This is a genomic window from Vibrio sp. NH-UV-68 (assembly GCF_042940635.1).
GTDB classification, from domain to species: domain Bacteria; phylum Pseudomonadota; class Gammaproteobacteria; order Enterobacterales; family Vibrionaceae; genus Vibrio; species Vibrio pacinii.
This window is the reverse complement of record NZ_CP134975.1, coordinates 2,768,233-2,825,903: the sequence shown is the minus strand read 5'-3', so window position 1 is coordinate 2,825,903 and position 57,671 is coordinate 2,768,233. Positions and strand designations below refer to the sequence as shown.

The 57,671-nt window shown below is 47.1% G+C and carries 52 protein-coding genes and 2 riboswitches (1 of these 54 running past the window's edge); of the genes, 35 read left to right on the top strand and 17 right to left on the bottom strand.

From position 1 onward, the window contains the following. The first annotated feature begins 83 nt into the window (after positions 1–83). The 9 genes from rpsG (at position 84) to rplI (ending at position 6,820) form a co-directional block, all read left to right on the top strand. Entirely contained in the window at positions 84–554 is a 471-nt protein-coding gene (gene rpsG, locus ViNHUV68_RS12880; protein WP_004415829.1) for a 30S ribosomal protein S7, read from the top strand. A gap of 140 nt (positions 555–694) precedes the next feature. Next, positions 695–2,797 (top strand): elongation factor G, encoded by a 2,103-nt coding sequence (fusA, locus tag ViNHUV68_RS12875; protein WP_038176096.1) that lies wholly within the window; start codon positions 695–697, stop codon positions 2,795–2,797. A 150-nt stretch (positions 2,798–2,947) separates the two neighbouring features. After that, positions 2,948–4,132 carry an elongation factor Tu gene (tuf, locus tag ViNHUV68_RS12870; RefSeq protein ID WP_391088452.1) on the top strand — a complete coding sequence of 395 codons (1,185 nt, stop codon included), beginning with the start codon at positions 2,948–2,950 and terminating at the stop codon, positions 4,130–4,132. 298 nt (positions 4,133–4,430) lie between these two features. After that, positions 4,431–4,619 carry a (2Fe-2S)-binding protein gene (locus ViNHUV68_RS12865; RefSeq protein ID WP_391088450.1) on the top strand — a complete coding sequence of 63 codons (189 nt, stop codon included), beginning with the start codon at positions 4,431–4,433 and terminating at the stop codon, positions 4,617–4,619. 74 nt (positions 4,620–4,693) lie between these two features. Next, positions 4,694–5,176, top strand: a complete 483-nt coding sequence (bfr, locus tag ViNHUV68_RS12860; RefSeq protein ID WP_038175242.1) for a bacterioferritin — start codon at positions 4,694–4,696, stop codon at positions 5,174–5,176. 225 nt (positions 5,177–5,401) lie between these two features. Then, a complete protein-coding gene (rpsF, locus tag ViNHUV68_RS12855) occupies positions 5,402–5,782 on the top strand; it encodes a 30S ribosomal protein S6 (protein WP_038175243.1) in 381 nt (126 codons plus the stop codon). Positions 5,783–5,790: 8 nt separating this feature from the next. Continuing rightward, positions 5,791–6,093, top strand: a complete 303-nt coding sequence (priB, locus tag ViNHUV68_RS12850) for a primosomal replication protein N (RefSeq protein WP_038175244.1) — start codon at positions 5,791–5,793, stop codon at positions 6,091–6,093. Between the two features lie 16 nt (positions 6,094–6,109). Further along, positions 6,110–6,337, top strand: a complete 228-nt coding sequence (gene rpsR, locus ViNHUV68_RS12845) for a 30S ribosomal protein S18 (RefSeq protein WP_000090472.1) — start codon at positions 6,110–6,112, stop codon at positions 6,335–6,337. Positions 6,338–6,367: 30 nt separating this feature from the next. Next, on the top strand, positions 6,368–6,820 hold the full coding sequence (gene rplI, locus ViNHUV68_RS12840) for a 50S ribosomal protein L9 (RefSeq protein WP_038175245.1): 453 nt from the start codon (positions 6,368–6,370) through the stop codon (positions 6,818–6,820). Positions 6,821–6,907: 87 nt separating this feature from the next. Here rplI and ViNHUV68_RS12835 read toward each other — a convergent pair whose 3' ends face one another. Then, positions 6,908–7,672: a DUF481 domain-containing protein gene (locus tag ViNHUV68_RS12835; protein WP_211252999.1), complete on the bottom strand. Its 765-nt coding sequence runs from the start codon at positions 7,670–7,672 to the stop codon at positions 6,908–6,910. Positions 7,673–7,844: 172 nt separating this feature from the next. Here ViNHUV68_RS12835 and ViNHUV68_RS12830 point away from each other — a divergent pair, with 172 nt between their 5' ends. Genes ViNHUV68_RS12830 through ViNHUV68_RS12820 form a run of 3 tightly spaced genes read left to right on the top strand, consistent with a single transcriptional unit; the run spans position 7,845 to position 11,544 of the window. Next, the gene (locus ViNHUV68_RS12830; protein ID WP_038175247.1) at positions 7,845–9,257 is read left to right on the top strand and encodes a replicative DNA helicase; all 1,413 of its coding nucleotides are present in this window, start codon (positions 7,845–7,847) and stop codon (positions 9,255–9,257) included. A 12-nt stretch (positions 9,258–9,269) separates the two neighbouring features. Beyond that, positions 9,270–10,346 carry an alanine racemase gene (gene alr / locus ViNHUV68_RS12825; RefSeq protein WP_391090325.1) on the top strand — a complete coding sequence of 359 codons (1,077 nt, stop codon included), beginning with the start codon at positions 9,270–9,272 and terminating at the stop codon, positions 10,344–10,346. A gap of 25 nt (positions 10,347–10,371) precedes the next feature. Next, positions 10,372–11,544 carry a BamA/TamA family outer membrane protein gene (locus tag ViNHUV68_RS12820; RefSeq protein ID WP_391090323.1) on the top strand — a complete coding sequence of 391 codons (1,173 nt, stop codon included), beginning with the start codon at positions 10,372–10,374 and terminating at the stop codon, positions 11,542–11,544. Positions 11,545–11,578: 34 nt separating this feature from the next. Here the strand turns inward: ViNHUV68_RS12820 and ViNHUV68_RS12815 are convergent, their stop codons facing one another. Next, positions 11,579–11,998, bottom strand: coding sequence for a secondary thiamine-phosphate synthase enzyme YjbQ (locus tag ViNHUV68_RS12815; RefSeq protein ID WP_391088446.1), 420 nt, complete (start codon positions 11,996–11,998; stop codon positions 11,579–11,581). Positions 11,999–12,456: 458 nt separating this feature from the next. On the opposite strand from ViNHUV68_RS12815, the gene pgi reads away from it, so the two are divergent. Further along, a complete protein-coding gene (gene pgi / locus ViNHUV68_RS12810; RefSeq protein ID WP_391088444.1) occupies positions 12,457–14,112 on the top strand; it encodes a glucose-6-phosphate isomerase in 1,656 nt (551 codons plus the stop codon). A 112-nt stretch (positions 14,113–14,224) separates the two neighbouring features. On the opposite strand, the gene ViNHUV68_RS12805 is transcribed toward pgi, so the two are convergent. From ViNHUV68_RS12805 to ViNHUV68_RS12775, 7 genes are all read right to left on the bottom strand, one after another. After that, positions 14,225–15,121, bottom strand: coding sequence for a TIGR03899 family protein (locus ViNHUV68_RS12805; protein ID WP_038175251.1), 897 nt, complete (start codon positions 15,119–15,121; stop codon positions 14,225–14,227). A 298-nt stretch (positions 15,122–15,419) separates the two neighbouring features. Then, positions 15,420–15,884, bottom strand: coding sequence for a DUF3299 domain-containing protein (locus tag ViNHUV68_RS12800; RefSeq protein ID WP_391090322.1), 465 nt, complete (start codon positions 15,882–15,884; stop codon positions 15,420–15,422). Between the two features lie 36 nt (positions 15,885–15,920). After that, positions 15,921–17,180, bottom strand: coding sequence for an FtsX-like permease family protein (locus tag ViNHUV68_RS12795; protein ID WP_391088442.1), 1,260 nt, complete (start codon positions 17,178–17,180; stop codon positions 15,921–15,923). Then, a complete protein-coding gene (locus tag ViNHUV68_RS12790) occupies positions 17,177–17,884 on the bottom strand; it encodes an ABC transporter ATP-binding protein (RefSeq protein WP_038175256.1) in 708 nt (235 codons plus the stop codon). Before ViNHUV68_RS12790 ends, ViNHUV68_RS12795 begins: the two co-directional genes overlap by 4 nt. A 53-nt stretch (positions 17,885–17,937) precedes the next feature. After that, positions 17,938–18,678: a DUF2796 domain-containing protein gene (locus ViNHUV68_RS12785; protein WP_391088440.1), complete on the bottom strand. Its 741-nt coding sequence runs from the start codon at positions 18,676–18,678 to the stop codon at positions 17,938–17,940. A 65-nt stretch (positions 18,679–18,743) separates the two neighbouring features. Continuing rightward, complete coding sequence (locus tag ViNHUV68_RS12780; RefSeq protein WP_245609276.1) at positions 18,744–19,043, bottom strand: DUF2607 family protein; 300 nt, start codon at positions 19,041–19,043, stop codon at positions 18,744–18,746. A gap of 76 nt (positions 19,044–19,119) precedes the next feature. Then, positions 19,120–19,671, bottom strand: a complete 552-nt coding sequence (locus tag ViNHUV68_RS12775; RefSeq protein ID WP_038175259.1) for a YtfJ family protein — start codon at positions 19,669–19,671, stop codon at positions 19,120–19,122. 205 nt (positions 19,672–19,876) lie between these two features. Between ViNHUV68_RS12775 and ViNHUV68_RS12770 the strand changes: the two genes are divergently transcribed. Continuing rightward, on the top strand, positions 19,877–20,077 hold the full coding sequence (locus ViNHUV68_RS12770) for a DUF1107 domain-containing protein (protein WP_038175261.1): 201 nt from the start codon (positions 19,877–19,879) through the stop codon (positions 20,075–20,077). Between the two features lie 46 nt (positions 20,078–20,123). Here the strand turns inward: ViNHUV68_RS12770 and msrA are convergent, their stop codons facing one another. Further along, a complete protein-coding gene (msrA, locus tag ViNHUV68_RS12765) occupies positions 20,124–20,747 on the bottom strand; it encodes a peptide-methionine (S)-S-oxide reductase MsrA (RefSeq protein WP_038175262.1) in 624 nt (207 codons plus the stop codon). Between the two features lie 116 nt (positions 20,748–20,863). On the opposite strand from msrA, the gene ViNHUV68_RS12760 reads away from it, so the two are divergent. Genes ViNHUV68_RS12760 through ViNHUV68_RS12745 form a run of 4 tightly spaced genes read left to right on the top strand, consistent with a single transcriptional unit; the run spans position 20,864 to position 27,133 of the window. After that, positions 20,864–22,579, top strand: coding sequence for a BamA/TamA family outer membrane protein (locus ViNHUV68_RS12760; RefSeq protein WP_391088436.1), 1,716 nt, complete (start codon positions 20,864–20,866; stop codon positions 22,577–22,579). Beyond that, on the top strand, positions 22,576–26,346 hold the full coding sequence (locus tag ViNHUV68_RS12755) for a translocation/assembly module TamB domain-containing protein (protein WP_391088434.1): 3,771 nt from the start codon (positions 22,576–22,578) through the stop codon (positions 26,344–26,346). Before ViNHUV68_RS12760 ends, ViNHUV68_RS12755 begins: the two co-directional genes overlap by 4 nt. 22 nt (positions 26,347–26,368) lie before the next feature. Beyond that, positions 26,369–26,716: a gamma-glutamylcyclotransferase gene (locus ViNHUV68_RS12750; RefSeq protein WP_391088432.1), complete on the top strand. Its 348-nt coding sequence runs from the start codon at positions 26,369–26,371 to the stop codon at positions 26,714–26,716. Positions 26,717–26,773: 57 nt separating this feature from the next. Further along, positions 26,774–27,133, top strand: a complete 360-nt coding sequence (locus ViNHUV68_RS12745; RefSeq protein ID WP_038175266.1) for a DUF2799 domain-containing protein — start codon at positions 26,774–26,776, stop codon at positions 27,131–27,133. Positions 27,134–27,262: 129 nt separating this feature from the next. On the opposite strand, the gene fbp is transcribed toward ViNHUV68_RS12745, so the two are convergent. Next, entirely contained in the window at positions 27,263–28,279 is a 1,017-nt protein-coding gene (fbp, locus tag ViNHUV68_RS12740) for a class 1 fructose-bisphosphatase (protein WP_038175267.1), read from the bottom strand. A gap of 312 nt (positions 28,280–28,591) precedes the next feature. On the opposite strand from fbp, the gene mpl reads away from it, so the two are divergent. The 5 genes from mpl (at position 28,592) to thiQ (ending at position 34,124) form a co-directional block, all read left to right on the top strand. Next, positions 28,592–29,944 carry a UDP-N-acetylmuramate:L-alanyl-gamma-D-glutamyl-meso-diaminopimelate ligase gene (mpl, locus tag ViNHUV68_RS12735; protein WP_391088430.1) on the top strand — a complete coding sequence of 451 codons (1,353 nt, stop codon included), beginning with the start codon at positions 28,592–28,594 and terminating at the stop codon, positions 29,942–29,944. Between the two features lie 11 nt (positions 29,945–29,955). After that, positions 29,956–30,585: a flavin prenyltransferase UbiX gene (locus tag ViNHUV68_RS12730; RefSeq protein ID WP_038175269.1), complete on the top strand. Its 630-nt coding sequence runs from the start codon at positions 29,956–29,958 to the stop codon at positions 30,583–30,585. A 59-nt stretch (positions 30,586–30,644) separates the two neighbouring features. Next, positions 30,645–30,766, top strand: a riboswitch (TPP riboswitch). 48 nt (positions 30,767–30,814) lie between these two features. After that, positions 30,815–31,822 (top strand): thiamine ABC transporter substrate binding subunit, encoded by a 1,008-nt coding sequence (gene thiB / locus ViNHUV68_RS12725; protein ID WP_391088428.1) that lies wholly within the window; start codon positions 30,815–30,817, stop codon positions 31,820–31,822. A 9-nt stretch (positions 31,823–31,831) separates the two neighbouring features. After that, positions 31,832–33,436 carry a thiamine/thiamine pyrophosphate ABC transporter permease ThiP gene (gene thiP, locus ViNHUV68_RS12720; RefSeq protein WP_391088427.1) on the top strand — a complete coding sequence of 535 codons (1,605 nt, stop codon included), beginning with the start codon at positions 31,832–31,834 and terminating at the stop codon, positions 33,434–33,436. Next, entirely contained in the window at positions 33,420–34,124 is a 705-nt protein-coding gene (gene thiQ / locus ViNHUV68_RS12715) for a thiamine ABC transporter ATP-binding protein (RefSeq protein ID WP_038175273.1), read from the top strand. The genes thiP and thiQ overlap by 17 nt, the downstream gene beginning before the upstream one ends. Positions 34,125–34,271: 147 nt before the next feature. Here thiQ and yjgA read toward each other — a convergent pair whose 3' ends face one another. Next, positions 34,272–34,799, bottom strand: coding sequence for a ribosome biogenesis factor YjgA (gene yjgA, locus ViNHUV68_RS12710; protein ID WP_038175274.1), 528 nt, complete (start codon positions 34,797–34,799; stop codon positions 34,272–34,274). Between the two features lie 109 nt (positions 34,800–34,908). Between yjgA and pmbA the strand changes: the two genes are divergently transcribed. Beyond that, on the top strand, positions 34,909–36,252 hold the full coding sequence (gene pmbA, locus ViNHUV68_RS12705; RefSeq protein WP_391088424.1) for a metalloprotease PmbA: 1,344 nt from the start codon (positions 34,909–34,911) through the stop codon (positions 36,250–36,252). A gap of 72 nt (positions 36,253–36,324) precedes the next feature. Here pmbA and lysC read toward each other — a convergent pair whose 3' ends face one another. Next, positions 36,325–37,680, bottom strand: a complete 1,356-nt coding sequence (gene lysC, locus ViNHUV68_RS12700) for a lysine-sensitive aspartokinase 3 (protein ID WP_391088422.1) — start codon at positions 37,678–37,680, stop codon at positions 36,325–36,327. A gap of 113 nt (positions 37,681–37,793) precedes the next feature. Beyond that, positions 37,794–37,971, bottom strand: a riboswitch (Lysine riboswitch). A 221-nt stretch (positions 37,972–38,192) separates the two neighbouring features. Between lysC and ViNHUV68_RS12695 the strand changes: the two genes are divergently transcribed. Beyond that, on the top strand, positions 38,193–39,314 hold the full coding sequence (locus ViNHUV68_RS12695) for an aminotransferase class V-fold PLP-dependent enzyme (protein WP_391088421.1): 1,122 nt from the start codon (positions 38,193–38,195) through the stop codon (positions 39,312–39,314). A gap of 39 nt (positions 39,315–39,353) precedes the next feature. On the opposite strand, the gene ViNHUV68_RS12690 is transcribed toward ViNHUV68_RS12695, so the two are convergent. The 4 genes from ViNHUV68_RS12690 to ViNHUV68_RS12675 all read right to left on the bottom strand — a co-directional run bounded on the left by ViNHUV68_RS12690 (position 39,354) and on the right by ViNHUV68_RS12675 (position 45,786). Beyond that, complete coding sequence (locus ViNHUV68_RS12690) at positions 39,354–41,129, bottom strand: PglL family O-oligosaccharyltransferase (protein ID WP_038175278.1); 1,776 nt, start codon at positions 41,127–41,129, stop codon at positions 39,354–39,356. Positions 41,130–41,197: 68 nt separating this feature from the next. Further along, positions 41,198–44,020: an excinuclease ABC subunit UvrA gene (gene uvrA / locus ViNHUV68_RS12685; RefSeq protein WP_391088418.1), complete on the bottom strand. Its 2,823-nt coding sequence runs from the start codon at positions 44,018–44,020 to the stop codon at positions 41,198–41,200. 131 nt (positions 44,021–44,151) lie between these two features. Continuing rightward, positions 44,152–45,027 carry a UTP--glucose-1-phosphate uridylyltransferase GalU gene (gene galU, locus ViNHUV68_RS12680; RefSeq protein ID WP_391088417.1) on the bottom strand — a complete coding sequence of 292 codons (876 nt, stop codon included), beginning with the start codon at positions 45,025–45,027 and terminating at the stop codon, positions 44,152–44,154. A gap of 111 nt (positions 45,028–45,138) precedes the next feature. Beyond that, the gene (locus tag ViNHUV68_RS12675) at positions 45,139–45,786 is read right to left on the bottom strand and encodes a response regulator transcription factor (protein WP_038175284.1); all 648 of its coding nucleotides are present in this window, start codon (positions 45,784–45,786) and stop codon (positions 45,139–45,141) included. A 282-nt stretch (positions 45,787–46,068) separates the two neighbouring features. Here ViNHUV68_RS12675 and ViNHUV68_RS12670 point away from each other — a divergent pair, with 282 nt between their 5' ends. The 10 genes from ViNHUV68_RS12670 to ViNHUV68_RS12625 all read left to right on the top strand — a co-directional run. Next, a complete protein-coding gene (locus ViNHUV68_RS12670) occupies positions 46,069–46,614 on the top strand; it encodes a single-stranded DNA-binding protein (protein WP_038175286.1) in 546 nt (181 codons plus the stop codon). 162 nt (positions 46,615–46,776) lie between these two features. Beyond that, complete coding sequence (gene csrD / locus ViNHUV68_RS12665) at positions 46,777–48,789, top strand: RNase E specificity factor CsrD (RefSeq protein WP_038175287.1); 2,013 nt, start codon at positions 46,777–46,779, stop codon at positions 48,787–48,789. Positions 48,790–48,794: 5 nt separating this feature from the next. After that, positions 48,795–50,234 carry an MSHA biogenesis protein MshI gene (locus tag ViNHUV68_RS12660; RefSeq protein ID WP_391088414.1) on the top strand — a complete coding sequence of 480 codons (1,440 nt, stop codon included), beginning with the start codon at positions 48,795–48,797 and terminating at the stop codon, positions 50,232–50,234. Continuing rightward, positions 50,234–50,884 (top strand): type 4a pilus biogenesis protein PilO, encoded by a 651-nt coding sequence (gene pilO, locus ViNHUV68_RS12655; protein ID WP_391088412.1) that lies wholly within the window; start codon positions 50,234–50,236, stop codon positions 50,882–50,884. The genes ViNHUV68_RS12660 and pilO overlap by 1 nt, the downstream gene beginning before the upstream one ends. Continuing rightward, on the top strand, positions 50,877–51,203 hold the full coding sequence (locus ViNHUV68_RS12650; RefSeq protein WP_391088410.1) for an MSHA biogenesis protein MshK: 327 nt from the start codon (positions 50,877–50,879) through the stop codon (positions 51,201–51,203). The genes pilO and ViNHUV68_RS12650 overlap by 8 nt, the downstream gene beginning before the upstream one ends. Before the next feature lie 15 nt (positions 51,204–51,218). Then, positions 51,219–52,886 carry a pilus (MSHA type) biogenesis protein MshL gene (mshL, locus tag ViNHUV68_RS12645; protein ID WP_038175292.1) on the top strand — a complete coding sequence of 556 codons (1,668 nt, stop codon included), beginning with the start codon at positions 51,219–51,221 and terminating at the stop codon, positions 52,884–52,886. Positions 52,887–52,890: 4 nt separating this feature from the next. After that, complete coding sequence (locus ViNHUV68_RS12640) at positions 52,891–53,730, top strand: AAA family ATPase (protein WP_391088408.1); 840 nt, start codon at positions 52,891–52,893, stop codon at positions 53,728–53,730. A 3-nt stretch (positions 53,731–53,733) separates the two neighbouring features. After that, positions 53,734–54,813, top strand: coding sequence for a tetratricopeptide repeat protein (locus ViNHUV68_RS12635; RefSeq protein WP_391088406.1), 1,080 nt, complete (start codon positions 53,734–53,736; stop codon positions 54,811–54,813). Continuing rightward, positions 54,810–56,534, top strand: coding sequence for a GspE/PulE family protein (locus tag ViNHUV68_RS12630; protein WP_038175296.1), 1,725 nt, complete (start codon positions 54,810–54,812; stop codon positions 56,532–56,534). Before ViNHUV68_RS12635 ends, ViNHUV68_RS12630 begins: the two co-directional genes overlap by 4 nt. Before the next feature lie 8 nt (positions 56,535–56,542). Continuing rightward, positions 56,543–57,671: the 5' portion of a type II secretion system F family protein gene (locus ViNHUV68_RS12625; protein WP_038175297.1), read on the top strand. Its footprint extends 92 nt past the window's final position; only the first 1,129 of its 1,221 coding nucleotides appear in the window; it begins with the start codon at positions 56,543–56,545; its stop codon lies beyond the right edge, outside the window.

Sequence of the window (57,671 nt, the reverse complement as noted above, 5' to 3'; positions counted from 1 at the left end):
CCAAACACTAAAATTAAATTTTAATTTTTGAAGAAACTGAAAAGTTTTGGATAACCTGAAGAATAAGACAACGGAGAATATCCATGCCACGTCGTCGCGTAATTGGTCAGCGTAAGATCCTTCCAGATCCTAAATTCAAATCAGAATTGCTGGCAAAGTTCGTTAACATCCTTATGGTTGACGGAAAAAAATCTACTGCAGAGAAAATTGTTTACACTGCACTAGATGCTATGGCTGAGAAATCTGGTAAAGATCACTTAGCTGTATTTGAAGAAGCTCTTGAAAATGTTCGCCCTGCGGTAGAGGTTAAATCTCGCCGTGTTGGTGGTTCAACTTACCAAGTTCCTGTAGAAGTACGTCCGGTTCGCCGTAACGCACTTGCTATGCGTTGGTTGGTTGAAGCTGCGCGCAAGCGTGGTGAAAAATCTATGGCTCAACGCCTAGCTGCTGAAATGCTAGACGCGTCTGAGAACAAAGGTACTGCGGTTAAGAAACGTGAAGACGTTCACCGCATGGCTGATGCTAACAAAGCATTCGCTCATTACCGCTGGTAATACCTTTCAGTGCCACAAGGTTCCTTGTGGCACTTCTTTAGTTCCTTCGCGTAAGCCTAGGAACTATTGCTATTTTTAGGACATGAGTTTTTTCATGCTGCTCGACATAGCAATAGTCCCTAATTCAAGAGGATTCAATCGTGGCTCGTAAAACACCTATTGAGCGTTACCGCAATATCGGTATCGTTGCTCACGTCGACGCAGGTAAGACAACCACAAGCGAACGTATTTTGTTCTACACTGGTCTTTCTCATAAAATCGGTGAAGTTCACGATGGCGCTGCTACCATGGACTGGATGGAGCAGGAGCAAGAACGTGGTATTACTATCACGTCTGCTGCGACTACAACTTTCTGGCGTGGTATGGAAGCGCAATTTCCCGATCACCGCATCAACATCATTGATACTCCAGGACACGTAGACTTTACTATCGAAGTAGAGCGCTCATTGCGCGTACTTGATGGTGCGGTAGTGGTTTTCTGTGGTTCGTCTGGTGTTGAACCTCAATCTGAAACAGTATGGCGTCAAGCTGATAAGTACCATGTTCCTCGTATGGTGTTTGTTAACAAAATGGACCGTGCTGGAGCTGACTTCCTGCGTGTTGTTGATCAAATTAAAAATCGTCTTGGCGCAAATCCGGTACCAATTCAACTCAACATTGGCGCGGAAGAAGAGTTTAAAGGTGTGATTGACCTGATCAAGATGAAGGCGATCAACTGGAACGATGCTGACCAAGGAACTACATTCACTTATGAAGATATTCCGGCTGACATGGTTGAAATGGCACAAGAGTACCGCCTAAACCTAGTTGAAGAAGCCGCGGAAGCGTCTGAAGAGTTGATGGAAAAGTACCTTGAAGAAGGTGACTTGACTGAAGAAGAGATCAAACAAGCGCTACGTACACGCACACTAAATAACGAAATCGTATTGGCTACTTGTGGCAGTGCGTTCAAAAACAAAGGTGTTCAAGCGGTACTAGATGCAGTTGTTGAGTATCTACCTTCACCCATTGACGTTCCTGCCATTAAGGGCGTGGATGAAAACGAAAATGAAGTAGAGCGTCATGCTGACGATAAAGAACCGTTCGCTGCATTGGCGTTTAAAATTGCAACTGACCCATTCGTTGGTACGTTGACCTTTATGCGTGTCTACTCTGGTGTTGTAAACTCGGGTGATGCAGTTTACAACTCTGTGAAGCAGAAGAAAGAGCGTTTCGGTCGTATCGTACAGATGCACTCTAACAAGCGTGAAGAGATTAAATCCGTTTGTGCTGGTGATATTGCAGCGGCTATCGGCTTAAAAGACGTGACCACTGGCGACACTCTTTGTGACCAGAATCATAAAGTGATTCTAGAGCGTATGGAGTTCCCTGAACCGGTAATTCAGATCGCCGTAGAGCCTCGCTCAAAAGCGGACCAAGAGAAGATGGGTGTCGCGCTAGGTAAACTGGCGGCAGAGGATCCATCGTTCCGCGTCGAAACTGACGATGAAACGGGTCAGACACTGATCTCTGGTATGGGTGAGCTTCACCTAGACATTATCGTTGATCGCATGAAACGTGAATTTAGCGTTGACTGTAACGTCGGTAAACCTCAGGTTGCCTACCGTGAAACGATTCGCGGCACCGCGGAAGTGGAAGGTAAATTTATCCGTCAATCTGGTGGTCGTGGTCAGTACGGTCATGTTTGGATTAAACTTGAGCCGGCAGAGCTCGGTGAAGGCTTTGTCTTCGTCGACGCAATCGTAGGTGGTGCGGTTCCTAAGGAATACATCAGCTCAGTTGCGAAGGGTATCGAAGAACAGATGAACAGTGGTGTTTTAGCTGGCTATCCAACGCTTGATGTTAAAGCAACACTGTTTGATGGTTCTTACCATGATGTTGACTCTAACGAAATGGCGTTTAAAATCGCCGGTTCGATGGCATTCAAGAAGGGTGCACTAGAAGCGCAACCTGTTATTCTTGAACCAATGATGAACGTTGAAGTAACCACTCCAGAAGATTGGATGGGTGATGTTGTTGGTGACCTAAACCGTCGTCGCGGTATCATTGAAGGTATGGACGAAGGTGTGGTTGGTCTGAAGATCATCCGTGCTCAAGTTCCACTGTCGGAAATGTTTGGTTACGCAACCGATCTTCGTTCTGCGACTCAAGGCCGTGCGTCTTACTCTATGGAGTTTCATGAGTACGCTGAAGTACCGAAAAACTTCGCAGATAAAATCATCGCGGAGCGTGGCTACTTGTAAAATGCTTTGATCGAAAAAAAGTCTAGCTTTTTTTAAAGATCAATGCGTCCAAATATTGCGCTGACTGACGTTGGCGCATAAAATAGCAATTTCTGGCGCGTCTCGATCAATAAGGATCGCGGCGAATCATAACTAGGAAGGAACACGATCGTGTCTAAAGAAAAATTTGAACGTACGAAACCGCACGTTAACGTTGGTACAATTGGCCACGTTGACCACGGTAAAACAACTCTAACTGCTGCTATCTGTACTACACTTGCAAAAGTGTACGGTGGTGTTGCGAAAGACTTCGCATCAATCGATAACGCTCCAGAAGAGCGTGAGCGCGGTATCACAATCGCTACTTCTCACGTAGAGTACGACACTCCAGCACGTCACTACGCACACGTAGACTGTCCAGGACACGCGGATTATGTTAAAAACATGATCACAGGTGCTGCACAGATGGACGGTGGTATCCTAGTTGTTGCTGCAACAGATGGTCCAATGCCACAAACACGTGAGCACATCCTACTAGGCCGTCAGGTTGGTATTCCTTACATCATCGTATTCATGAACAAATGTGACATGGTTGACGATGAAGAGCTACTAGAACTAGTAGAAATGGAAGTTCGCGAACTTCTTTCTGAGTACGACTTCCCAGGTGATGACCTTCCAGTAATCCAAGGTTCTGCACTAGGCGCCCTAAACGGCGAAGAGCAGTGGGAAGCGAAGATTGTAGAACTAGCAGAAGCGCTAGATTCATACATCCCAGAGCCAGAGCGCGCAGTAGACATGCCGTTCCTAATGCCAATCGAAGACGTATTCTCAATCCAAGGTCGTGGTACAGTAGTAACTGGCCGTATCGAGCGCGGTATCCTACGTGTAGGTGACGAAGTAGAAATCGTTGGTATCAAAGAGACAACAGTAACGACTTGTACTGGTGTTGAAATGTTCCGTAAGCTTCTAGACGAAGGTCGTGCAGGTGAGAACGTAGGTGCCCTTCTACGTGGTACTAAGCGTGATGACGTAGAACGTGGTCAAGTACTAGCAGCGAAAGCTTCTATCAACCCACACACTAAGTTTGAGTCAGAAGTCTACGTACTTTCTAAAGACGAAGGCGGCCGTCATACTCCGTTCTTCAAAGGCTACCGTCCACAGTTCTACTTCCGTACAACTGACGTAACTGGTGATATCTCACTACCAGAAGGCGTAGAAATGGTAATGCCAGGCGATAACATCAAGATGACTGTAGAGCTAATCGCACCAATCGCGATGGACGAAGGTCTACGTTTCGCAATCCGCGAAGGTGGCCGTACAGTTGGTGCTGGTGTTGTTGCTAAGATCTTCGCTTAATTGTTGAAGACTTGCACGCTTCTTCATTTTTGAAGAACACGCATCTGAAAAAGGGAAGCTTCGGCTTCCCTTTTTTTGTTTTAGTTATAAGTAAAATATTTAATGTTGTATTGTAACTCATTGAAGTTCATCGACTAATCAAGCATCTCAGTATAGTAAAGTTTTAAATAGTTGAATGTCAGTGGTTATAGACAAATAGATATAACGAAATATTCTTAACTCTCATAAATTACAATTGGTAATGATAACTATTGTCGTTTATATTATTGATTGTTAGGTGGAACGGAGCGAGTTAGCTATGTATGTCTGTCTTTGTCATGGTATTTCAGACAAGAAAATTAAGAAGTTAGCGATTGATGAGGGCATTACTGATATTAAAGGTATTAAGCAATGTACTGCTCTGGGGAGTCAATGTGGCAAGTGTATTAAGCCAACCAAACAGATATTAGCCGAAACCGAGTTCTTAGTTATGAAACAAGCCAGCTAGTTTTTCACCCAGTCTTTTTGACAGCGTGCCATTTGCTTCTAGAGTTATAGGAGCCAAAGAGGAGGGCGAATGTCATGAAAGGCGATCCAATCATTATCCAACATCTCAATAAAGCGCTCGGCAATGAACTCATTGCAATCAATCAATACTTCCTACATGCACGTATGTATAAAGACTGGGGACTTAAGCACCTAGCAGATAAGGAATATCATGAGTCGATCGATGAAATGAAGCATGCCGATCATTTAATCGAACGCATTCTATTTCTGGAAGGATTACCCAATTTACAAGATCTCGGTAAATTAATGATCGGTGAAGATGTCAAAGAGATGCTGGAGTGCGATCTCAAGCTCGAAATGGCGGCTATTCCCGATTTAAAGAATGCGATTGCCTATGCCGAAGATGTCCATGACTATGTGTCACGTGATCTGTTTCTGACCATCTTGGAAGATGAAGAAGAGCACGTCGATTGGCTGGAAACGCAGCTGGGATTAATTGACATGACTGGTATTCAAAACTACCTCCAAGCGCAATATGTTGATGACGATGAGGGCTAAGTTATCGTCGCTCCGATGAGTTGCTAATCACTCCGAACAAGATCTTGCTGGCTGCTTACGCCTCAACGTTAGGCTGCCAGCGAGCCACCACATTTCTCTTGCTTATGCTGGTTTCTTTCTGTACTATTCGTGCTCCTTAAAACTCAGTCAATTATCTTTAGTTCCTTGCTTCCTCTGGACGACTGAGCCAATTGTGGAAGCTGAATAATCCGTAAGGAGCAACCCATGCGTCATTACGAAATCGTATTCATGGTGCACCCAGATCAAAGCGAGCAAGTTGCTGGCATGATCGAGCGTTACACTGGTTCTATCACTGAAGCTGGCGGTACTATCCACCGTCTAGAAGATTGGGGTCGTCGTCAACTGGCTTACCCAATCAACAAGCTTCACAAAGCTCACTACGTTCTTATGAACGTTGAAGCTGACCAAGCTGTAATCGATGAACTAGAAACTGCTTTCCGTTTCAACGATGCAGTTCTACGTAACATGGTCATGCGTACTAAAGCGGCGATCACTGAGCAATCTATCATGCTTAAGCAACGAGAAGAGCGTGCTCCTCGTCGCGAAGAGCGTGCTGAAGCTAAGCCAGAAGCCGCTGCTGAGTAATTTGTCTTATGGCCAATCGAATGGAGCTTTCTGGCACGATTGTCAAACCGCCCATTCGTAGCAAAAGCCCAGGTGGTATCGAACACTGTCGGTTTTGGTTAGAGCATCGCTCTACTATCATCGAGGCTGACCTTCCGAGACAAGTTTATTGTCGTATGCCGGTCGTTGTCAGTGGGCCTAGGTCACAAGCGTTAACTCAGAGTTTAGTACAAGGTAGTAGCATTAAGGTAAGTGGTTTTGTCACTTATCAAACCGGCCGTAACGGTGTAGGTAAATTAGTGCTGCATGCCGACAACATTACTCAAATTTAAGATCAGGAGATAGCCCATGGCTCGTTTCTTCCGTCGTCGTAAATTCTGCCGTTTTACAGCAGAAGGCGTTCAAGAGATTGATTACAAAGACGTAGCAACTCTTAAAAACTACATCACTGAAGCTGGTAAAATCGTACCTAGCCGTATCACTGGTACAAGTGCTAAATACCAACGTCAGCTAGCTCGCGCTATTAAGCGTTCACGCTACCTAGCTCTACTTCCGTACACTGACAAGCATCAGTAATCGGCTCGTTTTATAAAGAGGAATTAAACAATGCAAGTTATTCTACTTGATAAAATCGGTAAACTAGGTGCTCTAGGCGAAACGGTTAACGTTAAATCTGGTTACGCTCGTAACTTCCTTATCCCTCAGGGTAAAGCGGTTATGGCTACTAAATCTAACGTTGAAATGTTTGAAACTCGTCGCGCTGAACTAGAAGCAAAAGCTGCTGAACAAGTTGCTGCTGCTGAAGCTCGCGCTGAGAAGCTTGGCGCTCTAGAAGCTGTTGTTATCGCTTCTAAAGCTGGTGACGAAGGTAAACTATTCGGTTCTATCGGTACTCGCGACATCGCTGATGCAATCACTGCAGCTGGCGTTGAAGTAGTTAAGAGCGAAGTTCGTCTTCCTGAAGGCGCACTACGTAACACTGGTGAGTTCGAGATCAGCGTTCAACTTCACTCTGAAGTTTTCGCTACTGTGAACCTACAAGTTGTTGCTGCTGACTAATTCAGTTTAACGACGTATTTAAAAAGCACCTGCTTGCAGGTGCTTTTTTTATGCCTATTGTTCGGTGTTGGCTGACTGGCCAGTCAGCTAAAATTGGAACAGCAAGTTAACCGAGAAGATCGAGTCTGCTTTTGTTAGCCCTTCTGGTACTTTATCGTGGTATTGGCGAGAATAGGCCAGTTTCAAAGCAATATCTTCGGTGACATTATTAGTCACACTGATGTCAGTGTCGGTCCGGGTATTACTGTAGCCTGAGACGACGGTTACGTCGGCTGCAATCGATAGACTATCTAACGCTTGCCAGCGAGTATTGAGGTTGCCCCTAAAAATACCTTCGCGCACGGTTTCAGGAAAAATAATGTCATCGTCATCAATTTCATCTAGGTTAGGTTCTTGATAGCGAAAACCTGGGCCAAATTCCACCTCTAAGACAAAGTGTTCGGTATTGGCAAACTGATAACCTAAACCGCCCGACAAGGTATAATCCTTGAAATAGGCCGTATAGCGAGAATCAACACCACGAAAGCTGCCATAAAGGTAGGTTTTCGGGCTCAGTTTGTAGTCGCTCTGTGCGGTATAGGTCGATTGCCTTTTGTCCTCTTCCCCATCCTTATACAGCAAGTAGTATTTCCACTCGCCATAGGTACGATGACGGCCTTCAACGTATTCCAGATTGAGGCGTGAGTTGAGTGAGCGTGAGTCAGAATTACCAGTATGTGCCTGATAGCCAAACTCCACTTCCGCATCCCAAGGGGAAGGAATTTCAATATCCGAGTGGTCCTGTCCTTGTTCATCGGCATAAGCACACATTGAGCTGAGTAACCCCATGCTCAATAGCCAAAGTTTAGACACTAACGACCTCAATATTAAAAAAACACCGCAACAATGGTAATGCGAAATGAGGACGATACCGTCAACAACAGGTTAAATCTGATTCACTAGGTGACAAAGTATCAACAGACTACAGACATCGGCTTTATTCTCGTTATAATTAGCGGTCCAGAGCAAGTTGTTGAGCAGAACCATGGCCGAAGCGAAAGTAGATTATCGAAACAAAAAGTTTAGAGACGCACAAGTCGATGCGATTAAACTTCCCCCTCATTCACTAGAAGCTGAACAGTCCGTTATCGGTGGCTTGCTGCTTGATAATGAGCGTTGGGATACGGTTTCAGAACGTGTTGTCGCGAAAGATTTCTACAGCCGTCCGCATCGTCTTATTTTCGAAGCAGTTAAGTCGATTCTTGAAGACAACAAACCGCTCGATCTTATTACACTGTCGGAGTTCCTTGAACTGCGTGAGCAACTCGACGACGTCGGTGGCTTTGCTTATCTTGCCGATTTGGTTAAAAACACCCCGAGTGCGGCTAACATCAATGCTTATGCAGACATTGTTGCTGAGCGCGCTTTAGTACGTGATTTGATTGGGGTTGCTAACGAAATTGCCGATGCAGGTTACGACCCACAAGGGCGCAGTTCAGAAGATCTGTTGGATCTGGCAGAAAGTAAAGTATTTGCGATTGCAGAGGCACGCACCAACGAGAACGAAGGCCCACAGAACGTTGACAATATTCTTGAGAAGACCCTTGAGCGTATCGAGCTATTGTACAAGTCACCACAAGATGGTGTGACAGGGGTCAACACTGGGTTCACTGATCTCAACAAAAAAACGGCGGGTTTGCAGGGCTCGGATCTTGTCATTGTCGCCGCACGTCCGTCGATGGGTAAAACCACCTTTGCGATGAACTTATGTGAAAACGCAGCGATGGAACAAGAAAAGCCAGTTTTGATCTTCTCGCTAGAGATGCCCGCGGAGCAGATCATGATGCGTATGTTGGCCTCGTTGTCGCGTGTTGACCAAACCAAAATTCGAACTGGTCAGCTTGATGATGAAGATTGGGCGCGTATCTCTTCAACCATGGGAATCCTGATGGAGAAGAAGAACATGTACATCGATGACAGCTCAGGTTTGACGCCCACCGAAGTACGTTCACGCGCTCGTCGTATTGCTCGCGATCACGGCGGTCTGTCGATGATCATGGTCGACTACCTGCAATTAATGCGCGTCCCTGCGCTGTCAGATAACCGTACACTGGAGATTGCTGAAATCTCGCGCTCACTGAAAGCCTTGGCCAAAGAGTTGAATGTTCCTGTCGTAGCATTGTCGCAGTTGAACCGTTCCCTAGAGCAACGTGCTGATAAGCGCCCAGTAAACTCAGATTTACGTGAATCGGGCTCTATCGAGCAAGATGCTGACTTGATCATGTTTATCTATCGTGATGAAGTCTACAACCCAGATAGTTCAATGAAAGGCACCGCCGAAATCATTCTGGGTAAGCAGCGTAATGGTCCAATCGGTTCGGTTCGCCTGACGTTCCAAGGACAGTGGTCACGCTTTGATAATTATGCAGGCCCTTCATTTGATATGGACGACGAATAATTTATGACGCATATGAAAGCCGCAACGGCTTACATTGATTTGACCGCACTCAAGCACAACTTAGTGCAAATAAAGCAGCAAGCACCGCACAGCAAAGTCATGGCGGTGGTGAAAGCCAATAGTTATGGTCATGGTCTGCGTCATGTTGCGAAAAGCGCGCAAGGAGCGGATGCGTTTGGCGTCGCCAGAATTGAAGAGGCGTTGCAACTACGTGCTAGTGGTGTCGTGAAACCGATTTTGTTGCTCGAAGGGTTTTACTCTCAAGGAGACTTACCAGTACTGGTGACCAACAATATCCAAACTGTGGTGCATTGTGAGGAGCAACTTGAGGCGCTAGAGCAAGCTCAGCTTGAGACACCGGTTGTGGTATGGCTAAAAATCGACAGTGGAATGCATCGTTTAGGGGTCCGCCCTGAGCAATACAATGGTTTTGTGGAGCGTTTGAAAAAGTGCCGCAATGTCGCTAAACCTTTGCGATATATGAGTCATTTTGGTTGTGCTGATGAACTGGATAAACCGACTACCACTCAACAGATCGAACTATTTATGTCTTTGACCCAAGGGTGTGAAGGTGAACGCTCAATGGCCGCCTCGGCAGGGCTACTAGCCTGGCCTGATAGCCAAATGGATTGGGTACGTCCGGGCATTATAATGTACGGCGTTTCGCCATTTGGGGATAGAAATGCGCAGCAGATGGGCTACCTGCCTGTCATGACGCTCAAGTCGCACTTGATTGCGGTACGTGAAGTTAAAGCTGGCGAAAGTGTTGGTTATGGTGGTATCTGGACCAGTGAGCGAGATACCAAAATCGGCGTTATTGCGATTGGTTACGGCGATGGCTACCCAAGAATGGCGCCCAATGGCACACCGGTATGGGTCAATGGGCGCAAAGTGCCGATCGCTGGCCGTGTCTCTATGGATATGCTCACCGTCGATCTCGGTCCAGACGCGAACGATTGTGTTGGCGATGAAGCCATTTTGTGGGGGAAAGATCTTCCGGTTGAAGAGGTGGCTTCTCATATTGGCACGATTGCCTATGAGCTGGTGACTAAACTCACATCACGCGTCGATATGGAATATTCAAATTAACGTTATGAATTTCAAATCATTTTCAATGCTGGCAGTACTTGCCAGCATTTTTATTTCTGCGCCAGTCTTGAGCAAAGAAAAACAGTCAGCGTTTTTGCCTTTTTATTTTGCTACCGAGACGCTTGGTAATACTTTCGGCATTGCGGGGGTGGCTAAAGGAGTCGGACAACCGCAAGCCGCGTTGTTTGGTATGGCGATGTATTCAGATAAACAGAGCTATATCAGTTTTCTATCGGCCTTTAACTACGCGTTATCTGAGCAGGTTTTATTCAGTACTCAGATGTATCAAGCACAGCTTAACAACACGCCTTATTACTTGGGGATGCAAGGCCAAAATGACTCTGTTACTGGCGAAAAAACAGTGACCAACGGGTTTGAGCAAAATTATCAATTTGAATTTAAGTACTTGTTGCCTTGGGGGAATGTCGCGCAATATGGCCTGCTTGGGGCGTTTAAGCCTAATCGTGATGTGTGGTTTGCTTCTCCAGTTGATTCTGGTGTGAGTTCAATTGCATTTACCCCCTTTTATTCATCTAGGGAACTCGATATTGAGTCGTCAACTGAACAATCAACAGGCTTTGAACTGGGTTTTGATTGGGACAATCGTGACAACTCACGCAATCCGACTCACGGTTCACACACGTCGTTAGATGTGACTGTTGGTGTCGAGAGTTGGCAAAGCGAACAATTGTGGAGCAAGTGGGAGTTTCAAAATAGTCAGTATTATCCGCTTGGCTCCTTAGGGGAGATGTTTGAACAGCAGGTGATTGCACTTAATATTTATACCGCAGATACCCCAACTTGGAATCATTGCGACGGCGATGATTGTGCGAGACCTCCTGAGCAAGATCAAGTACGATTAGGTGGATTATATCGCCTTCGTGGCTATACAAGTGGTCGTTTTCACGGCCGCTCTGCGCTGTACTACTCGGCAGAATATCGTGCCATGCCAAAGTGGCAGCCATTGGATAGTATTCCTATTATCAACTACTACGACCTCCCTTGGTGGCAGTGGGTAGTATTTGCTGACGCTGGACGAGTGGCTGATGAATATGATTTGCGCACTTTACATCATGATATGAAATGGAGCTTAGGTGGTGCCGTTCGTTTTCAGGTTGAAGGGGTGGTTGTTAGAGCAGAAGTAGCTCAAGCAAGTGATGAAGGCAATTTCCGCATTATGATCAACCAACCATTCTAACCGTCTCATGCTTACGTTTTTTTCAGCGTGAGGGTTATTCCCCATGCAGCGTTGCAATCACGGTTCGGGATCCACCGAAGTCACGATGCTCCCCCAAATAGATACCTTGCCAGGTTCCTAAAGCCAAGCGTCCGTTGCTGATTGGAATCATGACACTACAACCTAACGTCGAGGCCTTGATATGGGCAGGCATATCATCATCACCTTCATATGTATGTTGATAGTAAGATGCCCGCTCTGGCACAAAATGGTTAAAATGTTGCTCCATATCGTGTCTGACGGTCGGATCTGCGTTTTCATTGATGGTCAAACTGGCCGAGGTATGTTGAATAAATAACTGTAATATTCCCACAGAATAATCTGCTATTTGTGGTAATTGTTGTTCAATTTCATCGGTAATTAGATGGAATCCACGCTTACGCGCGCTAATTTTCAGTGTTTTTTGAGTCCACATACGGCAACCTATATTTGATGATTCGCGTCTAATGGTTAAGCTTAGCTAAGGTTAATGGTAAGCTCTTACTTGCGAGTAGGGTGTTTGTTTAGTTTTGAAGCAGGGAACGTGACCTAACTCAATGTGAGCGTAAGTCGCCTGCGTCATAATATTCGCCTGAAAAAAAATTACAAAGGTAGTTATACCAATCAGAATAAATGTCTGGTCATTCTTGCTAGTTAAAATCGCTGATAGCGTCGTTATAGATTTTGTAGGTAGGTCAACTAGCTAGCTGCAATCTATGCCTTGCTCTAAGCGATTTTTCCTGCGCAACTATCTGACCATCTATTTGTCGCGACTGGTATTAGTGGCATTTTGCCTAAACATACCTAATCTTATTATTTTGCTTAATCGGGGATTCCACCAGTTGTCGCTAGGCTGAATGGAATAGAACCTACTGTAACATCGGGATAGACACCATGTTGAAAAATATCAATCCAACGCAAACACAAGCTTGGAAAGCGCTAACTGCGCACTTCGAATCTGCACAAGATATGGATATGAAAGCGTTATTTGCTCAAGATTCGGCTCGCTTTGACAACTTCTCAGCACGTTTCGGCAACGATATTCTTGTCGACTACTCTAAAAACCTAGTTAACCAAGAGACGCTCAATCATCTGTTTGCTCTAGCTAATGAGACTGAGCTAAAAGCAGCCATCGAAGCGATGTTCAGTGGTGAAGCGATCAACAAAACCGAAGATCGCGCTGTACTTCATACCGCGCTCCGCAATCGCAGCAACAAACCGGTTATGGTTGATGGCGAAGACGTGATGCCAGCGGTTAATGCTGTACTAGAGAAAATCAAATCTTTCACTGAGCGCGTGATTGGCGGTGAGTGGCAAGGCTATACGGGTAAAGCGATCACAGATATTGTTAACATCGGTATTGGTGGTTCGGACTTAGGCCCTTATATGGTGACTGAAGCACTAGCGCCTTATAAAAACCATCTAAATCTTCACTTTGTTTCAAACGTTGACGGTACGCACATCGTTGAAACGCTTAAAAAAGTAGACCCTGAAACCACTCTATTCCTAATTGCATCGAAGACATTCACCACTCAAGAAACCATGACAAACGCACATTCTGCTCGTGATTGGTTCCTAGAGACTGCTGGCGATCAAGCGCATGTCGCTAAACACTTCGCAGCACTGTCGACCAACGCGAGCGCTGTGTCTGAGTTTGGTATCGATACAGACAACATGTTTGAGTTCTGGGACTGGGTTGGCGGTCGTTACTCTCTTTGGTCTGCCATTGGTCTTTCTATTGCACTAGCGGTTGGTTACGACAACTTTATTGAGCTATTGGACGGTGCGCATGAAATGGATAACCATTTCGCCGCGACAGAGTTTGAAAACAACATTCCAGTGATTCTGGCGTTGCTTGGCTTATGGTACAACAACTTCCACGGCGCAGAGTCTGAAGCTATCTTACCTTACGATCAATATATGCACCGTTTCGCTGCCTACTTCCAGCAAGGCAACATGGAATCGAACGGTAAATACGTTGACCGTGATGGTAATGCCGTGACGTACCAGACTGGGCCAATTATCTGGGGCGAACCGGGTACCAATGGTCAGCACGCGTTCTACCAGCTGATTCACCAAGGCACTAAGTTGATCCCATGTGACTTCATTGCGCCAGCACTTAGCCATAATCCTGCTGGTGATCATCACCAGAAGCTGATGTCTAACTTTTTTGCCCAAACGGAAGCCCTTGCTTTTGGTAAGTCAGAAGAAACGGTTAAAGCAGAGTTTGCGAAAGCAGGCAAGAGCGAAGCAGAAGCGGCGACACTCGCGCCATTCAAAGTCTTTGAAGGTAATCGTCCAACGAACTCTATCCTAGTTAAGCAGATCACTCCGCGTACACTAGGTAACTTGATTGCAATGTACGAACATAAGATTTTTGTGCAAGGGGTTATCTGGAACATCTTCAGCTTTGATCAGTGGGGTGTGGAGCTAGGCAAACAGCTAGCAAACCAAATCTTGCCAGAGCTTGCCGATGATACCGCGATCAATTCACATGACAGCTCGACCAATGGTTTGATTAACGCATTTAAAGCGTTCAAAGCGCAATAACAGTCAAGCTTGAATCTGCAGCGCCCATTGTTTGGGTGATAAGCCAATAATGACGCCAACCGAAAGGTTGGCGTTTTTTGTGGTGTGGAGACGATAGGGTTGCAGATAGCGCTTACACCGTATGATGAATACTGCTTTCCACTTCCGTATTGGCGATAAATTTCTGGCTGAGCATCGCAACCATCTGATCGTAGTACTGCATATTGGGTTTGTTTCCGAGCAATTTGCACAGCTCATTGCCCGTGGGTGTAAAGCGATAGTAGAGCAACCTTACGCCTTTGCTGTGCGCCTGTAATGATAGCTGCTTACCCTGATAAAGCAGTGGTAACGGTGAATCCAGTTCAATTTCTCCAGATTCTAATTCCGTGCCATGCATCAATCCTAGCTCAAACAATACCAATAAACTTGAGTAGGGCAGTTGGAAGTTGCCGACATTAATATTGCTGGTGGTGGCACGCTTACCGAAACTAAAGATGCCCCCCTGCGCTCGATAGCCGACTAATAACTTACGGCTATTGTCGCCACCAAAACTGCAGGCCAAAGAGGACGCGCGCTGAAGAATCTGCGCCTCTTTCGGCGTCATATCTTGTAAAACTTTCAGTGCTTTCATCGAGGTTGAACCTGGATTGGTCACCTCTCGCTTTAGCACTTGTGCCCACAGGCGTTGCATTGAGTGATTGTGCACTTCTTGCGCCATATCGAAAAAGCGTAACAGCCAATCTTGTTCGGGATCACCAGCCATTTCGTCTTTGCAGGAAATGTGGGCGAGCTTCAGGATTTGCTCAAGATTTTTCTGCCGTAACTCTTTGCGTCTCCTCTCCCTGATCAGGGCGCGTTCTAAGGCGTTTTTTTCTGGCTTCTCGGTTTGCAGTAGGGCATCTAGACCGTAGGTTTGAGCGATGTTGAGAACTCGGCTTGCGCTGTCTTTGATGTAGCTAGACTTTTTTTCTTGGCGCCGAGGTGGTTCGGCTTCGTGTTCTAGGACAACGGGCTTATTGGTCTCAGACATGCTATTTCCTTAGCCATCAGATTGTTAACTCAAGTGTTTACTTTACCTCGGAAGCGCCAAGCCCGCCACACAAAGACTGTGAGCCAGTTTATAAAAATATCGCTACCATAAATGATAACAAGTTGTTAAAATTGTTACCGTTACTTTTGAGGGGCTTATGAAGTATTTTAATGACAATAAAATAAAGAAGCACCTGTCAATCGCCCTATTGTTACTCTGTTACCTAGCCATACTCGGTTATCTATCTAGCTATTTGGCATAAAAAAGGGCGTTAACAGGCGGCTCATTTTTTTAACACTTACAGATCATCGTACTCGGCAATCTCTGTGCCTTCAATCACATAGCCAGTCTCTGCTAACTCGTGGCTGACGGTTTCAGTTTTGAGTGTGCCTACCACATAAATAACATCCCACAACTGCTGCACGGGCGCGCCTTTAGGAAAGCGGACATAGATGATTTGGTTTGGCGGCGGTGGTGGCACATGGATACACGCGCCAAAGTAAGGGACCAGCAAAAATTCAGTGACGTTGTTTTCGTCCCCTTCCAATGGGATCACAAATCCCGGTATTTTCACTTTACTGCCGTTAAGCTCTGGTCTGATTCCGCCAACTTTGGACTGTTTCATTACATCTGTAGAGTGATCGACGGCTGGCATGCCATAGGAATCAAACTGGTTGCGCTCACTTTCTGGAATTAAGTCAATCCAGTCGAGCGTTAAGGTCTCTTCGGCATGAGTTGTAAAACTGGTTACACCGAATGTCATGAGGGTGATAAGTAATAGGCTAATGGTTTTCATTGGTTATACTCTGATTGTCATTCCGTCGTTAAGTGATTGTCTATACGCACGAAGGGCGGGAATAAATCCTATGGTGGTTCCTGCCAGTTGTACAGCTGCTAACAGTAAAAGCTCGTAATAGGATAAACCGCTTAGTGATAAATTGATGCCGTAGGTCTGTTGAATCAGTGGTGCGGCCAACGTCAACATCGCATATAAGCCGATCGTCCCGACAATGAGACCGACAAAGGTCAATACACTGGCTTCGAGAATGAGCAAGCTAAATACGTGACGAGGCCGAGCGCCCATGGCACGCAGAATCGCCATTTCACGCCGACGCTCTTGCAGGCTCGTCAGCAAACTCGATAGCATACCGAGCAGTCCTGCCACGACCACAAATACCGAGACCGCCATCAAGGCTTGTTCTGCCACCGACATCATTGCCCATAACTCATGTAGGGCAACGCCCGGCAAAATAGCGCTTAACGGCTCTTTGTTGTAGGTATTGATTTGCCTCTGCAGCGCGAAGGTCTGAATTTTTGACTTTAAACCTAGCATCATGGCGGTAATTTGTTGGGGTTGAAAGTCGATACTGGCCAGTTGCTCGGCACTTGGGGTATTGCCTAAGTTGGCCCCGCTTTCCCAGCCGACATGAATCGCCTCAATGGCTTGCAATGAAACATGCACCGTCTTGTCAACCGGCGTGCCCGTTGGGGCCAAGATACCAACGACCTTAAAAGGTAAGGTATCGTGACGACTAAAACCCACATCGCTAATGCCATGGGCAATGACCATATCGCTGCCAATCTGGTAGTTAAGTGTGCGGGCTACCTCTGCGCCAATTACGGCTTCAAAAAGACCATTGAATTCTCGGCCTTGCGTAAAGGCTAGGTTTTGCTTTTGTCCATAACGGTAGTGGGCAAAATATTGATGATTGGTTCCCATGACCCGAAACCCTTGGTGAGAGTCTCCGAGTGAGATAGGAATAGCCCAATCTACAGCGCGGTGTTGGCTGAACTCTAGATAGCTTTTCCAGTCGATATTATTGGTTGCATTACCGATGCGAAAGACTGAGTAAAGCAATAAATTTACTTGTCCCGAACGGCCGCCGACAATCAGATCAGTACCAGAAATGGTGTTGGCAAAGCTGCTTTTGGCCTCGGTGCGAATTCGCTCCACGCCAAGTAGTAAAATCACTGAAATAGCCACGGTCAATATACTCAGAATCGCCGTCACTTTACGGTTACGGACGCTTTTCCAAGCCAATGTTAGCGTTGGGGTCATAGGTAGCCTCCGGCTTGATTTAACTGTTGGAGGTTAATCGTTTTGTCAAAGAAAGCTTCTAAGGTCGGGTCATGGCTGACAAACAATAGCGTTGAATTAGCCTGATTGACTTGTTCTAACAGTAACTCAATAAACGCGCTGCGATTATCAAAATCAAGTGATGACGTCGGCTCATCAGCAATGATGATGTTGGGGCGACCGATCAAAGCGCGCGCTGCCGCGACTCGCTGTTGCTGACCAATACTTAACTCGGCTACCGGTTTATTCAGGAGTGAGCTGGGCAGATGCAGCTTATCGAGCAAAGCTTTTGCGTTGGCGATTAAGTCCCCTTCGACTTGCTGGCGTCGATGCGATGAAAACTGACAAGGTAGAGTGACGTTTTCAATGACATTAAGGTATGGCAATAAATTAAATTGTTGAAAAATATAACCTATATTGTCGGCACGAAACTTATCGCGCTGGCTACCTGTCATGGATGAAAGTGCTTCTCCCAGTACGGACACCTTGCCTGAGGTGGCAGTATGAATACCAGTCAGCAGCCCGAGTAAAGTCGATTTACCGCATCCACTCGGCCCTTTGATAAAAAGGTGCTCTGCGCGCTTTACCGACAAAGAGGGGATATCCAATGTCGGTTTGTCATTACTAGGCCAAGTAAACTTCACTTGGTTGAGTTCAACCACACAGTGATGGGGTTTGATGTCCATTGTTGATGTCCAATCATGCAAGGTGGCTCAGCCAGACTGAGCCACGGTTGTCATTAGAATGAGATCGCTGTTTGATCTTGATGTAACTCGAGTGCAGCTTGTTTGGTATCCGTCAACAGGTTGACCTTGATTGATTCAGTGCTCGGAAACTGAGTAAACCACTGGGTCTCGATGTTGTTTAACGCCTTAATGTTGTCACACTGGTAGTGGTACTGGACGGTAAATTCACCGTGGCTTGATTTATGCTCGTCATGATGCTGATGTTGTTCATCATGTTTGTGATCGTCATGATTGTCGTGGTTGTCATGATTGTCATGGTTGTCGTGATTGTCGTGATGGTCGTGATTGTCGTGGTTGTCATGGTTGTCATGGTTGTCGTGATTGTCATGGTTGTCATGGTTGTCATGGTTGTCATGGTTGTCATGGTTGTCATGGTTGCCGTGATCGTCATGATGGTCGTGGTCATCCTCACCGAGCGTGTGAGTCACCGATTGGTCAATCAACTGACAGCCAGCACTGTCGGCCAGAACAAACACTTTGTCTGCTTGATTGAGAATCGTCACGGCTGCATTGAGTTGTTGTTGCTGCTGCTCCGTTTGCGCCGCATGCTCAAAGCCTACCACATCAGCACCTGGCGCCGTGATTTCAAATAATAAATCGGAGCCATCTTGAGCGATGTTAAATTCGACTTGCCCGTGAACGTGAGCATCGTGTTGGCGAAAGCCTTCTTCAGCGTGTGCGACAGCGCTGATAGCGAGAGTCATGCCAAGGGCAATGGGAGTAAGGTTTTTCATTGTCAGTCCTGATTAATAGTCGTGTTTAAAGCCACCTACAGCGGTGAGTTGGGTTGTGTTATTGCTTAACTATAATCAACCTTGGGTGGAGAGCGGGCATGGTAGGCCCAAATGCTGACGAGGAAGAAATGAAAGACTGGTGATGTTGCTCTGATACTGGTTAACGGTGTGATCGTTAACGTCGCCACGGCGGCACTTGCGCCATGTAATCCACAAGCAAAAAGCTGGCAGTCGTGCTGACTATGGTGTGTTGATGAGCGATCGTATTGATGATCGATATAAGCGAAGTTTAGCCATAGCAACATCACGATGGCCAGTAAGGCAACCGTGTGAGAGCGGGTAGGCTTTAGACTTGCTCGATTCACAACAACGACACTGATAAAAAATGGAATTGTTATACTATAACAATTCCATTTAAAAGGCGAAAGTTAAGCCGTTAGCCTAGATGTTTTGTTTGATTAAGCGAATGACTTGTTCGATCTCTTGGTCGCTTAATACCCCTTCTTTGACAAACAAAACCTGGCCTTGTTTGTCTTGCACAATGATCGCCGATGACTCTTCAGCGAGTTGCCAAGCTTTGGCCACGCGGCCTTCTTTATCTAGCACCATTGAAGACCAAGGAAACTCTTTTTTGCTGTCTTGGGCAGACGATTTCACAAATGAACCCGTTCCCCAAATCGCATCATCTTGATTGATGATGGTGGTGGTTTGATAACTCTGTTGCGGGAATTCTTCTGCGGTAATCGCGGTCATTAATGGCGCGTTCATCGCTTTAGCACTGCTGCGACCCGCAATGGCTTGGATAACCCGCACTTTTCCTAGCATGTCTTGACTCGACCAAGCTTGGAACTCGGTCTGGTCACCATTGAGTACGATTTCGCCATGACTGGCGATTTCAATACTAGCCACTGGTTGACCGATGGCGATGTTATGTGCAAAAGCAAAGCTTGGAGAGCATGCGATTACCAGAGCAAGTAAAGTTTTCGTTTTCATTATATTGTTCCTTTTATGTAAGCGAAAAAAGTATATACCTAAATTTTTATCGCGGGTAAAAATCGCTGTAATAGCGTGAGCATAGATCATTTTGTTAACAAAATGGTTCACATTGGAACGTCATCAGGTATAATCCTGACACGTTCTAAGGATAAGAGCGACGCGGCCTTTATCGGTCGTATCATAAAAGGATATTGGAGTTGCTATGCTGCGTAAATTTCCCAACTATCACCCACAACAGATTGCGCGATTTGTTAAAACTTTGTTTAAAGGTCAGTTCGCAATTGCAGGTGTCGGAGAGTTTGATTTTGATAATGGCAAGGTGTTGTTGCCCGATGTACGGGATCAACAAAAACTGATGACGTTTAAAGAGATCAATCAGGCAATAGAGTCGCTTTCTGCATAACCAAGTGATTGTTAGTCAAAAGTCGCCCGGAGGCGACTTTTTTCGTTTATGCGGGGAAGCAAACACCAGTTCCGCCTAAACCACAGTAGCCATCAGGGTTTTTGGCTAGATATTGTTGGTGATACTGCTCGGCGTAATAAAATGGACCAGCAGCCGTGATCTCTGTGGTGATATTGTCCGCTTGATCTCCGAGCAGAGCTTGATACGCAAGTTTCGACTGTTGCGCTTGCTGTTGTTGCTCATCGTTATAGACATAAATGGCTGAACGGTATTGTGTCCCTAAATCATTGCCTTGACGCATTCCCTGAGTCGGGTCATGCCTCTCCCAAAAAGTACGCAGTAGTTGCTCGAGGGTTATTTTCTTTGGGTCGAAGACAATACGTACCACTTCAGTGTGGCCTGTTTGCCCGCTGCACACCTCTTGATAACTTGGGTTGGGAGTATAGCCGCCCGCGTAACCAACACTGGTGCTGATCACTCCCTCCAATTGCCAGAACAGTCGTTCAGCGCCCCAAAAACAGCCCATACCGAGTAAGATTTTTTCGCAACCTTGCGCAGGTTCTGCGGTCAAACTGGATTGGTTAACGAAATGAACATCGTCGATCGCTATTGGCGTCTCACGGCCAGGTAGCGCATTTTGCGCCGAGATTAGGCTTTGTTTGTCGAGCATGATAAACATCCTTAATGAGTTTTTTTATAAAGACCGCCTAATTGACTGTTTTCATACAGACTTCTATTTGTACAGGCGTTATTATTCTTGTAAATGATGTAGACAGATAATTAAGCATGATCCGAAAGCCTTTACCAGTCCTAATCTCACTCCTTACGTTTGCGCCTGTCAGTTGGGCGCAAGGCGTTGATTTGGATATCAAAGGTATTGAAGGCGCCTTATTAGATAATGTTGATGCTTATTTGTCGGCGATTCCACCAGATGACTACGAAGTCAGTTTACGCTTTCAAGCGCGCTTAGAGCGTAATTTCACCGAGGCCCTTAACGCGCTAGGTTATTACCATCCCAAGTACGAGTTTGTTGTGTCAGACGATCAAACCCGAGTGACCGTCAATATTGACCCAGGTCCAGTGGTGTTAGTTGAGTTGGTTGATATTCAGATCAGCGGCGAAGCTAGCCATGATCCTGAATTTAGCGCCTTGATTGAAAACAGTGGGTTGAAACAAGGACAGCCTCTGGTGCATAGCCAGTATGACTCGTTGAAAAGTGCGATTCGTAATCTGGCACTGCGGCATGGTTATTTTGAAGGCAGCTATCAGCTTAGTCGTTTGGAAGTCGCCCCTGAACTTAATCAAGCCTTTGTTCGTCTTCACTTTGATAGCGGCATTCGTTACCACTTTGGTGAGAATGTTATCACGGGGAGCCAGATAAAAGAGGACAGAGTCGCATCGCTGGCGCCTTATCAATCCGGAGATCCTTATTTGGTGTCTCAGGTGGGGGAGTACAATCAGAACCTGTCGAATACCGATTGGTTCTCATCGGTGTTTGTCGAGCCAGACTTGAGCCAGCTTGGGCAAGGAAGAGAATTGCCAATGAAAGTTTCTTTGGCTCCGCAAGCACGTAATCAATTGGAAACGGGTCTCGGGTATTCGACCGATGTGGGTGTTCGTGGCACGCTGAAGTGGAAAAAACCGTGGGTTAATAGTCGTGGACACAGTTTTGACAGCAGTTTCTCTCTATCCGCGCCCGAGCAGACAGTGACCGCTGGCTATCGCATCCCGCTCGATGATGTCTTAAAACAGTACTACCGTATTCAGTATGGCATGAAGAATCTCGATAGCCGCGATACCAAAAGCTTGGAATCTAATCTTGCGTTAGAGCGTCATTGGGTGATGGACAGTGGCTGGCAGCGAACCCTGTTCGTGCGCTATTTGATTGAGAACTACCAACAAGGTATACAAGATGATAGCGGTCAGTTTGTGTTGCCTGGCATCTCTTTATCGCGTACGCGTATCCGTGGTGGTGCGATGCCGATGTGGGGCGATCGCCAAAGTGTCACGCTTGAGTATGGCGATCCTAGCCTGTTATCGGAAACGCGCGTGACTCGCTTGATAGGTGGCATGACTTGGATTCGTAGTATTGGCGACAATCATCGCGGCATTTTCCGTCTTGATGGCGGCGCAAACTTTGCTGAACAGTTTGACAAATTATCGCCTTCTTTGCGCTTTTTCGCTGGTGGCGATAATAATTTACGCGGCTATGGTTACGAGTCGATTTCGCCGAAAGATGTCAGTGGTGCATTAACCGGGGCGAAATATATGGCGACCAGTTCATTGGAATATCAGTATCGTGTTTACGGAAATTGGTGGGGCGCGCTATTTTATGATGTTGGCGATGCATTTAATGACCAACCAGAATTAAAACGCGGTACAGGGGGCGGGGTGCGCTGGGCATCACCTGTCGGTCCTATTCGTTTAGATTTTGCATGGGGATTGGATGCGGCGCCAGGCGATGAATTTCAAATCCACTTTACCTTAGGACCAGAGTTATGATTAAAGTGGTGATCAAGTGCTCGAAGTGGCTCTCACTCTCTGTTGTCAGCTTGTTGTTTATGCTGTTGCTGACACTAGCGATGCTACTGTTGACCAATCCCGGCTTGAACTTGATTGTTTGGGGAGCCGAAAAAGCCCTGCCACAGCTAAGTATTGAGTCGACTGACGGTGCGGTGTTGCCGCGCTTTACGCTCAACAAGGTACGCTTTGATGATCCTCAGTTGAATATTTCGACGCAAGCACGAACGCTGACATTGGCGATCAATCCCGCCTGTCTGACCGAGCCGGGAGTGTGTGTGGATGAACTGGCGATTGACGGTTTGAATTTTTCGATGCCGGAATTGCCGCCAAGCTCTGATCAAGCTCCACAGACGAGTGACCCCTCTTCATCATCTCGCGTGATTACTTCACCTATCCCGATCAGTGTTGCTCGCTTGGCGTTGAGCAATATCGAACTCGATATTCTTGGCCATCAGATTGGTTGGCGCTCGTTTACCACCGGTGCTTCGTTTCAAGGTAACCGCCTGCGAATCAATAAAATGGCACTGATCTCGCCTCGTGTCGCTTTAGCTGACAAGGAGAGTGTCGAAGCGCAGAGCACTGCTTCGAGCGCGACAAATGAGCCATCAGAGACTATCGAGCTGCCTGAGGTGGTTCTACCGCTGCAAATTGAATTGCTCGGTTTAGATATTCGTGATTTCAAGCTTGAACAAGCGACCCCCGTGATTGTCAATCATTTAGCCTTGGTGGCCAATGCCAAGCAATCTCAGATCAATGTCAAAAACTTAACTCTAGATATGCCGCAAGTGAATGCCCAGCTTGCCACCAATATTAAGCTTGCTGGTGACTACCCATTGACACTTAGCCTTAACGCCACGGTTAAAGAGCCGGTAGCCAAAGGACAAACGGTGGTTGTTAAAGCCAGTGGCAGTGTCGCCGATTTGGATGTGAAGGCAGTGTTTGATGGGTTAGCGACAGGCGATATTCATGCCCAGTTGCAACCGCTGCGTCGTGAGCTCCCTTTTGATGTCCAACTATCGGACGTTGACGTGCAATGGCCTCTCACTGGCCAAGGGGAGTATTTTGTTGCGCTAGACTCGCTGCAAAGCCGTGGATCTCTAGAGGGCTATACCTTAGCACTTAATAGTGAGATCAAAGGTCAAGCCTTACCTGATCTCTCTTTGTCACTCGAAGGCAAAGGGGATTTGTCGCACATTGAGCTAAGTCGGGTTGATATGGCGACCTTGGGGGGCAGCCTGACAGGGGATGTGATGGCCAACTGGCAAGCGCCAATCAATTGGGCGGCGAATCTAAACATCAGCCATATTCAGCCGGGTTTGCAATGGCCAGATGCGGAAGGCGATCTTAGTGGCTCTGTCTCTACTACTGGTCGTTTGACCAAGCAGGGCGGTTGGAATGTTGAGCTGCCTAAGTTGGATATTGATGGTTTACTGCGTGGCTATCCGCTCAATATTGAAGGGGCATTGAGTGCTGCCGACAATGCGGGCAACGGCGAGTTGATGGTCAAGACACCACGTTTGGTTTTGTCTCATGGGCCGAATAAAATTGAAGCGCAAGGCGAGCTTGGCCAAGTATGGCAGATGGACTTGGCGATCAATTTTCCTGAAATGATCAAAACGCTGCCTGATCTGCAAGGCAGAGCGCGTGGTAACGTCAAACTACGTGGTGCACTGCAAGCACCAGAGATTGGCCTTAATTTAGAGCTAGACGCGATTGATTGGCAGCAGCAAGCTCAGGTCGAGAAGGTGACATTGAATGGGCGTGTGACGCCACTCCCGACTCCTGAAGGACGTTTAGCGCTCAAAGTCACACAAGCACATTATCAAGATTATACGGTTGATGATCTCAGGTTAAATTTGAATGGCTCCCAGCAAGCGCATGATTTAATTCTTGATGTTAGCTCAAATATTGCTTCGACCCAGTTAACCCTTTCCGGCGCTCTTGACGATAAGCCCGAACTGGCTTGGCGTGGCGATTTAAAGCGGATGCAGTTGTCCTCGAAGCAGGGTGAGTGGCGTCTCGCTCAATCGACAGCCTTAGCTTTTGATATGGCGACTGAGCAAGTCTCGGTGGCGGCTCATTGTTGGCAGCAAGCGGGTTCAACCTTATGTCTAGATAAAGACATCAATGTCGGTCAAAGTGGCGAAGCAACGCTCTCTCTTGAGCACTTTAATTTTGATCAAATCGCGATGCTGATACCGAAGCAAACTGTGGTTGCAGGGCAAGTAAATGCGCAAGTAACCGCTAAGTGGGCACCAGACTTGCCGCCGTATATCAAGGCGGCGCTGCAACTACCGAAAGGTCAAGTGACCCAAGAGTTAGAGCAAGCGGTGAGTATCGGCTGGGAGTCAGTGGCGCTCAATGCCCTGCTCGACAACAACCAGTTACAGGCCGATTGGCTGTTTGATGTCACGGACAATGGTGATGTTTCTGGCAATGTCGCGATTGCCAATGTTTTAAGTCAAGACAAGCAACTCGATGGTCGCTTGCAACTGACGACCTTTAATCTTGATTTCCTCGCCCCACTCATTGGTGAGTTTAGTCAGCTCAAATCCAATATCTCGACAGACTTAGCGATTACTGGACCTGCTCTTCAACCTCAGGTTAAAGGGCGGTTTGTGGTCGATGACATTAAGCTTAAAGGGGAGATCTCTCCGGTTGAAATTGAGTCTGGTCGTGTGTTGCTTAACTTTGATGGCTATCAAGCCTCTTTGGCGGCGGCGCTGAATACACCCGACGGCCAGTTAGAGTTGTCCGGTGATGCTGACTGGCAAAATATGCAAGATTGGAGCACCAATGTGCGCGTTTACGCCCAAGAGCTGTTAGTCGACCTTCCGCCTATGGTTAAGATCAAAGTTCAGCCTGACATGACCATCTCTGCCACGCCAAATTATGCGCGAATTGATGGGGATATTGCACTGCCTTGGGGGCGTATCTTAGTTGAAGAGTTACCATCCAGTGCGGTGGGAGTATCGAAAGATCAGGTGATTTTGAATCAACAATTGGAACCAATCGATGAGCAGAGCTCTGTGCCTTTTGCGGTTGAAACCGATATCAATATCAAGATTGGTGATGACTTTAAATTGTCCGCCTTTGGACTAGAAGGCGGTTTAGTTGGTCAGCTTAACGTAGCTCAAAAAGACAAAGGGTCATTTGTCACTGGTGAAATCAATATTACCGACGGCTCTTATCGCTCATTTGGCCAAGATTTGCTGATCAATGAGGGCAAAATTCTAATGAATGGTCCGGTCGATCAACCTTATGTTCAGATCTCCGCGATACGTAATCCGGAAAATACGCGAGACGATGTTACCGCTGGGGTCAAAGTGAGCGGGCCAGCCAGTGAACCGACGGTGACGATTTTCTCTGAACCGGCGATGCCTCAAGCTAACGCTTTGTCTTATTTACTGCGTGGGCAAGACATTGATGGTGAAACGGGCGGCAATGCCATGACCACGACCTTAATCGGCCTTAGTTTAGCGAAAAGTGGTCGCGTGGTGGGCGAAATCGGTGAAGCTTTTGGTGTCCAAGATCTTCAACTTGATACTGCGGGTTCAGGTGATGATTCGCAAGTGACGGTAAGCGGCTATATTTTACCAGGGCTACAAGTGAAATATGGCGTGGGAATATTTGATTCAGTCGGTGAGTTTACGGTGCGCTATCGTTTGATGCAGGATCTCTATTTAGAAGCGATGTCCGGAGTCGACAGCGCGGTAGATGTGCTATACCAGTTTGAGTTTGATTAGGAACATAAAAGGCAGGGTAGGGATGCAACATTTAGTTTTTGTTTATGGCACGTTACGCCATGGGGAAGCTAACCATCATCTGATGGCCCAAGCACAATGGCTTGGCACACACATGACGCCACCTATTTACAGTTTATATGATCTTGGCCCGTATCCAGCCGTAACAGAAGGACGTAGTACCATTGTTGGTGAAGTTTATCTGATTGATGAGGCGACACTTGAGCAGCTTGATTTGCTCGAAGATGTCCCCGTGACTTATCGACGAGAGCAAATTGACACACCATTTGGACTGGCTTGGATCTATTTTTACCAAGATGCCAGTCACCTGGACGTGTTGATTGCTTCTGGAGATTGGTGTCAAAAGGTATAGGTAGTTGTTCATTCATCACTTTGGTTAGTCGGCCAATCAACGATGAAGGAGAGAGCGATGAAAACGAAATTACTATTAATGACATTATTACTGGCAGGTTGTAGTACTCAGCCACCCCCAATGTCGAATGCTGCACAAGACTGGATCGATTACGGACAGCTGCGCGCTGAAAATGGCTGGCTGAAGCAGTCACAAAGTAAACTGACCAAGCTCGACAGTGATGGTTATCTCACCCCAGAGCTCTATATGGCTTATGAGAATGGTTACGAGCAGGGCAGAGCGACATATTGCGCTCAAAATGCTTACATGCTCGGTGTCACGGGTAAACCTTACCAAGGTATCTGCGACAAGCTCGATCCTTTCTTTCAACAAGATTACATGTCAGGGCGCAGCTCGACAGCGGGTTCAAGGCTTTAACTGACTAACAGTTTTAACCGGCTAACAAACTTTTAACCAGCTAACAAACTTAAGCGGATAAAAGAGTCAGCACACAAAAAAAGAGTCGACCTTGGTCGACTCTTTTACTTTTGGAACTGGCTTGGCAGATTATGATGGTTCGCGATTTTGCTCTAAAAATAGCTCTACTTTTTTAACCATATCTTTTGAGCCAACAAAGAAAGGAACACGTTGGTGCAGCTCCGTCGGTTTGATGTCCATGATGCGGTTAACACCATCAGAAGCCACGCCGCCAGCTTGTTCAATAATGTAAGCCATCGGGTTGCACTCATACAGCAAGCGCAGCTTACCGTTCGGGTGGCTTTGCGTACTTGGGTAAAGGTAAATACCGCCTTTAAGCAGGTTGCGATGGAAGTCTGCAACCAGTGAACCAATATAACGAGAGGTGTAAGGGCGATTGTCGCTTGGCGCACTTTCCTGGCAGTATTTAATGTATTTTTTTACACCAAGTGGGAAGCGAATATAGTTACCTTCATTGATTGAGTAGATGCTGCCCTGTTGTGGGATCATCATGTTCTCGTGTGAAAGGCAGAAGGTACCTAGCGATGGATCGTAAGTGAAGCCGTTGACGCCATTACCTGTGGTGTAAACCAACATGGTGGAGGAGCCGTAGATCACGTAACCCGCCGCGACTTGTTTGTGGCCTGGTTGGAGGAAATCCTCTTGTGTTGGTGGAGTACCAATCGGTGACACTCGGCGGTAGATAGAAAAAATCGTACCAACAGAAACGTTCACATCAATGTTAGACGAGCCATCAAGTGGATCCATCAACACCACGTATTTGGCATTTTTGTTCAGTTCTTTGTTAAACGCTACTGCCTCATCTTCTTCTTCACTGGCCACACCACACACTTGATCGCGTGCTTCTAAAGCGGCTTTGAATTTATCGTTAGCGTAGACATCAAGTTTCTGTTGATCTTCGCCTTGTACGTTCGCCGTACCGACAGCGCCAGTAATGTCACCAAGACCAGCCGCGTTGATTTCACGGTTAACAATCTTAGCAGCAAGACGGATTGAAGAGAGTAGGGATGATAGATCACCGCTAGCGTGGGGGAAGTCCGCTTGTTTTTCAACAATGAACTCGCCAAGGGTGCGCATTCCAGACATGGATTTTTCCTTTAAAAAAAGTCGCTCAATGATAGGGGGATTGGGTGGACAGATCTCTGCGGATCGTGAATGACTACCCAAGCCTAAGTGTAAAAGTAAGATCTTTTTATTGGTAATGAACTAACTGTTTGAGATCTCAATTTATTTGTCGACTAAAGAACAACTTACATTTTGTTTGCCTAGTAGTGACTTGTGGCTGAAGAGTAACCAAGTGATTTGACTATCATGATAATCGATAGTCAAAGTAGTTCGCTTTTTAGCGCTTTGCCGCCATAATGAGCGGATTATTTTTCGCCTAAAACAGGGTCGGTTATGCATATTCATATCTTGGGGATTTGCGGCACATTTATGGGTGGCGCAGCGGTGTTAGCTCGTCAACTGGGGCATAAAGTGACGGGTAGTGATGCCAACGTTTATCCGCCGATGAGCACACTACTAGAGTCACAAGGTATTGAAATAATAGAAGGCTTTGATCCTTCACAGCTTGATCCTGCGCCTGACCTAGTGGTGATCGGTAATGCCATGAGCCGCGGTAATCCGTGCGTAGAGCATGTGCTTAATACCAATTTGCGCTATACCTCAGGCCCACAGTGGCTGCAGGAGTTTTTACTCCATGATCGTTGGGTGCTTGCCGTATCAGGGACACATGGTAAAACCACCACATCAAGTATGCTGGCGTGGATCCTCGAGGCGTGTGGTTATCAACCTGGATTTCTTGTTGGTGGCGTGTTGGGTAACTTCGGAGTCTCGGCACGTTTGGGCGAGAGTATGTTTTTTGTGGTCGAAGCCGATGAATATGACAGCGCTTTTTTCGATAAGCGTTCTAAGTTTGTTCATTATCACCCTCGTACCTTGGTGATGAATAATCTTGAGTTCGATCATGCCGATATTTTTGATGATCTTGAAGCCATTAAGCGTCAGTTCCATCATTTAGTTCGCACTGTACCAAGTAATGGTCGTATTCTCGCTCCCAAGCAAGATCAGGCGCTTAGCGATGTTTTAGCTCGTGGTTGCTGGAGCGAAACCGAATTCAGTGGTTTAGGCGGTGATTGGCAGGCTGAAAAGCTTGAGCGTGATGGATCTAAATTTGATGTTTTGTTCCAGGGCAAAAAAGTGGGTCAAGTCGGTTGGGATTTAGTCGGCGATCACAATGTCGATAATGCTTTGATGGCGATTGCAGCGGCGCGCCATGTTGGCGTTACCCCCGACCTCGCCTGTCAATCGCTGGCAAGCTTTATTAATACCAAGCGCCGACTAGAGTTAAAAGGGCAGGTTAACGGTGTGACCGTTTATGATGATTTTGCTCATCACCCCACTGCGATTGAACTGACTTTAGGTGGTTTACGTAACAAGGTCGGCAAGGATAAAATTATCGCGGTACTTGAACCGCGCAGTGCAACCATGAAACGTGGTGTGCACAAAGATACGTTAGCCGCGTCATTGGCCAAAGCTGATCGCGTGTTTCTCTATCAACCGAATAATATCGATTGGTCTGTTGCCGATGTTGCTGAGCAGTGTTATCAACCCGCCCAAGTTGCGCATGACATTGATCAACTGGTGGCCGACATTGTTGCCAGTGCGCAACCGGGTGATAAAGTGTTGGTGATGAGTAATGGCGGCTTCGAAGGTATTCACAGCAAATTATTGGCGAAACTCGCCAACTGAACCGAGTAACTATGAGTAACAACAAACCTAAAGCCATCACCTTAGCTTTTACTGGCGCATCCGGCGCTCCTTACGGTCTGCGTTTGCTAGAGTGTTTGCTCGCCGCCGATTATCAAGTTTATCTGCTGATTTCTTCAGCCGCGCGCGTGGTGTTGGCGACTGAGCAAGAGCTAAAGTTGCCAGCTAACCCACAAGCTGCGCAGCAAGCGCTAGTAAAACAGCTTAATTGCGCGCCAGACAAACTGGTGGTGTGTGGTAAAGATGATTGGTTCTCTCCGGTTGCCTCGGGCTCGGCGGCACCAAAGCAGATGGTGGTTTGTCCTTGTTCGGCAGGCAGTGTCGCTGCGATTGCTCACGGTATGTCGGACAACCTTATTGAGCGTGCCGCCGATGTGGTGATCAAAGAGCGTGGCCAGCTGCTGTTGGTCGTACGTGAGACACCATTTTCAACCCTCCACCTCGAGAATATGCATAAGCTGTCGCAGCTTGGCGTCACTATTATGCCAGCTGCGCCAGGTTTTTATCATCAGCCAACGTCGATTGACGATTTAGTTGACTTTATGGTGGCGCGCATTCTCGATCACTTGGGTATTGAGCAAGGGCTCGTTCCACGTTGGGGCTATGATCCCCGTCATATTTAAAGCTGCACCTCCAACTATTAGGGGATGGCTATTGAGTCTGATAACTATTACAATCTGAGCGTAACTCATCGGGGAGCTACCGAGTCAATCTTTATTGGCTGGTGGCTGAGATCAGGCTTTGCTTGGGACCCGTGTACCTGAACCAGATAATGCTGGCGTAGGAATTGAGTATGGACACCAAGTTACTGTCCCTCAAGCCTGTGCCGCTCACACAAGGAGAGCGCGAGCAGTGAACTACACTCTAACCCCTATTTCTATCAGCAGCCTTGCCGTTGCATTGATCACCTCTTTTTCCGCCCAAGCGGCGAATGACACCTTAACGGTGTACACCTATGACTCGTTTGCCGCAGAGTGGGGCCCAGGTCCGACGATTGAAAAAGCGTTTGAAGCGCAATGTGGTTGTGACGTTAACTTTGTCGCGCTCGATGATGGCGTCTCGATTCTTAATCGTTTACGTTTGGAAGGCAGTAACAGTAAAGCCGATATCGTGTTGGGCCTAGATAACAACCTGATGGCAGAAGCGAAACAAACCGGGCTACTAACGACACATACCGTCGATACCAGTACGGTGACGCTGCCTAATGGGTGGGATGACCAAACGTTCGTACCTTACGACTTTGGCTATTTTGCTTTTGTATACAACAAAGAGAAACTGGCTAACCCACCAACCAGCCTTAAACAGTTGATTGAGTCTCGTGACGATTTGAAAGTGATCTACCAAGATCCGCGCACCTCAACGCCTGGACAAGGGCTTATGTTGTGGATTAAATCGGTTTACGGTGAGGCCGCGCCGCAAGCTTGGCAAGAGTTAGCCAACAAGACGGTGACTGTCACCAAAGGTTGGTCAGAAGCCTACTCAATGTTCCTTGCTGGTGAGTCGGATTTGGTTTTGTCTTACACCACATCGCCCGCTTATCATTTGATTGCAGAGAATGACGCAAAGTTTGCAGCGGCTAACTTTGCCGAAGGTCACTACACTCAGGTAGAGGTCGCGGCCAAGGTGAAAAGTACTCAAAATGACAAACTGGCCGATCAGTTTATGGCGTTTATTCTCAGTGATGCCTTCCAATCGGCGATGCCAACTGGCAACTGGATGTACCCTGTTACCGACGTTAAATTGCCACAAGGATTTGATACTCTGACTGTGCCTAGCAAATCACTTGCTTTCTCGGCGGATGAGGTGGCGCAAAACCGCAAAGCTTGGATTCGCGAATGGCAAAACGCACTGACTTTCTAAAGGTGTCTTTTGTATACCATTCCTAAAGTCGGTTTATGGGTCGCGATGATTATCGCGGCCTTTGTTGTATCCGCATTCGCTGCTCTACTAATACAAGCGCCAACGCTTGATGTGATGAGTGTCTGGAACGATCCCTATTACCGCCACGTCACCAAGTTTAGTTTCTACCAATCTTTTGTTTCGACACTACTTAGCGTAGGGCTCGCGATTCCCGTTGCTCACGCACTGTCGAGGCGAGCGTTTTTCGGCAAGTCACTGCTGCTTAAACTGTTTGCGACTACGTTAGTGCTGCCAGTGTTGGTCGGTGTTTTTGGTCTGCTGGCTATTTATGGTAACAGTGGCTTGCTCGCTTCATGGCTGAATAGCCTCGACATAGCGCTGCCATTTTCTATCTACGGCCTCAACGGTATTTTGCTCGCGCATGTTTTTTTTAACTTGCCGTATGCGACGCGACTGTTACTGCAAGCCTTAGATACGATTCCCCTTGAACAACATAAGTTGTGCGCGCACCTTGGCATGAGCGCGTGGCAAAAATTCCGTTGGGTAGAGTGGCCGAGACTGCGTCAGCAGCTTCCGCATGTTTGTGGCTTGGTGTTTATGTTGTGTTTCACCAGTTTTGCCACCGTAATGGCATTAGGCGGCGGCCCCAAATCGACCACGATAGAGCTGGCCATTTATCAAGCGATTAAGTTTGATTTTGATCTCCAAACAGGGGCGTTATTGGCGCTGTGGCAAATGCTGTTGTGCGCGATCATGGCGTTAACGATTCAGCGCTTAGCCAAACCGATGGCGACAGCGGTGGGCTCGCAAGCAAAGAACATCCGGTTAGTGAGAGACAGTGGCTACATGAAATGCTGGGACTGGAGCTGGATCGGTTTGGCGATGTTATTGGTGTTACCCCCGCTATTGATGGTGGTACTCAGTGGTTTCAATAGCAAAGCGCTGACCGTGTTTGTGGACAGTCGTTTTTGGTCGGCATTACTGGCTTCATTGAAAGTGGCGACGTTGGCTAGTGTGATTGCGGTCGTCAGTGGTTATGCGATTTTGTTAACCAGTCGCCGTTTAAGACTCAATCGACGGCATAAAAGTGCTGATCATATTGAGTTAATGGCAACGATCATATTGGTTACGCCAGGGTTGGTGGTCTCTACTGGGCTCTTTTTGCTGCTGCGCACGGTAACCGATGTGTTCAGTCTAGCGTTTGTTGTGGTCGTTGCGGTCAATGCGTTAATGGGCTTGCCATATGTGATAAAAACCCTTGCTCAACCTATGTTACATATAGAGCAACATTATCAGTACTTATGCGCGAGTTTAGGCCTTAAAGGTTGGCAGCGTTTTAAAGTGGTTGAGTGGCGAGCATTGAAAAAGCCGTTTGCCCATGCCTTTGCTATCAGCTTTATGTTGGCGATTGGCGACCTGAGTGCGATTGCACTGTTTGGCAGCCAAGAGTTCCGAACTCTGCCACTGTATCTGTTTCAACTGCTTGGCAGTTATCAGATGGAAGCTGCCGCAGTGGTATCGCTAACCCTGTTACTGCTCAGCGTCGGTTGTTTTTCGCTACTCGAAGTGTTGTTTAACGCCAACGATAAGGTCAAGTATGTTAAGTCTCAATAAGGTCGATTATTATTATCATGATGAGCTATTCCATTTTGATGTCACCATCGCCCAAGGTTCGATTGTTGCTCTGATGGGGCCTAGTGGTGCCGGTAAATCCACCTTACTGGCGCTAGTGGCAGGCTTTATTGAGCCGAGTAAAGGGCAAATTATGGTCGATGGGGTCAATCTTGTTGGCCGAGCGCCGCACCAAAGGCCATTTGCGATGTTGTTTCAAGAGCATAATCTGTTTGCTCACTTAACGGTGCAGCAGAACATCGCTTTAGGCTTGCACCCTGGGCTTAAGCTGACGCCTCAGCAGCAGCAACAAGTGGTTCAAGCGGCGCAACAAGTCGGAGTCGATGCTTACCTTGATCGTCTCCCTGAACAGCTCTCAGGCGGCCAGCGTCAACGAGTCGCATTGGCGCGCTGTTTTGTTCAGCCGCATCCAATTTGGCTACTGGACGAGCCCTTTTCTGCCCTTGATCCTATTTTACGCGAAGAGATGCTCGCATTGGTGAGCAAGCTGGCTGATGAACGACACATTACAGTGTTGATGGTGACGCACCATATTAGTGATGCCAGATCGATCGCGAGTGACTTTATTTTTGTGGCCGACGGAAAAGTGGCCGCGAATGGACCTGTCACTCAGCTTACGACGCAGCATTGCCACCCTGCATTGAGCGAATTTGTTCGTGCCAGCGATTAAAAAAGTCAGGCGTCTGAGTATCACGCTGTTGTGCTGGAGTGGTGAGGTGGGTAACGAAAAGGGTTGACGCATGCACGTCAACCCTTAAATCTAATCGCTAATCGCTAATCGCTAATCGCTAATCGCTAATCGCTAATCGCTAATCGCTTAACTCTCTTCTTCATTGAGCGCTTTAAGCACTTGGAAGATTTCACGATATGCTTTAGCTGGCTTACCGGCTTGTTTCTCTTTGTTGGCTTGGCGAGCCAATTGACGTAATCGCTGACGATCCGCACTTGGATAAAGCTCGGTTGCCTCTGAGATCGCTTCATCGCCTTTTTCCACAATACGGTCACGCAGCTGCTCAAGTTTGTGTAACTCTGCTGTTGCCTGTGAGTGTTTGTTGCGGACTTTATCTAGCGCTGCTTGCAGTGGTTCGATATCTTCAAAACGCATTAACTTACCAATGTATTGCAACTGACGACGACGTGCTTCGTTCTTGAAGCGTTGGGCGTCTTTTATTGCATCGGCTAGGTCTTCACTCAAAGGAAATTTTTCTAGAGCCGACGGTCTAAGTTCAACCAGCTCTTCACCAAGCTTTTGTAGCTCTTCCATGTCGCGTTTCATTTCGGTTTTGCTGACCCAAATGATCTCTTCTTCTTCTTCCCATGGCGCTTTTTGGTTTTTACGTGCCATCTTTCTACCCTAATATGACCATCTATTTCTCTATTTTAACAAGAATCGTGGGGAGAAAGCGAAATTCTTGTTATCCTAATGGCAATTGATCTTAAGAAATGAAGTAGATATGGACGTAAGAGAGCAAGTTGCTCAACAGCGCGTTGAGCTAGAAGCTGCAGTAGCAAAGGCATTGGAGATGGCAGCAGCGAATTCTGATGCGGCTGAAGTGGCGATCAGTAAAACCACAGGCTTGAGTGTTTCTACCCGTATGTGTGAGGTGGAAAACGTCGAATTTAATAGCGATGGTGCTCTTGGCATCACGGTTTATCGTAACCAACGCAAAGGCAGCGCGTCGACTTCTGACTTAAGTGAAAAAGCCATTGAACAGACGGTGCGAGCGGCGCTTGATATCGCTCAGTTCACCTCTGAAGATCCTTTTGCTGGTCCTGCTGCGAAAGAGTTGATGGTCAAAGATATTCCTGAACTTGACTTGTTTCACCCAGACACGCCGGATCCAGACAGTGCTGCTGAGGTGGCGATTGCTGCCGAACAACAAGCCTTGTCATTTAGCGATAAAATCAAACAAAGCGATGGCGCGAGTTACGATAGCCACTACGGTTTGAGAGTATATGGCAACAGTCACGGTTTGCTCGCCAGTTATGCGTCTAGCCGCCATAGCACCAGTTGCAGTGTCATTGGCCAAGGCCGCAATGGGGAAATGGAACGCGACTACAGTTACACGGTTGCACGTCATAAAGATGATCTTTGGACTCCTCAAATGGTCGGCCAGAAAGCCGCTGAAAAAACCGTCAGTCGTTTGGATGCGCAAAAGCTCAAAACCGGTCACTATCCAGTGATGTTTGCAGCGGATGTGGCAACGGGATTGTTGGGGCATTTAGTGATGGCGATCAGCGGCGGCAACTTGTACCGTAAATCGTCGTTTTTACTTGATCAATTGGGGCAACAAGTACTGCCTGAATGGTTTAACGTATCGGAAAAGCCACACATACTGCGCGGTTTGGCATCGAGCCCATTCGATAGTGAAGGGGTGTTCACTCAAGATAGAGAGATCATTACAGATGGTGTGCTCGCCACGTACCTACTAACGAGCTACGCCGCGCGTAAAATGGACATGACACCAACCGGTCACGCGGGCGGGATTCACAACTGGTTTGTTAACTCGACTGGGCAGAATTTCGAACAGATGCTCAACGAATTAGGTACCGGTTTATTGGTTACTGAAGTGATGGGGCAAGGTGTTAACATTGTTACCGGTGATTACTCTCGTGGCGCCGCTGGCTTCTGGGTTGAAAATGGTCAAATTCAGTATCCAGTGTCTGAAATTACCATCGCGAGTAATTTAAAACAGATGTTCAATCAAATTGTCGCTGTGGGCAACGATGTTGAAACGCGGTCTCAAATTCAGACTGGTTCTATTTTGCTTGAGCGGATGAAAGTGGCCGGTGAATAGCCACGGTCATCGATAAAAAAGGTTGGCGCGGGCCAACCTTTTTTGTTTGTCTTGATTGTTACTCGATGATTGTTACTCGGCTTCAAATAGCTCGGCATGCAGCTTTTGGATCGCTGACTTGGAAACAGACTCATTGACCAAAAAACACAGATTGTGCGGGCTCGCACCGTAACAGATCATACGTAGATTGAAGTCTTCTAGTGTACCAAAGACTTGTTTTGCATAGCCTTTGCTTTCACTCATGTTATTCCCAATCAGTGCCACTAAACATAAGTTATGTTCAACCTCAACACTGCACAGCTCTTCGAGCTCGAGTTTGGCCGCTGGTGGTAATTGCGGAGCGCCGCCAGAGGTGCCAGTTTGATCTAAAGTCAGTGAGACACTGATCTCTGAGGTAGTAATCAAATCGACCGAGACTTTATGTTTAGCCAAAATTTCAAACACTTTGGCGAGAAAACCATATGCATGGAACATTTTCGCACTGCGCAGCGTGACCATGGTTTGATTGCAACGTAATGCCAAGGCTCGAAACAGAGGTGAACTTTCGACTTGGTGACGAATCCACGTTCCGCCTTTTTCTGGCTCTTTCGATGAACCCACAAAGACCGGAATGTCATGGCGTAGTGCTGGGACCAAGGTCGATGGATGCAGAATTTTAGCGCCGAAGTTGGCCATTTCAGAAGCTTCACTAAAGCTGATTTCTGGAATCGGTGAGGCTTTAGCGGCAATCCGTGGATCGGTGGTGTAAATCCCCGGAACATCAGTCCAAATCTCTAGACCTGCCGCCGCAACCGCTTCGGCAATCAAAGCTGCACTATAATCACTGCCACCGCGACCAAGGGTTGTGGTGTTGCCTTGGTCATCTGAGCCAATGAACCCTTGAGTGACGACAACGTGTTCTTGGCAAACAGGAACCAAAGCGGTTTTGGCTAGCTCACCGATACGCTCGAGGTTGGGCTCTGCTTTACCAAAATTATCATCGGTGCGCATGATATCGCGGATATCGAAACGTACCGCGTTAATGCCACGCTCTTTCATTAACTGCGTCAGTAAGTGAGTCGACATTAATTCACCACATGCTACTAGGTGATCAGTCAGTTTGTTGCTTGACTGAATTGACGCCGCTTCAGCCAGGCTGGTCACGGTATCAAGAATGGCATACACCTCACTCGCTGCTTGAGTTGGCTCATTAAGCTGATTGAGTACCGCATCGTGAATGTGGGCGAGTTGGGCCAATAATTCACTACGACGACTGTGATCTTGCACCCCATTGGCGAGCTCAACTAAGAGATTTGTCACGCCGGAGCACGCACTACTGACGACCAGTTTGGTGTTCGGGTTATTTTCGATAATTGCAGCACAGCGGCTCATTGCTTCAAAGTTTGCAACGCTTGTTCCACCAAATTTAGCTACATTAAAACTGCTCACAGCGTATCTCCCACGACTTCCTGAAATAAAAAATTTGGTCATTAGACCAACATCCAATGTTTTTACTTTGATGAAGAGAGTTGAGCGAAAGAGAGGTCTATTTTTGAATGATGTACCTCAGAAGCTCATCATCAGACGGGGCTGATGACAGTCGTAGGGATTCAACCCTAACAACCGATAGATCCAAGCCGACACCCCGGAACTACCTCGGCACTGCTCCCCCTCGATGGATTGTGTTGGAGTTGCGGCTCCACAACACACCTACCTGGGCAGTGCTCCTCTTCTGCAAAATAATTTGCCAGTGGCATAAATATTCACCACTTATTTCTGCATTGAACGTGTTTCTTCGTATGATGTCAACGAGAATTTGTTGCTTAATGGCATTTTAAAATTAACAAACTTGTGACACTGGTTTGACCTGCCGACTTTGGGCTAATTGCCGGGTGATTGGAATTCGATTAAGGTGGAAAGTCACAACAAAGACAACAACAAAAATAATTATGGAGCAGCCAATGACAATTCAAAGTTTTATTCCTCCCCAGCGCATCCTTATGGGACCAGGACCTTCAGATATTTCTCCACAAGTTTTGCAAGCTTTGAGTCGCCCAACGGTCGGCCACTTGGATCCTTTGTTTGTTGGCATGATGGACGAGTTAAAGGCACTACTCAAATACGCGTTCCAAACGGAAAATGAATTTACCATCGCGGTGTCGGCTCCGGGTAGTGCTGGCATGGAAACTTGTTTTGTTAATTTGATTGAGCCGGGTGAGAAAGTTATCGTCTGTCGCAATGGGGTATTTGGTGAACGGATGCGTGAAAACGTGGTTCGTGCTGGTGGTATTGCCGAAGTCGTCGATGATGAGTGGGGCGCACCAGTGTCTGTCGATAAAGTCGAGCAAGCACTTAGCGCTCACCCAGACGCTAAAGTGCTGGCGTTTGTGCATGCAGAAACCTCGACTGGCGCTTGTAGCGATGCACAAGCGCTCGGTAAATTGGCCAAGCAACATGGCGTGCTAACCATTGTCGATGCCGTAACTTCGCTTGGTGGTGTGCCGTTAAAAGTAGATGAGTGGCAATTGGATGCGGTCTATTCTGGCAGTCAAAAGTGTCTGTCTTGTGTGCCGGGATTGTCGCCAGTGACCTTTTCTGCTGCGGCGATCGAAAAAATCCAATCACGCACAACACCAGTGCAAAGCTGGTTTCTCGATCAGAGCTTAGTGTTAGGCTACTGGAGTGGTGAGGGTAAGCGCAGCTATCATCACACGGCGCCAGTCAATAGTTTGTACGCGTTACATGAAGCGCTATTAATGCTGAAAAATGAAGGCTTGGAGAATGCTTGGCTGCGCCACCGTGAGATGCATGAAAAGCTTAAGCAAGGCTTAGAAAAGCTGGGTTTTGAGTTTGTTGTGGCTGAAGCGTCTCGTTTGCCACAACTGAATGCGATTTATGTTCCACAAGGTATCGATGAAGCGAAAGTACGCTCTCACTTGCTCGAAACCTATAATTTAGAAATTGGTGCTGGCCTTGGTGCGCTGGCCGGTAAAGCGTGGCGAATCGGCTTGATGGGCTATGCTGCGCGCCATGAGAACGTCGCACTGTGCTTAAGAGCGCTCGAAGAGTCCTTAACTCAGTAATCACACTTTAAGCGACAGGGCGGCCTTATGGTCGCCCTTTTAGTGTGCTAGCCGTTGATTATCAGCTTTTAAAGCGTCGATGTCAGGAGCGATATAGTGAATCTGTGAAAAATCGCGATTGGGGAATAAGAATGTCGCTTCGGCACGGATCTGTTCGGCTTTAATCGTGTCGTCAATGCCTTGATACGCCAAAATTAAGTTGCTGTAAAAGGCTGGTCTCGGTTTGTCCTTAATCATCGACAAAGACCAGTCAATGTAAGCTTGAATGTACTGGCTATTTTGCTCAATAAGACCCAGATTAAGATAGGTACTGTAAATGTCCCAATCGTAGCGGTCCTGCCAAACGATGGCGTTAGAAACGCGCTCTAGGATCTGTGGATCTTTAGGCTGTGAACGCTCAAATTGAGTGAGCACATAGTTGGTGTGTAGAGCGCTCAACATATAGATACTGGTGACGATAGGGACGATCAAGCTAGCCACTCTTAGTGCGGCTTTTGAAATAAAACTCAATGATAAACTGCGGTAGCGACTGGCGCGTTGGTCAACCCAAAACAGCAGAATAATAAAGGTTAACCAGTGTATTGATGAGTGATAAAACGGGTACTCAAGCTGGCTGTGCAATACGATAGGCACAAACAGGGCGAACATGGCTAAACGTGTGCCTTTCTTGGCTTGAAATAATCGGGCTAAGACGAATAACGCCGCCAGTATAATCGCCAACAAAGGCAGTAATCCCCCTTCTACTCCCCAATAAAGCAGTTCATTGTGCGGGTGATCCATGGCGGCAAGCCCAGGTTGATAACTTGGGTTGAGCTGATGTTGGCGTGCGGTATAAACCAAATACTCCGGCTCAAAGCGGCCGTATCCATAACCGGTAAACGGCTTTTCAATCAACATATCTAACGCTTGTGGAAAGGTATATTGTCTTGGACTTTCAAGGTTGGCTTTGTGGCCAATCAGCGTTGAAGATTGCCCCGGTAAAGCCGAAAGAGAGAAACCGATAACGATACCAAGCGTAATCGAGACTATCCAACCCCAAAAACGCTTTTTCGTCGCAAAGCGATAAAGGTAGTGCAGGAGAAAAACAACGCCTAACACCGCCCCTAACCAGCCGGTTCTGGACGCTAAGACAATCAGTAGGGGGAGCGTCACTATCGGGGTGAGATAGAGCAAGGCGACTTCACTGATTCGGCGTTGGTATTTGGTTGGATGACGTGCCAATAAGTACCCCGACAGTGCCAAGCCAGTTGCCAAAAAGCTGGCCATTACGTTGGGCTGTTGGAAAATACCATAAGGGCGATTATTGAGCGTGTCGTAGCCAAACACATTGTCTGGCTCGAGGAGTAACAATTGCACCCAGCCGAATAGGCTTTGAATCAACACCGCAATGACCACAAACCACAACAGGCGCTGTTTTTGTTTGTTGCTAAAACGTATCTGTTGTAATACCACAAACAACAAGTACCCCGCCCATAAACCAATTAATCTGCCGGCGGCCAAATCGGGATTGGCGCTAGTATAGAGAACGGGCAGTGTCATCATGACACAGCAGATGAATAATCCTAGAGTAAGTTTGTTGTAACGGAGCGCTCCTTCCGAGCCGATCTGGTAGAAACCAATGGCAAGGGAGAAGCTGATGGCGAGCCATGTCGTGGCATTAAAAGATAGTGCAAGCCCAGAGCCGCCCGGATTGGGCATAAACCAGTGCATCGCTAGCAAAAATACGATTGCAATAGAAACTAAGAAAGGTTTGATTAACGGCGGCTTTGGCGCCTTTATTTCCAGCTCTGTTCCAGCTACATGCGTAGTCGCCATAAATTACAACACCTCAAAAAAACAGACCAGTGAGGTAGTCACTGGTCTGTTAATCTTACAACTAAATGCTAACTTAACATAGGTTTAAGGAATCGCGCTGTGTGTGACCCCTCAACCAGCGCTACCGCTTCGGGAGTGCCAGACGCAATAATATCGCCACCACCTTGGCCTCCTTCAGGCCCTAGGTCAATAATCCAGTCAGCGGTTTTTATCACATCTAAGTTGTGTTCAATCACCACGACCGTGTTGCCATGATCACGTAGGCGATGCAAGACCGCAAGTAGCTGCTTGATATCGTGGAAGTGCAGACCTGTCGTCGGCTCATCGAGAATATACAACGTTTTTCCGGTATCACGTTTGGATAGCTCTCGAGCCAGTTTAACGCGTTGCGCTTCACCACCTGAAAGGGTTGTTGCGGCCTGACCAAGACGAATATAAGAGAGGCCGACATCCATTAAGGTTTGCAGTTTTCGTGCAATCACAGGGACGGGCTGGAAGAATTGATGAGCATCTTCGACCGTCATCTCTAGCACTTCATCAATGCTCTTGCCTTTATAGCGAACCTCTAGTGTTTCGCGGTTGTAGCGCTTGCCTTTACACACATCACAAGGGACATAAACATCAGGTAAGAAGTGCATTTCAACCTTGATTACGCCATCTCCCTGACACGCTTCACAGCGACCGCCCCGGACATTAAAGCTAAAACGCCCTGGTTTATAACCACGTGAGCGTGACTCTTGGGTTCCTGCAAACAGTTCACGAATTGGGGTAAAGATGCCGGTATAAGTGGCGGGATTTGAACGCGGTGTTCGACCAATAGGGCTCTGGTCAATATCGATAACCTTATCAAAGTGCTCTAACCCTTTAATCTTTTTATACGGCGCTGGCATGGCGGTGGTGGCGCCGTTAAGCTGGGTATGAGCAATTTTAAAGAAAGTATCGTTGATTAAGGTTGATTTACCCGATCCAGAAACACCGGTAATACAACTAAACAGCCCGACAGGGATCTCGAGGTTGACATTCTTTAAGTTGTTACCAGAGGCACCAATAAGTTCGACGACTTTTTTACTGTCTCTAGGCGTGCGAGTTTCAGGAATGGCGATCTGCTGTTTGCCACTTAAATACTGACCTGTTAGCGAGTTAGGGTTGGCAATGATCTCAGCCATGGTGCCTTCAGCAACCACATTGCCGCCATGAACACCAGCGCCTGGACCGATATCAATCACATGATCAGCCATCCGAATTGCATCTTCGTCATGCTCAACCACCAGTACCGTATTGCCTAAATCGCGCAGGTGGGTAAGGGTTTTCAGAAGACGTTCGTTATCACGTTGATGCAACCCAATGGAAGGCTCATCAAGCACATACATCACGCCGACGAGTCCGGCACCAATTTGGCTCGCCAAACGAATACGCTGCGCTTCGCCACCAGAAAGGGTTTCGGCACTGCGGGATAAATTTAAGTAGTTGAGACCGACATTGACTAAGAATTGTAGTCGGTCGTTAATCTCTTTCATCACTTTTTCAGCGATTTGCGCGCGTTGGCCTTCTAGTTGCAGGGAGGCAAAAAAGCTCAGCGCATCGGCGATACTTAACTCAACGATCTGCGAGAGCGTGGTATCGTTAATAAAGACATTCCGTGCCTCTATGCGCAAGCGGCTGCCGTCACAGCTAGCGCAGGTTTTGGTCGAAATGTATTTGGCTAAATCTTCTCGGACGGCATTGGATTCAGTGTCACGATAACGGCGTTCTAGCGTATTTAGAATCCCTTCAAATGGGTGACGTTTAACGCGAATATCACCGCGGTCATTGATGTATTTGAACTCGATCTCAGCTCGGCCTGAACCGGTAAGAATGATCTCTCGGGTCTTTTTCGCCAAGGACTTAAACGGCACGTGAAGATCAAAACCATAATGTTCAGCGAGCGATGAAAGCATCTGAAAGTAGTAATAATTCTTTTGATCCCAACCGCGAATGGCTCCTTGCGCCAAACTTAAACTGTCATCGACAATCACTCTGGCCGGATCAAAGTATTGCTGGACGCCCAAGCCATCACAGGTATGACAAGCACCTGCTGGGTTATTGAATGAAAACAGGCGCGGCTCAAGTTCTTGCATGCTATAGCCACAATGTGGGCAAGCAAAATTGGCGGAAAAAACCACTTCATCGTCTGGGCCTTCCATCGGTGCAAGTATCGCAATCCCGCCAGAGAGCTCTAATGTGGTCTCAAAAGATTCGGCTAGCCTTTGTTGCAAGTCATCGCGGACTTTGAATCGGTCAACCACCACCTCAATCGTGTGTTTCTTGTGTAATTCAAGCGTCGGAGGATCGGAAAGATCGCAGGTTTCACCATCGATTCTGGCGCGGATAAAGCCTTGCGCGGCTAAGTTCTCTAGGGTTTTAACGTGCTCGCCTTTTCGCTCTTTGACGATTGGCGCCAGTAACATCATTTTTGAGCCAGCGGGTAATTCCAATACTTTATCGACCATCTGAGAAATGGTTTGCGCCGCAAGGGGGACTTTGTGCTCTGGACAGCGAGGTTCGCCAACGCGAGCGTAAAGTAAACGCAGGTAATCGTAAACTTCGGTGATGGTTCCAACCGTGGAACGCGGGTTATGTGAAGTGGATTTCTGTTCAATCGATATCGCTGGCGACAAGCCTTCAATATGGTCGACATCGGGTTTTTCCATCAAGGATAAAAACTGACGCGCATAAGCAGAGAGTGATTCGACGTAACGACGTTGGCCTTCTGCATAGAGGGTATCAAAAGCAAGCGAGGACTTGCCTGAGCCTGATAAACCAGTAATGACAGTGATTTTATCTCGGGGAATGGTGAGATTAATGTTCTTCAGGTTATGGGTGCGGGCGCCGCGGACTTCTATCTGATCCATGCTTATCACTCTATGCAAAAATTAGTTGGCTAAGTATTACATAGTGTGAGAAATGTGCAAATAAATACTGGATAAAAAAACAGTAAAGGCAGCCGTTTAAGCTGCCTTTCATTGCCACTCAAAGGCTGATATTACTCGTTCTCTTTGGTGGTGGTTTGTTTGCCAAGTTCTGAAGTCTTGGTGTCTTTAAGGTAGAGGTTTTCAAAGCAGTAATTGGTCGCTTCGATATATCCTTCGACGCTACCACAGTCAAAACGCTGACCTTTAAATTTATACGCAAGTACGCAGCCCGCTTGTGCTTGTTTGAGCAGCGCATCGGTAATTTGAATTTCGCCGCCTTTACCGGGTTCAGTATTTTCAATCAACTCAAAAATATCTGGGGTTAAAATGTAGCGACCAATAATGGCAAGGTTGCTCGGCGCAGTGCCTGGCTCAGGTTTTTCTACCATGTTATCGACGCGATAAATATCGTCTTTGATCATTTCACCGGCAATAACGCCGTATTTATGGGTTTCATCCGCTGGCACCTCTTGCACGGCGACAATCGAACAGCGGAACTGCTTAAATAGGGCAACCATTTGGGCGAGTACGCCTTGCTGCTCGTTAACGCATAAGTCATCGGCTAAAACCACCGCAAACGGCTCGTCACCAATTAATTCACGCCCGGTCAAAATTGCATGGCCGAGGCCTTTCATCTCACGTTGACGAATATAGGTGAAGTTGGCGGTATCAATAATATCGCGAATATCAATCAGCAGATCTTCTTTGTTGGTGCCACTGATCTGGTGTTCGAGCTCATAATTCATGTCAAAGTGGTCCATGATCGAGTGCTTACCACGTCCAGTGACAATACACATACCATCCATACCTGCTTGAATTGCCTCTTCGACGCCATATTCAATCAGTGGTTTGTTCACCACTGGCATCATCTCTTTTGGCATTGATTTGGTCGCAGGTAAAAAGCGTGTACCGTACCCCGCGGCTGGAAATAGGCATTTCTTAATCATCAGTAGAACCCTTTAACTTGTTATTATTCGTCAAACTGGCGCAACTTTATCATGAAACCCTAAATGAGATAATCACTGTGCGCTCAGAATGACGAAACAATCGTCGTCGATTTAGTTTCTCATATGTTGTTTGGCCCAAGCGGCCGCTTGAACGCGGTTTTTCGCCCCGAGTTTTTTGAAGATCTTTTGCAAGTGTGATTTCACGGTAAACTCGCTAATAAACATGTCTTCGGCGATCTGTATATTTGAAGAGCCATTCATTAGGCAACGCAAAATTTGAATTTCACGTGCGGTCAGATCGACTGTGGCTGGAGTGGTTTGCGTATCGACGACACTGCGATAGTGAAACAGCAATTGAGCGGTCACTTTTCTTGGCAGCCAGTTTTCTCCGTTGATCACGGCTTCACAACCGCGCATGATCAAATCAATATTGATGTCTTTATAAAACACCCCTTTCAAATGGCCAAACGCTAAAAGCTCGTCGGTGGTCAATCGCTGGCTCACGTTAAACACAATGGTTTCAAACGATTTGTCGGCTAAGGGTAGGGCGCGTATCTGGCTTTTAAGCTTAGTGTAGTTATGGTAGTCAACCAGCAAAATGCGATGTTTGTGTTGTTGTAAGGCGAGTAGCAGTTCGTTTGGTATTATTCGTGGTATTACCATCCCCAACTTTTGTTCTAGTTGATCGATAAACGGATGTTCAAGCGATGAGTCTTCACATAGGAAGGAGATGGTTCTGGTATATATGCTTCTAGCCATAATGTCCTCTAATACTAAGGTTGTAATAATTGAATCTCAGAGTGCAGCAAGTCTTAGAGGCGCGCTAATTTTGGTTGAGTGTTTGCGCTGCGATTCATATGGCTAGGTAATTTACTGATTACTCAGCATAGTTACAGTTTGAGACGACTCTAAAAACGGACTCAGTTTGATGTTGCTTGATAAACTGAAACGACATTGTGGTTGAGAGATTTGTTGCGAGCACAAAGCGTGTTATCCTTATGCGCTATTTTCTGAACAACCCAAATTTAGACGGAGCGAAACATGGCTAGCCGTGGAGTGAACAAAGTTATTTTAGTCGGTAATCTGGGCACTGACCCAGAGGTACGTTTCATGCCGAGTGGCGGTGCAGTTGCCAACATTACTATTGCAACGTCTGAATCATGGCGTGATAAAGCGACGGGCGAACAGCGTGAAAAAACAGAGTGGCACCGTGTCGCTTTGTTTGGCAAGTTGGCCGAAGTGGCGGGCGAATATCTACGTAAAGGCTCTCAAGTCTATGTAGAAGGTCAATTGCAGACGCGTAAGTGGCAAGACCAAAGCGGCCAAGACCGTTATACAACGGAAGTTGTGGTCCAAGGTTACACGGGTGTTCTGCAAATGTTGGGTGGCCGTGCGCAAGGTGGTGCACCAGCTCAAGGTGGTATGGGTCAATCTCAACCTCAACAAGCTCAGCAAGGTGGTTGGGGACAACCTCAACAGCCGGCGATGCAAAAGCAGCCAGCGCAGCAACCGCAATCTCAGCCACAGCAGGCGCAGCCTCAATATAATGAGCCGCCGATGGATTTTGATGACGACATCCCGTTTTAGACGTTTGTTATCGAAAAAAAGCCGCGCTTGTCGCGGCTTTTTTATATAGTTACCTCAGCAACTCGCCGAGAGTATAAGTCGTTGACTACACTAATCTCTATAAGCTAAAAGCATCCGCTAAATAACCGAATATTATCGATTGAGAAAAGGAATTCTGCATTCATGAGGTACACGCCTACCTTAAAACTGAGTACACGCTTGGTTGCGTTTGTAACTGTTATTGTTATCAGCGCGATGTTTATCCTGTTCTTAGGTGGCACTTTATCGTTCAAACGATTAGGCCAAGAATATCTTGACCATTCTTTGCAAGGGATCGTCGATGTTGTCGATAAAGAGATGGAAGACCCTGACGCGGCGTACTCTCTTCAGCGTTGGATGCCGAAAATGTTGCAAGCCTCAAGTGTTGTTGAAATGGAGTTGCTCTCTTCATACGGTGTAATTTATCGCTTCAAAGATACTTCATCGAAAGTGGCGAGCGAGTTGTTGTATGAGGTGGAATACACCCTAGAACGTAATCGCGGCTACCAAATTCGCTTTAAAGCAATCCCGCCTTATATTGGTTTTGGCTATTCGATGCAGGCGTTGTGGTCGATCACGCTTGCGGTTGGTTTGGTGGTGTTCTGTTTGCTGCGTGGTTTGAAGTGGCTCAAAGAACAACTGTATGGTTCAGAAATGCTCGAAGAGCGTGGACGGATGATTTTAGCTGGTCGAGTCGAAGAGTACGCCAAAGGCGATGAGCGAGAGTGGCCTTATACCGCCAGTGAAGCGTTAGACCGATTAATTGAAGAGCTGCAAGATGCGCGGCAAGAGCGCAGTCGTTTCGATACCTTTATTCGAACTCAAACTTTTTTAGACCAACTGACCGGGACGGCTAATCGAGTGCTATTTGATAGTAAACTTGAAGCGGCACTGTCTGAAAATGGCTCCCATGGAGGAGTGTTGATGCTACGGATTGATGATTGGGAGCAGATAGAAGAAGAGCAGGGGAAACAGGTCGCAAATGACTTCTTAGTGGATGTGGGTGAAGGGCTTAATAATGTCATTCAGCGCTACCCCGATGTCATTTTGTCACGTTACTACAGCTCTGACTTTGCCATCTTCGCTCCGAGTTTATCGAGTAAAGATGTCTCTCATATCGCCACTCAATGTCTGAAACAGATTACCAAGCTCACCCCGCCGTTGCCTCTCGATGTTGACAATTGGGTTCACATTGGCGTGAGTATGTACCGTGAAGGAGAGAGCCAAGGGCGCATCATCGATGAAGCTGAAACCGCATTGAAAAGTGCTCAGTTACAAGGGATGAATACTTGGAGTCGTTTTCATAAGCACCATGTGCAACAAGACGAGCGAGGCAGCGTTCGCTGGCGGACACTTTTTGATGTGGCATTAAAACCAGAACACATCTACATTTTTGCCCAGCCGTGTTATTTGCTTAACTCACATCAAGAGCTTGTCTGTGAACACCATGAGCTGTTTGCGCGAATCAATGATCCAGAAAAGGGAGTGATCAAAGCTTCTAGGTTCAACTCAGCAATTGAATCCGTTGGGTATGAAGGGGTTCTCGATAAGGCTGCGTTTTCTGCCATTATGCAATATTTAAAACAGTCTGATAGTTCAGAGAGTTACTCGATCAATTTGCATGTGGTACCTTTTGCGGATCGAGAGTATTTTAAGTGGTTTCGTGATGAAATTCTGCAGCTTAGTATCAGCCTGCGCCAGCGATTGATCTTTGAATTCACCGAAGCGCGCTTGGTTAAACATCTTGATTACATGCGGCCCGTGACCAAAATGATCGTGGGGCTTGGTTGTCAAGTCGCGGTCGGCCAAGCAGGTCGATCAATTGTCAGTACGCATTATCTCAAAGATATACCCGTGAGTTATTTAAAACTGCACCGTAGCTTGATAAAGAGAATCGATCAGCGTGATGAAAACCAGTTGTTTGTCAGAAGCTTACTTGGGGCATGTGAAGGGCTAACCACCAAGCTTATTGCGGTTGGGGTGGATAATAAGGCCGAATACCACACCAGCGTACAATTAGGCATTCATGGAGTACAAGGGCGATATTTGAGTGAAGAAACGCAGTTATTGCCCCTGCAAGCGTCGCTCCTTCCAGCAAAACCGCCAGAACATAAAGTGCAAATCGGTCGTCGCAACCGGTGGCGTAAAGCAAAGTGAATTAGATGAGCATTCAATCGATAATCAATAGGTTTAAACGCAGCGAGCAATCATCGACACATCTCTATGTGGTCGTTCAGCCGAGCGCGTTGTTTTTTTCTTCCTCTTTGCACAGTGAGTTACCGCGTCAGGTTGAGCTTCATGGTCAGCCATGGCAACAAGTGCTAACGGACACGCTGCAAGGGCTGACTATCACAAATGTTAAATTGGATGTGGTATTACACTCTTCACTTTATAAGACCTATCAGATAGACAAACCCAATGTGCCAGATGAAGAGTTAGCTCAGGCGCTGCCATTTTTGCTAAAAGAACTCATCAGTGAGCGAATCTCGGATGTCGTTATTGACTCGATGTATTTGTCGACCAATAACAAGTTGCAAGTTTACGTGGTGGACAAAGGTTTAGTCAGCCAGTTATATCGAACACTGACGTCACTATCTATCGAACTTGAACGCGTCTTGGTTGAAGATGAAATCTGGGGCCATTCAGCGGGCGACTTGAGTCACTTTTTGCTGCTGCAACGCAGCCAACAAGGGGCGTTTCGAGTCAGTGCATTTATTAATGCTCAAAGTGCTTTTCAGCGAACGATGCGCGGCATTACACCGCCATTAACCGGTGTCGCAAGCAGTGTGCTACAGCTCGATGGTATCGCCCTTGAACTACAGCGCTCGATTGATTATCTCTCCTCTCAGCTTCGCTCTGCCCCTTTGCATAAGATGATGATCTGTTGTGATGAAGAGTCGCAGCAAGAGATTGTTGAAGCATTAAATCAACGTTTGAGTGTTCAAACGGCGCTGCTGTCTGAGCAGGCCGAATTGTCCGGTGAAATTCTAGCGCGCGTGTGCGAAAACTTGCCCCACGCCGAAATAAATCTCTTTCCTGAAGAATTAAGACCGAAAAAAGAATACTTTACCCTGACCAATATCGCCATTGGATGGGGAGTGGCGGCGACCTTGTTAGTGGTGGTGACAGCGAATCTCTATTATCAACAGCGTGGCTTAAACCAGCAATTGGCTGAGCACAGTCGCCAGCAAGCGGCATTTAAACAACAGATGACTCAGCTTAGTGAGCAATTGAGTCAGCATAAACCGAGCGCAGCCAAAGAGGCGGCGATTGCTAGGCTACAATTAGAGATAGATGCTAACCAGAGTGCGTTGGCGGCCGTTGAGAAATTCGATCAATCACAGCAAGTGGGGTACTCATCGGTACTGCGTTCACTCGCGACGTTAGGGCGTAGTGATATTTCGTTACAGACGATCCGAATTGATGGCAACGGCCTCGATTTAACCGGATTGGCTCAAAGTCCACAAGCGATTCCGAATTGGGTTAATCAGTTTAAAAACGAGTTGAGTTTAGTGGGACGAACGTTTGAACAGCTAAAAATTGGCCGAAATGAACAAGATATTATTACTTTCGAGCTCAAAACTCAGCGGGAGAGCAATTAATGGCGAGTTATTGGCAGCGGTGGAATGAGAAGTTTGCGCAATTAAGCCCCCGTGAAAAAGTATTAATTAGTTTGTGTGGATTGGTGGCGATTATCTTCGGTCTGCTGACGTTAGTTGTTGAGCCTGCTTATAATAAAAATCAACAGCTAAGCCTTCAGTTATCTAATGCAAAGCTGAATGGTCAGCAATTGCAAGCCGACATTCTACTGATGCAAGCGAAGTTGAATAAGGATCCGGATCGCGAGTTAGACAAGCAACTTGAACGTTTGATGGCACAGAGCCAACAAAGTTCGCAACAACTGGCTGAACTGGTCGAAAGCTTAATTACTCCGAGTGAAATGGCACAATTACTGGAATCAGTATTACTAGGTTCAAAGCAGTTACGTCTGGTGTCACTTGAGTCTTTGCCCGCAGAACCGATTGTTCCCCCCGGCGAGGATAGAGGCATGACGGGGTACTATATCCATCCGGTTCGAATCGAGTTGACTGGGCGTTATTTTGACATTGTGAATTATTTAGAAGCATTGGAAGCGATGCCAGTGAACTATTATTGGCGTCAGTTTGATTATCAAGTGGAGTCGTACCCACAAGCGCGATTAGTTTTGACGGTTTATACCTTGGGCACCAGGCAGGAGTTTATTAGTGGTTAGGTTTCTTGTCGTAACATTTTCAATGATTGTCGCGCTTGCTGTTCAAGCCAAGCAAGATCCGACGGTACCTCTTGGTTGGAGTGCGCCCGCAACGAATGGCATTAAATCTGTCAACAAAGTGGCCCCATTACCAAAACTGCAAAGTATTGTTTGCCCACAATCTGGTGATTGCAGCGCAATTTTAAATGGTCAACCTATGGTTATTGGAGAGCGAGTCTCAGGCTACACCGTTCGTCACATTGAGCCAGAACTCGTTACCCTCGCGCGCGGTGGTAAAACGTGGAAACTACAACTCTTCTCTCTAGAAGTGAAACAGTAAGGTCAGTAGAAACATATGCGTAAATTCGCTATAGCTATCACTATTGCATCAACGTTAGTCGGTTGCTCGATGGGACATCGCGATCCAGTAGAAGCCAAAAACGCGCTCAATGAGGCGATTAATCAAAACAACAGTTTAGGATTAGATGAGCTGCCTGCGTCGGTTGAAGCCGACCTTATGCCGGAATTAACCACCAGCAGTGGTGACTTGGTCGCTCAACACTCGATCAAACGTTTTCGAATTAAGGCTAATCAGGTTGATGCAAAAGCATTTTTTGCCAGCTTAGTCAAAGGTACGGCGTATAGCGCGGCTATTCACCCCAATGTCAGCGGCACCATTACTGCTAATCTCAATGACGTTTCGCTTGATGAAGTGTTGAACGTGATTGAAGATATGTATGGCTACCAAATCACCAAGAGTGGCAATGTTATTCAGGTCTATCCTGCCGGTTTGCGTACCGTTACATTGCCAGTCGACTACCTGCAATTTAAACGTACAGGTCGTTCAATTACCTCGATTTCGACTGGGACGGTAACGAATCCGGAAAACGGTTCGAGCAATGATAATTCATCCAACTCATCCAACGTTTCGAGTAATGATGATTCATCCAATAGTCGCAATAGCAGTGCGAAAGGTGGAACTGAAATCGAAACTACCAGTGAGAGTGACTTCTGGCCACAGTTGCAACAAGCAGTCAAGCAGTTGATAGGTTCGAATCAAGGACAAAGTGTGGTGGTGACTCCGCAAGCGAGTGTGATTACGGTGCGCGCCTTTCCCGACGAGATTCGTGAAGTGCGTAATTTCTTGGGCGTATCGCAACAGCGAATGCATCGCCAGGTCATCCTTGAAACGAAAATATTAGAAGTGACCTTGAGTGACGGTTACCAACAAGGCATCAATTGGTCAAAGGCATTTTCCTCTAATGGAACTGATTACACCTTAGGTCAAGGGTCAACCGTCAAAGACAGTAATGGTTTACCGCTCAAACTGCCAGGTTTAGACACGATCGGCACTCTATTGGGCGGCCAAGCCAATTTAGTGATTTCCAGTGGTAGTTTTGAAGCCGTGTTGAGCTTTATGGCAACTCAGGGCGATCTCAATGTTCTTTCCAGTCCAAGAGTGACGGCCTCGAATAACCAAAAAGCGGTGATCAAAGTCGGTACAGACAGCTATTTTGTTACTGACTTTTCGTCAAATACCGACACCGGCAATTCGAGTAGCAATACCACCACTGATATTGAGTTAACGCCTTTCTTTTCGGGAATATCCCTTGATGTAACGCCGCAAATCGATGATCAAGGTAATGTTTTATTACATGTACACCCAGCGGTGATTGATGTGCAGCAAGAGAATAAAAGCATCACTTATGGCTCGACTGACTTAACCTTGCCACTGGCCACAAGTGCGATTCGAGAATCAGACTCGGTGATTCGAGCTCAAGATGGTGATGTAGTTGTGATTGGCGGCCTAATGAAGTCAGCCACTCAAGACAGAGTGTCTAAAATTCCATTTTTGGGCGACATACCAGGTCTAGGCCATCTATTTAGGAACACTAACCAATACACGGAAAAAACGGAATTGGTGATCTTGCTTAAGCCTTCAGTGGTTGGGGTGAACACATGGCAAAAAGAGCTCGAACGATCACGCGATCTACTGCAAGAGTGGTTCCCAGACGAGCAGTAACGCCATGTATCTTGAGCATTTTGGTTTCGCCAATTTTCCTTTTCACCTAACGCCAGACACAGAAATGTTTTTGGGGCTGGCTCCGCACTATGAAGCGATTCAAACCGTGCTCGGTGCGCTTGATATGGGCGAGGGGCTGATTAAGGTGACTGGCGAAGTCGGTACGGGTAAAACCATGATTTGCCGCGTCATTATTAGACATGTTGCCGAACACGTTCAGTTAGTCTTTTTACCAAATCCGGCTCTGAGTGGCGAGCAATTGAGAGCAACGGTTGCTAATGAGTTGGGTATCCCCCAAGTCGAGCCAAATGCGGTGGTCAATGCCATCCAACACAAACTACTCACACTGGCTAAGCAAGGTAAGCAAGTGGTGGTGTTGGTGGATGAGGCGCAGGCGTTAAGTGATGAGGCACTAGAGGTGTTACGCCTGTTTGGCAATTTAGAAACCGAACAACAGAAGTTGCTGCAAATTGTCTTGTTGGGCCAGCCGGAATTGGACCAACGTTTAACTCAGCATCACCTGCGCCAACTGCGTCAACGTATTACCTTTAGCGCTCATCTGCGTGGGTTGAGCTTAGATGAGGTTGTTGCTTATGTGGATAATCGCATCAATAAAGTCGGTGGCGACGCTGGTTTGTTTACGCTTCATCACAAAAAAGCACTGTGGCGGGCCAGTTTTGGCTACCCACGTTTGATCAACCAGATATGTCACAAAAGCTTGGTTTTGGCCTGCAGTGATCAAACCAAAGTCATCAATAATTCACAGCTATATCGAGCGATACATGACACCTATGACAGTTGTAAGCCTAAATTCAAAAGCCCGTGGCTATGGGGATGGAGTTAACCTATGAGTGCGATCAATCGTGCGTTGGCAGATCTATCGACTAAAAGTGCCAGTACCGATAGCGTGCTGGTCAAAGCCGAGGTTAAGCCAGTTAAATCGACTCGGATTGTGGCATGGGTAGTAGCAAGCTTTACGGCAAGCTTAGCCGTCGGTGGTTGGGCGATCTCGCAACAAGCGCCATCTGCACCTCTTTACCACTTTGAACCTGTTGAGGCGCTTGCCACTGCTGATGTATCACCGACCAGCAAAACATCGGTGGTTTCGTCACCGATGTATTTAGCGTCAAATGATCCGCTTGCTGCGTCTCAGTCTAGTCAAACAGAGTCTGCGCCAATCAAAGCCGTGCAATCTCATTCTCAAAGCGCGCCGATAGCAAAAACGCAACCGCAAGTGGTGGAATCGTCGGTCAACCACACGCTTGTCAGTGCTTCAACCAATAAAGTTGCCGCCTCACAAGCACAGCAGGGGCAGGTTGTGATTGAGCACGTTGCTCTCACGCCGCAGCAACTGGCAGATAAGGCTTCTGAGCGCGCGAAAAAAGCGCTCGATAGCAATAATCTCTCTCAGGCGTTAGACGCTTACAACCAAGCATTGCGTTATACGCCAAACGATAGCGATATTCGCCAGCGGCTCGCGGCGCTTTATTACGGTAAAGGCGAAGTGCGTAAAGCGGCGGAAACCTTGCAAAAAGGCATTGCTTTAGACAGTGACAATATTGATTTGCGCCTCGCGCTAGCGAAAATGTTGCTCAAAGAGCAGCAAAACCCGGCCGCATTAACGGTACTGAGCGCGTTACCAGAGCATGCGTCGATAGAGTATCTGTCGCTGCGCGCAGCATTGGCGCAAAAACAGAAACAAGACCAACTGGCGCTAGAGAGTTACTCCCAGTTGGTGGAGCGAGAGCCGCAAAGTGGCCGCTGGTGGTTAGGGCTAGCGATCCAGCAAGAGCGAGCTTTTGATCTGGCGGCCGCGAAATCATCTTACCGTCAGGCGCTCACTAAGTTAGGAATATCGAGTCAGTCTCAGCAGTTTATCCGGGACCGTTTAGCACTCATCGGTCGTTTAGAGGAGCAACCGCAATGAAAATTCAACTCCGCAAGCGACTGGGTGATTTGCTCGTAGAAGAGGGCATTATTACTGAGCAGCAGGTTGAACAGGCGCTGAGCGCGCAAAAGTCGACCGGACGTAAGTTGGGTGCAACCCTTATTGAGCTTGGTTTTCTGACTGAGCATCAAATGCTGAGCTTTCTTTCACAGCAATTAGATATCCCGTTGATTGACTTGAGTCGAGCAAATGTCGATATCGATGCCGTGCAACTGTTACCAGAGGTACATGCGCGCCGTTTACGCGCACTGGTTATTGGCCGACAAGGAGACACTCTGCGCGTAGCCATGAGTGACCCGGCTGATTTGTTTGCTCAAGAGGCATTATTGGGGCAACTGGCGCAATACAGTATTGAATTTGTCATTGCACCAGAAAAACAGTTGGTTGATGGTTTTGATCGCTATTATCGCCGCACCAAAGAGATCGCCTCGTTTGCCGAGCAGTTGCAAGCAGAGCACCAAATTACCGATGCGTTTGATTTTAATGTTGAAGGCACTGACAGCGAAGAAGTGACCGTTGTAAAGCTGATTAACTCGCTATTTGAAGATGCGATTCAGGTTGGGGCTTCTGACATTCATATTGAACCTGACGCGAACGTTTTGCGTTTACGGCAAAGGATTGATGGCATTTTGCATGAGACGCTGCTTAATGAGGTCAATATTGCTTCGGCTTTAGTGTTAAGACTCAAGTTGATGGCCAATCTCGATATTTCGGAAAAACGTTTACCACAAGATGGCCGATTTAATATCCGCAGCAAAGGTCAGTCGGTCGATATTCGTATGTCGACCATGCCAGTGCAATACGGTGAGTCGGTAGTGATGCGTCTGCTCAACCAATCGGCCGGAGTCCGCAAGTTAGAGCAGTCAGGCCTACCTGCCGACTTGCTGATGCGATTACGCCATCAACTCAAACGTCCGCATGGCATGATCTTGGTGACTGGGCCTACCGGTTCAGGCAAAACCACCACCTTGTATGGCGCGTTAACCGAACTCAACCAACCGAGTAAAAAGATCATTACCGCAGAAGATCCGGTCGAATATCGCTTGCCGCGTGTCAATCAGGTGCAGGTGAATCCTAAAATTAACTTAGACTTTTCTACGGTTCTGCGAACCTTTCTGCGCCAGGATCCCGACATCATTTTGGTTGGTGAGATGCGCGACCAAGAAACGGTTGAAATCGGTTTGCGTGCGGCGCTAACCGGTCACTTAGTCCTGAGTACGTTGCACACTAACGATGCTGTAGACAGTGCTCTTCGAATGATGGACATGGGCGCCCCCGGCTACTTGGTGGCAAGTGCTGTGCGGGCGGTTGTTGCGCAGCGCTTGGTGCGTAAAGTGTGCCCAGATTGTAAAACCGAGCACGGGTTAGATGACAGCAGTAAGCAGTGGCTTGCACAGCGTTTTCCTAATCAGGTCAATGTTACTTTCTCGGTTGGAAGAGGTTGTCAAAACTGTAATCTCACCGGATACAGTGGCCGGATTGGTGTATTTGAAATGCTTGAGCTCGATCTGGAAATGATGGACATGTTGCGCGCCAATGATGCGGTCGGTTTTGCCCGCGTGGCACGTCAATCAGACAACTATAAACCTCTGCTGGCGTCTGCGATGGAATTGGCGATACAAGGCGTGGTCAGTTTAGGTGAAGTGATGAGTTTAGGTGAAGGGGACTCATCAGGCTTTGCGCAAGCTATCTACATCTAGGAGGGGTTATGCCAACTTTCAATTATCAAGGCCGCCACTCAGATGGAACGGCGACGTCTGGCTCAATCGATGCACCGACTCAAGATGTAGTGGTGGAGCAATTGATCAACAAAGGCATTATCCCTATCTCAATACAATTAGGCAGGCAAGGTGGCAGTTTACGTCTCGATATCAAAACCTTATTGACTCCGGCTCTGCCTCTTGAAGCACTGGTGATTTTTTGTCGCCAGCTTTATAGCTTGACCAAGGCTGGCGTACCTTTACTGCGTTCAATGAAGGGCCTCAGTCAAAATAGTACCAGTAAACAGCTGCAAGAAGCCTTGCAAGATGTCACTCAAGAGCTGACCAATGGCCGCAGTCTATCAAGCTCGATGCAGATGTACCCTAAAGTATTCAGTCCGCTGTTTGTCTCGATGATTCACGTTGGCGAAAATACTGGTCGGCTAGACCAAGCGCTGCTCCAACTGGCCCATTATTACGAGCAAGAAGTTGAGACGCGCAAACGGATCAAAACCGCGATGCGTTATCCAACCTTTGTGATCAGCTTTATCCTTGTTGCGCTGTTTATTCTCAACGTGAAGGTAATACCGCAGTTTTCCAGTATGTTTGCTCGTTTTGGTGTCGATTTACCGCTGCCGACCCGGATCTTGATTACGACTTCAGAGTTCTTTGTTAACTATTGGGCTGCGATGATTGTGGTAATGGTTGCGGCATTTTTGGGCTTTAGGGGGTGGACTAACACCGCCGCTGGACGTGAACAGTGGGATAAAATGCGCTTGCGAATGCCTGTGGTGGGCGAACTGGTTAATCGGGCTCAGCTGTCGCGTTTTTCGCGCACCTTTGCCTTAATGCTCAAAGCAGGCGTACCACTAAACCAATCGCTCGCGCTATCGGCTGAAGCGCTTGGTAATAAATATCTTGAAAATCGTTTGTTAGAGATGAAAGCCTCGATTGAAGCTGGGGGTACCATCTCATCAACGGCGATTAGCAGTGGGGTGTTTACACCGTTGGTGATTCAAATGATCAGCGTTGGGGAAGAGACAGGGCGAATCGACGAGTTGCTATTGGAAGTGTCAGATTTTTACGATCGTGAAGTCGATTACGATTTAAAAACCTTAACCGCTCGCATAGAACCGA

Coding starts and splice junctions, on each gene's coding strand:
- rpsG (WP_004415829.1), top strand. CDS start 84: ATGCCACGTCGTCGCGTAATTGGTCAGCGTAAGATCCTTCCAGATCCT.
- ViNHUV68_RS12865 (WP_391088450.1), top strand. CDS start 4,431: ATGTATGTCTGTCTTTGTCATGGTATTTCAGACAAGAAAATTAAGAAG.
- bfr (WP_038175242.1), top strand. CDS start 4,694: ATGAAAGGCGATCCAATCATTATCCAACATCTCAATAAAGCGCTCGGC.
- rpsF (WP_038175243.1), top strand. CDS start 5,402: ATGCGTCATTACGAAATCGTATTCATGGTGCACCCAGATCAAAGCGAG.
- priB (WP_038175244.1), top strand. CDS start 5,791: ATGGCCAATCGAATGGAGCTTTCTGGCACGATTGTCAAACCGCCCATT.
- rpsR (WP_000090472.1), top strand. CDS start 6,110: ATGGCTCGTTTCTTCCGTCGTCGTAAATTCTGCCGTTTTACAGCAGAA.
- rplI (WP_038175245.1), top strand. CDS start 6,368: ATGCAAGTTATTCTACTTGATAAAATCGGTAAACTAGGTGCTCTAGGC.
- ViNHUV68_RS12830 (WP_038175247.1), top strand. CDS start 7,845: ATGGCCGAAGCGAAAGTAGATTATCGAAACAAAAAGTTTAGAGACGCA.
- alr (WP_391090325.1), top strand. CDS start 9,270: ATGAAAGCCGCAACGGCTTACATTGATTTGACCGCACTCAAGCACAAC.
- ViNHUV68_RS12820 (WP_391090323.1), top strand. CDS start 10,372: ATGCTGGCAGTACTTGCCAGCATTTTTATTTCTGCGCCAGTCTTGAGC.
- ViNHUV68_RS12815 (WP_391088446.1), bottom strand. CDS start 11,998: ATGTGGACTCAAAAAACACTGAAAATTAGCGCGCGTAAGCGTGGATTC.
- pgi (WP_391088444.1), top strand. CDS start 12,457: ATGTTGAAAAATATCAATCCAACGCAAACACAAGCTTGGAAAGCGCTA.
- ViNHUV68_RS12805 (WP_038175251.1), bottom strand. CDS start 15,121: ATGTCTGAGACCAATAAGCCCGTTGTCCTAGAACACGAAGCCGAACCA.
- ViNHUV68_RS12800 (WP_391090322.1), bottom strand. CDS start 15,884: ATGACATTCGGTGTAACCAGTTTTACAACTCATGCCGAAGAGACCTTA.
- ViNHUV68_RS12795 (WP_391088442.1), bottom strand. CDS start 17,180: ATGACCCCAACGCTAACATTGGCTTGGAAAAGCGTCCGTAACCGTAAA.
- ViNHUV68_RS12790 (WP_038175256.1), bottom strand. CDS start 17,884: ATGGACATCAAACCCCATCACTGTGTGGTTGAACTCAACCAAGTGAAG.
- ViNHUV68_RS12785 (WP_391088440.1), bottom strand. CDS start 18,678: ATGAAAAACCTTACTCCCATTGCCCTTGGCATGACTCTCGCTATCAGC.
- ViNHUV68_RS12775 (WP_038175259.1), bottom strand. CDS start 19,671: ATGAAAACGAAAACTTTACTTGCTCTGGTAATCGCATGCTCTCCAAGC.
- ViNHUV68_RS12770 (WP_038175261.1), top strand. CDS start 19,877: ATGCTGCGTAAATTTCCCAACTATCACCCACAACAGATTGCGCGATTT.
- msrA (WP_038175262.1), bottom strand. CDS start 20,747: ATGCTCGACAAACAAAGCCTAATCTCGGCGCAAAATGCGCTACCTGGC.
- ViNHUV68_RS12760 (WP_391088436.1), top strand. CDS start 20,864: ATGATCCGAAAGCCTTTACCAGTCCTAATCTCACTCCTTACGTTTGCG.
- ViNHUV68_RS12755 (WP_391088434.1), top strand. CDS start 22,576: ATGATTAAAGTGGTGATCAAGTGCTCGAAGTGGCTCTCACTCTCTGTT.
- ViNHUV68_RS12750 (WP_391088432.1), top strand. CDS start 26,369: ATGCAACATTTAGTTTTTGTTTATGGCACGTTACGCCATGGGGAAGCT.
- ViNHUV68_RS12745 (WP_038175266.1), top strand. CDS start 26,774: ATGAAAACGAAATTACTATTAATGACATTATTACTGGCAGGTTGTAGT.
- fbp (WP_038175267.1), bottom strand. CDS start 28,279: ATGTCTGGAATGCGCACCCTTGGCGAGTTCATTGTTGAAAAACAAGCG.
- mpl (WP_391088430.1), top strand. CDS start 28,592: ATGCATATTCATATCTTGGGGATTTGCGGCACATTTATGGGTGGCGCA.
- ViNHUV68_RS12730 (WP_038175269.1), top strand. CDS start 29,956: ATGAGTAACAACAAACCTAAAGCCATCACCTTAGCTTTTACTGGCGCA.
- thiQ (WP_038175273.1), top strand. CDS start 33,420: ATGTTAAGTCTCAATAAGGTCGATTATTATTATCATGATGAGCTATTC.
- yjgA (WP_038175274.1), bottom strand. CDS start 34,799: ATGGCACGTAAAAACCAAAAAGCGCCATGGGAAGAAGAAGAAGAGATC.
- pmbA (WP_391088424.1), top strand. CDS start 34,909: ATGGACGTAAGAGAGCAAGTTGCTCAACAGCGCGTTGAGCTAGAAGCT.
- ViNHUV68_RS12695 (WP_391088421.1), top strand. CDS start 38,193: ATGACAATTCAAAGTTTTATTCCTCCCCAGCGCATCCTTATGGGACCA.
- ViNHUV68_RS12690 (WP_038175278.1), bottom strand. CDS start 41,129: ATGGCGACTACGCATGTAGCTGGAACAGAGCTGGAAATAAAGGCGCCA.
- uvrA (WP_391088418.1), bottom strand. CDS start 44,020: ATGGATCAGATAGAAGTCCGCGGCGCCCGCACCCATAACCTGAAGAAC.
- galU (WP_391088417.1), bottom strand. CDS start 45,027: ATGATTAAGAAATGCCTATTTCCAGCCGCGGGGTACGGTACACGCTTT.
- ViNHUV68_RS12675 (WP_038175284.1), bottom strand. CDS start 45,786: ATGGCTAGAAGCATATATACCAGAACCATCTCCTTCCTATGTGAAGAC.
- ViNHUV68_RS12670 (WP_038175286.1), top strand. CDS start 46,069: ATGGCTAGCCGTGGAGTGAACAAAGTTATTTTAGTCGGTAATCTGGGC.
- csrD (WP_038175287.1), top strand. CDS start 46,777: ATGAGGTACACGCCTACCTTAAAACTGAGTACACGCTTGGTTGCGTTT.
- ViNHUV68_RS12660 (WP_391088414.1), top strand. CDS start 48,795: ATGAGCATTCAATCGATAATCAATAGGTTTAAACGCAGCGAGCAATCA.
- pilO (WP_391088412.1), top strand. CDS start 50,234: ATGGCGAGTTATTGGCAGCGGTGGAATGAGAAGTTTGCGCAATTAAGC.
- mshL (WP_038175292.1), top strand. CDS start 51,219: ATGCGTAAATTCGCTATAGCTATCACTATTGCATCAACGTTAGTCGGT.
- ViNHUV68_RS12640 (WP_391088408.1), top strand. CDS start 52,891: ATGTATCTTGAGCATTTTGGTTTCGCCAATTTTCCTTTTCACCTAACG.
- ViNHUV68_RS12635 (WP_391088406.1), top strand. CDS start 53,734: ATGAGTGCGATCAATCGTGCGTTGGCAGATCTATCGACTAAAAGTGCC.
- ViNHUV68_RS12630 (WP_038175296.1), top strand. CDS start 54,810: ATGAAAATTCAACTCCGCAAGCGACTGGGTGATTTGCTCGTAGAAGAG.